The organism is Streptomyces sp. NPDC002328 (genome assembly GCF_042890065.1).
Lineage (GTDB): Bacteria > Actinomycetota > Actinomycetes > Streptomycetales > Streptomycetaceae > Streptomyces.
The window spans coordinates 57,672-114,569 of record NZ_JBIARQ010000011.1 but is presented as its reverse complement, the minus strand read 5'-3'; the positions used below and the strand labels follow the sequence as shown (position 1 = coordinate 114,569).

50 protein-coding genes and 1 riboswitch (1 of these 51 cut by a window edge) are annotated in these 56,898 nt (G+C 71.7%); of the genes, 28 read left to right on the top strand and 22 right to left on the bottom strand.

Going from position 1 to position 56,898, the window contains the following annotated elements; all coding sequences use genetic code 11:
- Together ACFYX4_RS25840 and ACFYX4_RS25835 are read right to left on the bottom strand one after the other, a co-directional pair.
- On the bottom strand, positions 1-635 hold the 5' portion of the coding sequence (locus ACFYX4_RS25840) for a hypothetical protein (protein ID WP_389337908.1). It extends 208 nt beyond the left edge of the window; 635 of the gene's 843 nt are visible here — the first part of the coding sequence; the start codon lies at positions 633-635; its stop codon lies off the left edge, out of view.
- A gap of 56 nt (positions 636-691) precedes the next feature.
- Complete coding sequence (locus tag ACFYX4_RS25835) at positions 692-1,357, bottom strand: bifunctional DNA primase/polymerase (RefSeq protein ID WP_389337905.1); 666 nt, start codon at positions 1,355-1,357, stop codon at positions 692-694.
- A 514-nt stretch (positions 1,358-1,871) separates the two neighbouring features.
- On the opposite strand from ACFYX4_RS25835, the gene ACFYX4_RS25830 reads away from it, so the two are divergent.
- From ACFYX4_RS25830 to ACFYX4_RS25815, 4 genes are all read left to right on the top strand, one after another.
- On the top strand, positions 1,872-3,377 hold the full coding sequence (locus ACFYX4_RS25830; RefSeq protein ID WP_389338311.1) for a PP2C family protein-serine/threonine phosphatase: 1,506 nt from the start codon (positions 1,872-1,874) through the stop codon (positions 3,375-3,377).
- An 83-nt stretch (positions 3,378-3,460) separates the two neighbouring features.
- Positions 3,461-4,936 carry an aminopeptidase P family protein gene (locus ACFYX4_RS25825; RefSeq protein ID WP_389337902.1) on the top strand — a complete coding sequence of 492 codons (1,476 nt, stop codon included), beginning with the start codon at positions 3,461-3,463 and terminating at the stop codon, positions 4,934-4,936.
- Positions 4,937-4,962: 26 nt separating this feature from the next.
- The gene (locus ACFYX4_RS25820) at positions 4,963-6,327 is read left to right on the top strand and encodes a PLP-dependent aminotransferase family protein (RefSeq protein WP_389337899.1); all 1,365 of its coding nucleotides are present in this window, start codon (positions 4,963-4,965) and stop codon (positions 6,325-6,327) included.
- Between the two features lie 121 nt (positions 6,328-6,448).
- Positions 6,449-7,699: an MFS transporter gene (locus tag ACFYX4_RS25815; protein WP_389337896.1), complete on the top strand. Its 1,251-nt coding sequence runs from the start codon at positions 6,449-6,451 to the stop codon at positions 7,697-7,699.
- 589 nt (positions 7,700-8,288) lie between these two features.
- Here the strand turns inward: ACFYX4_RS25815 and ACFYX4_RS25810 are convergent.
- From ACFYX4_RS25810 to ACFYX4_RS25800, 3 genes are all read right to left on the bottom strand, one after another.
- Complete coding sequence (locus ACFYX4_RS25810; RefSeq protein WP_389337893.1) at positions 8,289-9,128, bottom strand: triphosphoribosyl-dephospho-CoA synthase; 840 nt, start codon at positions 9,126-9,128, stop codon at positions 8,289-8,291.
- Between the two features lie 9 nt (positions 9,129-9,137).
- The gene (locus ACFYX4_RS25805; RefSeq protein ID WP_389337890.1) at positions 9,138-10,169 is read right to left on the bottom strand and encodes an intradiol ring-cleavage dioxygenase; all 1,032 of its coding nucleotides are present in this window, start codon (positions 10,167-10,169) and stop codon (positions 9,138-9,140) included.
- An 88-nt stretch (positions 10,170-10,257) separates the two neighbouring features.
- The gene (locus tag ACFYX4_RS25800; RefSeq protein WP_389337887.1) at positions 10,258-10,725 is read right to left on the bottom strand and encodes an ATP-binding protein; all 468 of its coding nucleotides are present in this window, start codon (positions 10,723-10,725) and stop codon (positions 10,258-10,260) included.
- A 265-nt stretch (positions 10,726-10,990) separates the two neighbouring features.
- Between ACFYX4_RS25800 and ACFYX4_RS25795 the strand changes: the two genes are divergently transcribed.
- The 9 genes from ACFYX4_RS25795 (at position 10,991) to ACFYX4_RS25755 (ending at position 21,039) form a co-directional block, all read left to right on the top strand.
- On the top strand, positions 10,991-11,863 hold the full coding sequence (locus tag ACFYX4_RS25795; protein ID WP_389337884.1) for a hypothetical protein: 873 nt from the start codon (positions 10,991-10,993) through the stop codon (positions 11,861-11,863).
- Positions 11,864-12,001: 138 nt separating this feature from the next.
- Positions 12,002-12,769, top strand: a complete 768-nt coding sequence (locus ACFYX4_RS25790) for a YcnI family protein (RefSeq protein WP_389337881.1) — start codon at positions 12,002-12,004, stop codon at positions 12,767-12,769.
- Between the two features lie 79 nt (positions 12,770-12,848).
- On the top strand, positions 12,849-13,499 hold the full coding sequence (locus ACFYX4_RS25785) for an SCO family protein (RefSeq protein WP_389337878.1): 651 nt from the start codon (positions 12,849-12,851) through the stop codon (positions 13,497-13,499).
- A gap of 38 nt (positions 13,500-13,537) precedes the next feature.
- Complete coding sequence (locus ACFYX4_RS25780; RefSeq protein ID WP_389338308.1) at positions 13,538-14,011, top strand: copper chaperone PCu(A)C; 474 nt, start codon at positions 13,538-13,540, stop codon at positions 14,009-14,011.
- A 23-nt stretch (positions 14,012-14,034) separates the two neighbouring features.
- Positions 14,035-16,059: a copper resistance CopC/CopD family protein gene (locus tag ACFYX4_RS25775; RefSeq protein WP_389337875.1), complete on the top strand. Its 2,025-nt coding sequence runs from the start codon at positions 14,035-14,037 to the stop codon at positions 16,057-16,059.
- Between the two features lie 8 nt (positions 16,060-16,067).
- Positions 16,068-17,369, top strand: coding sequence for an iron uptake transporter deferrochelatase/peroxidase subunit (gene efeB / locus ACFYX4_RS25770; protein ID WP_389337872.1), 1,302 nt, complete (start codon positions 16,068-16,070; stop codon positions 17,367-17,369).
- Positions 17,370-17,511: 142 nt separating this feature from the next.
- On the top strand, positions 17,512-18,444 hold the full coding sequence (gene pheA, locus ACFYX4_RS25765; RefSeq protein ID WP_389337869.1) for a prephenate dehydratase: 933 nt from the start codon (positions 17,512-17,514) through the stop codon (positions 18,442-18,444).
- A gap of 517 nt (positions 18,445-18,961) precedes the next feature.
- Complete coding sequence (serS, locus tag ACFYX4_RS25760; RefSeq protein ID WP_389337866.1) at positions 18,962-20,239, top strand: serine--tRNA ligase; 1,278 nt, start codon at positions 18,962-18,964, stop codon at positions 20,237-20,239.
- On the top strand, positions 20,236-21,039 hold the full coding sequence (locus ACFYX4_RS25755; protein WP_389337863.1) for an HAD family hydrolase: 804 nt from the start codon (positions 20,236-20,238) through the stop codon (positions 21,037-21,039). Before serS ends, ACFYX4_RS25755 begins: the two co-directional genes overlap by 4 nt.
- Before the next feature lie 368 nt (positions 21,040-21,407).
- On the opposite strand, the gene ACFYX4_RS25750 is transcribed toward ACFYX4_RS25755, so the two are convergent.
- The 5 genes from ACFYX4_RS25750 to ACFYX4_RS25730 form a co-directional block, all read right to left on the bottom strand.
- The gene (locus ACFYX4_RS25750) at positions 21,408-21,680 is read right to left on the bottom strand and encodes a hypothetical protein (RefSeq protein ID WP_389337860.1); all 273 of its coding nucleotides are present in this window, start codon (positions 21,678-21,680) and stop codon (positions 21,408-21,410) included.
- 116 nt (positions 21,681-21,796) lie between these two features.
- Positions 21,797-22,516 (bottom strand): ABC transporter permease subunit, encoded by a 720-nt coding sequence (locus tag ACFYX4_RS25745; protein ID WP_389337857.1) that lies wholly within the window; start codon positions 22,514-22,516, stop codon positions 21,797-21,799.
- A gap of 10 nt (positions 22,517-22,526) precedes the next feature.
- Positions 22,527-23,438: an ABC transporter ATP-binding protein gene (locus tag ACFYX4_RS25740; RefSeq protein WP_389337854.1), complete on the bottom strand. Its 912-nt coding sequence runs from the start codon at positions 23,436-23,438 to the stop codon at positions 22,527-22,529.
- On the bottom strand, positions 23,435-24,343 hold the full coding sequence (locus ACFYX4_RS25735) for an ABC transporter permease (RefSeq protein ID WP_389337851.1): 909 nt from the start codon (positions 24,341-24,343) through the stop codon (positions 23,435-23,437). The genes ACFYX4_RS25740 and ACFYX4_RS25735 overlap by 4 nt, the downstream gene beginning before the upstream one ends.
- Positions 24,333-25,298 carry an ABC transporter ATP-binding protein gene (locus ACFYX4_RS25730; RefSeq protein ID WP_389338304.1) on the bottom strand — a complete coding sequence of 322 codons (966 nt, stop codon included), beginning with the start codon at positions 25,296-25,298 and terminating at the stop codon, positions 24,333-24,335. Before ACFYX4_RS25730 ends, ACFYX4_RS25735 begins: the two co-directional genes overlap by 11 nt.
- A 227-nt stretch (positions 25,299-25,525) precedes the next feature.
- Here ACFYX4_RS25730 and ACFYX4_RS25725 point away from each other — a divergent pair, with 227 nt between their 5' ends.
- The 4 genes from ACFYX4_RS25725 (at position 25,526) to ACFYX4_RS25710 (ending at position 29,962) form a co-directional block, all read left to right on the top strand.
- The gene (locus tag ACFYX4_RS25725) at positions 25,526-27,310 is read left to right on the top strand and encodes an SDR family oxidoreductase (RefSeq protein WP_389337848.1); all 1,785 of its coding nucleotides are present in this window, start codon (positions 25,526-25,528) and stop codon (positions 27,308-27,310) included.
- 184 nt (positions 27,311-27,494) lie between these two features.
- On the top strand, positions 27,495-28,049 hold the full coding sequence (locus ACFYX4_RS25720; RefSeq protein ID WP_389337845.1) for an RNA 2'-phosphotransferase: 555 nt from the start codon (positions 27,495-27,497) through the stop codon (positions 28,047-28,049).
- Between the two features lie 42 nt (positions 28,050-28,091).
- Positions 28,092-28,994 (top strand): LLM class flavin-dependent oxidoreductase, encoded by a 903-nt coding sequence (locus ACFYX4_RS25715; protein ID WP_389337842.1) that lies wholly within the window; start codon positions 28,092-28,094, stop codon positions 28,992-28,994.
- 77 nt (positions 28,995-29,071) lie between these two features.
- Positions 29,072-29,962, top strand: a complete 891-nt coding sequence (locus ACFYX4_RS25710) for an HAD hydrolase family protein (RefSeq protein WP_389337839.1) — start codon at positions 29,072-29,074, stop codon at positions 29,960-29,962.
- 11 nt (positions 29,963-29,973) lie between these two features.
- Here the strand turns inward: ACFYX4_RS25710 and ACFYX4_RS25705 are convergent, their stop codons facing one another.
- The 5 genes from ACFYX4_RS25705 to hisC all read right to left on the bottom strand — a co-directional run bounded on the left by ACFYX4_RS25705 (position 29,974) and on the right by hisC (position 38,558).
- On the bottom strand, positions 29,974-31,035 hold the full coding sequence (locus ACFYX4_RS25705; protein WP_389337836.1) for a M23 family metallopeptidase: 1,062 nt from the start codon (positions 31,033-31,035) through the stop codon (positions 29,974-29,976).
- A gap of 98 nt (positions 31,036-31,133) precedes the next feature.
- Entirely contained in the window at positions 31,134-34,637 is a 3,504-nt protein-coding gene (gene cydD / locus ACFYX4_RS25700) for a thiol reductant ABC exporter subunit CydD (protein ID WP_389337833.1), read from the bottom strand.
- 59 nt (positions 34,638-34,696) lie between these two features.
- Positions 34,697-35,701, bottom strand: coding sequence for a cytochrome d ubiquinol oxidase subunit II (gene cydB / locus ACFYX4_RS25695; RefSeq protein ID WP_389337830.1), 1,005 nt, complete (start codon positions 35,699-35,701; stop codon positions 34,697-34,699).
- Positions 35,702-35,721: 20 nt separating this feature from the next.
- On the bottom strand, positions 35,722-37,230 hold the full coding sequence (locus tag ACFYX4_RS25690) for a cytochrome ubiquinol oxidase subunit I (RefSeq protein WP_389337827.1): 1,509 nt from the start codon (positions 37,228-37,230) through the stop codon (positions 35,722-35,724).
- Positions 37,231-37,478: 248 nt separating this feature from the next.
- Complete coding sequence (gene hisC / locus ACFYX4_RS25685; RefSeq protein WP_389337824.1) at positions 37,479-38,558, bottom strand: histidinol-phosphate transaminase; 1,080 nt, start codon at positions 38,556-38,558, stop codon at positions 37,479-37,481.
- 415 nt (positions 38,559-38,973) lie between these two features.
- Here hisC and ACFYX4_RS25680 point away from each other — a divergent pair, with 415 nt between their 5' ends.
- From ACFYX4_RS25680 to ACFYX4_RS25670, 3 genes are all read left to right on the top strand, one after another.
- Complete coding sequence (locus ACFYX4_RS25680) at positions 38,974-40,086, top strand: LacI family DNA-binding transcriptional regulator (RefSeq protein ID WP_389337821.1); 1,113 nt, start codon at positions 38,974-38,976, stop codon at positions 40,084-40,086.
- A gap of 660 nt (positions 40,087-40,746) precedes the next feature.
- Positions 40,747-41,826 carry a metallophosphoesterase gene (locus tag ACFYX4_RS25675; RefSeq protein WP_389337818.1) on the top strand — a complete coding sequence of 360 codons (1,080 nt, stop codon included), beginning with the start codon at positions 40,747-40,749 and terminating at the stop codon, positions 41,824-41,826.
- A 192-nt stretch (positions 41,827-42,018) separates the two neighbouring features.
- The gene (locus tag ACFYX4_RS25670; RefSeq protein ID WP_389337815.1) at positions 42,019-42,903 is read left to right on the top strand and encodes a hypothetical protein; all 885 of its coding nucleotides are present in this window, start codon (positions 42,019-42,021) and stop codon (positions 42,901-42,903) included.
- 244 nt (positions 42,904-43,147) lie between these two features.
- Here ACFYX4_RS25670 and ACFYX4_RS25665 read toward each other — a convergent pair whose 3' ends face one another.
- Positions 43,148-44,032, bottom strand: coding sequence for a LysR family transcriptional regulator (locus tag ACFYX4_RS25665; protein WP_389337812.1), 885 nt, complete (start codon positions 44,030-44,032; stop codon positions 43,148-43,150).
- 132 nt (positions 44,033-44,164) lie between these two features.
- Here ACFYX4_RS25665 and ACFYX4_RS25660 point away from each other — a divergent pair, with 132 nt between their 5' ends.
- Both ACFYX4_RS25660 and ACFYX4_RS25655 read left to right on the top strand, forming a co-directional pair.
- Positions 44,165-44,527, top strand: a complete 363-nt coding sequence (locus ACFYX4_RS25660; RefSeq protein ID WP_389337809.1) for a DUF1801 domain-containing protein — start codon at positions 44,165-44,167, stop codon at positions 44,525-44,527.
- Between the two features lie 5 nt (positions 44,528-44,532).
- Positions 44,533-44,919 (top strand): VOC family protein, encoded by a 387-nt coding sequence (locus ACFYX4_RS25655; protein WP_389338302.1) that lies wholly within the window; start codon positions 44,533-44,535, stop codon positions 44,917-44,919.
- A 128-nt stretch (positions 44,920-45,047) separates the two neighbouring features.
- Here the strand turns inward: ACFYX4_RS25655 and thiC are convergent, their stop codons facing one another.
- Positions 45,048-46,862, bottom strand: coding sequence for a phosphomethylpyrimidine synthase ThiC (thiC, locus tag ACFYX4_RS25650; protein ID WP_389337806.1), 1,815 nt, complete (start codon positions 46,860-46,862; stop codon positions 45,048-45,050).
- Positions 46,855-47,044: riboswitch (TPP riboswitch) on the bottom strand. Its footprint overlaps the gene before it by 8 nt.
- 72 nt (positions 47,045-47,116) lie before the next feature.
- Between thiC and ACFYX4_RS25645 the strand changes: the two genes are divergently transcribed.
- Positions 47,117-48,913, top strand: coding sequence for a YibE/F family protein (locus ACFYX4_RS25645; RefSeq protein ID WP_389337803.1), 1,797 nt, complete (start codon positions 47,117-47,119; stop codon positions 48,911-48,913).
- Between the two features lie 132 nt (positions 48,914-49,045).
- Here ACFYX4_RS25645 and ACFYX4_RS25640 read toward each other — a convergent pair whose 3' ends face one another.
- From ACFYX4_RS25640 to ACFYX4_RS25625, 4 genes are all read right to left on the bottom strand, one after another.
- Positions 49,046-49,492 carry an SsgA family sporulation/cell division regulator gene (locus ACFYX4_RS25640; protein ID WP_389337800.1) on the bottom strand — a complete coding sequence of 149 codons (447 nt, stop codon included), beginning with the start codon at positions 49,490-49,492 and terminating at the stop codon, positions 49,046-49,048.
- 97 nt (positions 49,493-49,589) lie between these two features.
- Positions 49,590-50,453: an IclR family transcriptional regulator gene (locus ACFYX4_RS25635; RefSeq protein WP_389337797.1), complete on the bottom strand. Its 864-nt coding sequence runs from the start codon at positions 50,451-50,453 to the stop codon at positions 49,590-49,592.
- A gap of 196 nt (positions 50,454-50,649) precedes the next feature.
- Positions 50,650-50,862, bottom strand: a complete 213-nt coding sequence (locus ACFYX4_RS25630) for a DUF5326 family protein (protein ID WP_130439223.1) — start codon at positions 50,860-50,862, stop codon at positions 50,650-50,652.
- Between the two features lie 176 nt (positions 50,863-51,038).
- Positions 51,039-51,356: a cupin domain-containing protein gene (locus ACFYX4_RS25625; RefSeq protein WP_389337794.1), complete on the bottom strand. Its 318-nt coding sequence runs from the start codon at positions 51,354-51,356 to the stop codon at positions 51,039-51,041.
- A 48-nt stretch (positions 51,357-51,404) separates the two neighbouring features.
- Between ACFYX4_RS25625 and ACFYX4_RS25620 the strand changes: the two genes are divergently transcribed.
- From ACFYX4_RS25620 to ACFYX4_RS25600, 5 genes are all read left to right on the top strand, one after another.
- A complete protein-coding gene (locus tag ACFYX4_RS25620; RefSeq protein WP_389337791.1) occupies positions 51,405-51,782 on the top strand; it encodes a phage holin family protein in 378 nt (125 codons plus the stop codon).
- Positions 51,783-51,789: 7 nt separating this feature from the next.
- Positions 51,790-52,281, top strand: coding sequence for a low molecular weight protein-tyrosine-phosphatase (locus ACFYX4_RS25615; protein WP_389337788.1), 492 nt, complete (start codon positions 51,790-51,792; stop codon positions 52,279-52,281).
- Entirely contained in the window at positions 52,278-53,435 is a 1,158-nt protein-coding gene (locus tag ACFYX4_RS25610; protein ID WP_389337785.1) for a cystathionine gamma-lyase, read from the top strand. Before ACFYX4_RS25615 ends, ACFYX4_RS25610 begins: the two co-directional genes overlap by 4 nt.
- Positions 53,436-53,663: 228 nt before the next feature.
- Positions 53,664-54,569: a LysR family transcriptional regulator gene (locus tag ACFYX4_RS25605; RefSeq protein WP_389337782.1), complete on the top strand. Its 906-nt coding sequence runs from the start codon at positions 53,664-53,666 to the stop codon at positions 54,567-54,569.
- Positions 54,570-54,657: 88 nt separating this feature from the next.
- Positions 54,658-55,140, top strand: a complete 483-nt coding sequence (locus ACFYX4_RS25600; RefSeq protein ID WP_389337779.1) for an NUDIX domain-containing protein — start codon at positions 54,658-54,660, stop codon at positions 55,138-55,140.
- Positions 55,141-55,156: 16 nt separating this feature from the next.
- Here ACFYX4_RS25600 and ACFYX4_RS25595 read toward each other — a convergent pair whose 3' ends face one another.
- The gene (locus ACFYX4_RS25595; protein WP_389337776.1) at positions 55,157-56,569 is read right to left on the bottom strand and encodes a globin domain-containing protein; all 1,413 of its coding nucleotides are present in this window, start codon (positions 56,567-56,569) and stop codon (positions 55,157-55,159) included.
- Between the last annotated feature and the right edge of the window lie 329 nt (positions 56,570-56,898).

Here is a 56,898-nt window from a genome sequence, read left to right as displayed (position 1 = left end):
GCCCCGGGTTCGTCGTCGGCGCCCACCGCGCAGCGCATCTGCACCGTGCGCCCGTGCGGCCCCATGAGGCTCAGTACGGCGCTCAGGGCGCGGCCGGTGGAGTTGCGGTAGTAGGTGCGCGCCCAGGTGTCCTCGCCCTGGGTCAGCACACAGGTCTGCGCCTCGACGCCGTCGGGGGAGGTGAGCTCGGGGCCGCAGCGGGCGGCGGTGGCCAGCCCGAGGCCGAGCAGCCGCGACGATCCGGGGGACTCGGCACCGGGCGGCCGGGCGTCGTCCTGACCGTACACACCCGCACGGCCGTCACCCGCCGAACCAGGACCAGGACCAGAACCCGCACCCGCACCCGCACCCGCACCCGCACCCGCACCCGCACCCGCACCCGAGGAACCGTCGCCCGAGCGACCTCCGCCCGCCGCAGCCCCAGCCCCGGCCGCGCCCGCACCGCCATGGACCCCGCGACCGCCCCCCGCGCCGCCGGCCCCCGCGTGATCGTCGATCACCCGGTCGCCGGCCAGGGGCAGCGGCCCCACGACGAACTCCTTCTCGTCGCTCACCGACCCCGCGGACGCCATGGCCAAGGGCAGCACGATCGCGCACACCACGGCGCCCCCGAGGGCGAAGAGACGGAAGCTCATGAAGCGGAAGATAACGAGCGAACGCGTCCGTTCCGTCCGGCGCGCGCCCGACACCCCTACAACTCGGGTGCGCTCACACCCGTACGAGTGAGGGCGTCGACGACCGCGTCCACCACGGCCTCCACGTCGGGCACCCACGGGGTGGCCGAGCCGGGCAGCGGGGCCCGCTCCCAGCGGATCTCCCCCTGGCCGGTCTCGGACGGGGGCAGGGCGAGGTAGCCGCCGTCGCCGTGGAAGCGCAGCGAGCCGGGGACGTGGTCCTTGGCGTAGAGCAGCTCGCCCAACTGCTCCATGCCGTAAGGCCGGACGAGGATCGCCCAGCGGGAGGGCGAGGCGACGACCGGGCCGAGGCGCATGCCCTGCCGGTCGAGCGAGGCGAGCGCGCGGGAGGCCGCGAGGGCGGGCAGGCTGACCGCGCAGGGCGCGCTGCCGCCGGTGGCCATGACGATCGGGGCGGCCGGCCGGTTGGTCCACCACCAGCGCACCATGCGCGCGTCGGTCGTGGCCGCGAGGAGGCCGGGGTCGAAGGGGTGAGCGCCGGGGACCGGGCACTCCGGGTCGGGGCAGCCGCAGCGGGAACGCCCTTGCGGGTCCGCTGTCACGCCCGGGAGAACGGGCCACTGCCATTCCGTCGCGAAGGTGAGGGCCGCGTCGATCGCCTCAGGCCCCCCGTCGCTGCGCTGGGACAGGAGCCTGCGTCGCCTTCCGAGGATCTCGCGCATGAGCGCTCGTTCCTTTCCGTTGCACCGCTGGCAACACCGTGGGCCACATCACATCGTGTGTCGATCACTTCACTGTGCGTACCTGTTGGCGCATCACACCCCTGTCCGTGACAAGGGGAACCCCTGAGGGCCGAGCGTTCGCCGCTTCCGCGGCCACTCCGTCCATACTGCGCCCATCGCGAGCATGGGCATGGCGTAGGGGTGGCGAAGACTGGCGTTTTGCGATCCGCGTACTGCTCTCCGCCTCCGCCACGGGAGGATGGGGCACGGTCGTCGGTGGCTAAGACGCCCGGATCGGTCACCAGGTTCCGGGTGGCTCCCGACGACCCCTGGTCCTTACCGAGTACGTACCCATCACGACCGCTGTGACGCTCCGTCGAGCAAGCCCAGTCGACCTCAGTCACCCGTTACCCCAGGCAGTTTCAAGCCAACTTCGTTATTTCGCAAGGGAGCCGGAGGAAGCGTGCGCGAGGAGCCCGCCGACCCCACTGACACCAGCGATCCCAGCAGGACAATGCTGGACATCCCCTCTCGAGTGCGTGTACATGTGGAGACACTGCCAGCGGCGCAGAACGACATGGGGGTTTGCGATGCTTCTCAGCAATACGCACCGGTCCGAGAGCCGGACGCCATGAACGCCCCTCACCCTCCGAAAGTGGCCGGAATCGATTCAACGGTTCCCCCGCCCGCACACACTGTCGCGCCCGCGCCCGCAGCCACGGCCGCCCCACCCGTCCCGCCCGCCGCGGGAGCGGTCCTCCAGGACCGCCTGGCCGGCTGGGTCTCGGACCTCACCACCCTCCACGAACTCACCGAACGCCTGGCCCGCACCGATTCGGTCGCGGACGCCCTCCAGGAACTGCTGCGCGCCGGGTCCGCCCTCGTGGGCGCCCGGCGCGGTCTCGTCGTGCTCGAACCCGCCGACGGACTCGGCCCGGACACCACGATCGGCCTGGGCCTCGGCCGCGCGGACCTCGGCCACATCGAGACCGTGCCGCGCAGTTCCACGGCGTACGGACGCATCCTCGACGGACTGCCCGGCGCGGACGGCGACATCGCCCAGCCCGACCTGTTCGCCGAGGACGGCCTCGACCCCCGGCACCGCGAGGTGGCCGCCCGGCTCGGCTACGCCGCCAGCTACGCCCTGCCGCTCGCCGGCGAGCGCGCCGGCCGGCTGGGCGCCGCGGTCTGGCTCTACGACGAGCCCGCCGAGCCCGACGAACGCAGACGCCACCTGATCGGCCTGTACGTCCGGCACGCCGCCGAACACCTCGCCCGGCTCCTGGAGACCGAGCGCACGCGCGCGGCCATGGCCACGATGACCGAGGAACTGCTGCCCTCCCGGCTGCCGAGGGTGGCCGGGGTGCAGCTCGCGGCGCGGCACCGCACCGGGCCGCGCGGGGGCGGCGACTGGTACGACGCGCTGCCGCTGCCGGACGCGGCCCTCGGCCTGGCGGTCGGCTCGGTCACCGGCTCCGGGCCGAGCGCCGTCGCCGCGATGGGCCGGCTGCGCGCCTCGCTGCGGGCGTACGCCGTGATGGAGGGGGAGGACCCGGTCGCCGTCCTGTCCGACCTGGAGCTGCTGCTGCGGCTGACCGAGCCCGCCCGCTCCGCCACCGCCCTGTTCGCCTACTGCGAGCCCGCGCTGCGCAAGGTCACCCTGGCCGGCGCGGGGCACTGCCCGCCGCTGCTGGTCGGCGAGCGGCGCACGGAGTTCGTCGAGACGTCGGTCTCCGCCCCGCTCGGCATGCTCGCCTGCTGGGAGGCGCCGAGCGTGGAGGTGGAGGCCGAGGCCGGCGAGACGGTCCTGCTCTACAGCGACGGTCTGCTGCACCGCACCGGCGACCCCGTCGACCGCGCCTTCACCCGGCTGCACGCCGCCGCGGCCGGGGTGCCCAGGGCGCTGCGCCACGACCCCGGCGCGATCGCCGACCACGTGCTGCGGACGGTGCTGCCCGAGGGGCCCGCCGACCAGGACAGCGAGGAGGACGTGGTGCTGCTGGCGGCCCGCTTCGAGTGACGGCGGCGGAAGTTCTTCCTCCCCCTGGGCCCCCGACCGTACGACCGTACGATGGAGGGGGTCCAGTGCCGTTATCTAGGAGGATGACCGTGGCTGACGAGCTCACCCCGGAGACCCCGGAAGCTGAGTCTGAGGAGCCCATCAAGCAGCGCAAGAACGGCCTGTACCCGGGCGTGTCCGACGAGCTCGCCGAGAACATGAAGTCCGGCTGGGCCGACACGGAGCTGCACGGTCTGGAGCCGATCGCCCAGGCCGCCGAGACCGCCGCCCGCCGGGCCGCGCTCTCCGCGCGCTTCCCTGGCGAGCGCCTGGTGATCCCCGCGGGCAACCTGAGGACCCGCTCGAACGACACGGAGTACCCCTTCCGGGCCTCCGTCGAGTACGCCTACCTCACCGGCAACCAGACGGAGGACGGCGTCCTGGTCCTGGAGCCCAAGGGCGACGGCCACACCGCGACGATCTACCTCCTGCCGCGCTCCGACCGGGAGAACGGCGAGTTCTGGCTCTCCGGCCAGGGCGAGCTGTGGGTCGGCCGCCGCCACTCCCTCGCCGAGGCCGAGCAGCTGTACGGCGTCCCCGCCTCCGACGTGCGCGAGCTGGCCGACGCGCTGCGCGAGGCGACCGGCCCGGTGCGCGTCGTGCGCGGCTATGACGCCGGCATCGAGGCGGCGCTGACCGACAAGGTCACCGGCGAGCGCGACGAGGAGCTGCGCGTCTTCCTCTCCGAGGCCCGCCTGGTCAAGGACGAGTTCGAGATCGGCGAGCTCCAGAAGGCGGTCGACTCGACCGTGCGCGGCTTCGAGGACGTCGTCCGGGTCCTGGACAAGGCGGAGGCGACCTCCGAGCGTTACATCGAGGGCACGTTCTTCCTCCGCGCGCGCGTGGAGGGCAACGACGTCGGCTACGGCACCATCGCCGCGGCCGGTCCGCACGCCTGCACGCTGCACTGGGTGCGCAACGACGGCCCCGTGCGCTCGGGCGACCTGCTGCTGCTGGACGCGGGCGTGGAGACGCACACGTACTACACCGCCGACGTCACGCGCACGCTGCCGGTCAACGGGCGGTTCAGCGAGATCCAGAAGAAGATCTACGACGCGGTGTACGACGCCCAGGAGGCCGGCATCGCGGCCGTGCGGCCGGGCGGCAAGTACCGCGACTTCCACGACGCGGCCCAGCGGGTGCTGGCCGAGCGGCTCGTGGAGTGGGGGCTCGTCGAGGGGCCGGTGGAGCGGGTGCTGGAGCTCGGCCTCCAGCGGCGCTGGACGCTGCACGGCACCGGGCACATGCTCGGCATGGACGTCCACGACTGCGCCGCCGCGCGCGTGGAGTTCTACGTCGACGGCACGCTGGAGCCGGGCGTGGTGCTGACCGTCGAGCCGGGGCTGTACTTCCAGGCCGACGATCTGACCGTTCCGGAGGAGTACCGGGGCATCGGCGTGCGGATCGAGGACGACATCCTGGTCACCGAGGACGGCAACCGGAACCTGTCCGACGGGCTGCCCCGGCGGTCGGACGAGGTCGAGGCGTGGATGGCCTCGCTCAAGGAGTCCCAGGGCTGAGCCGCTCCGACTCCCACGGGCAGTCCATGGCTGAGCACGCCGGTGTGGACCTGCACCTGGAGGCGGACCCCGCCGGAGGGCGTCGCGCCGGGCTCGAACGGGCCCTGCGCGACGCCGTGCGGGACGGCAGGCTCGCGCCCGGGACACGGCTGCCGGCCACCCGGCTGCTCGCGGCCGAGACCGGCATCTCGCGCAACACCGTGAAGGCCGCCTACGACCAGCTCGTCGCCGAGGGCTATCTGATCGCGCGGCAGGGCTCGGGCACCCGGGTCGCCGAACTGCCGCGGCGCGCCGCCGAGCCGTCGGGCGCGGCCACGCGCGCGGGTGCGCCACGTTTCGACCTGCGGCCCGGCAGCCCGGACGTCGGCACGTTCCCGGCGGCGGCCTGGCTGCGCTCCCTGCGCCGGGCGATCGCCGCGGCGCCCTCGATGGCGTACGACTACGGCGACCCGCGCGGGCGCGTGGAGCTGCGCACCGCGCTGTCGGGGTATCTGGGGCGGGCGCGGGGAGTGATCGCGCCGCCGGAACGGATCGTGATCACCTCCGGGTACGTGCAGGGGCTCGCGCTGCTCACGCGCGTGCTGGAGGGCGGGCCGCTGGCCATGGAGGACCCCGGGCTGCCCTTCCACCGGGAGGTCGTGCGGCGCAACGGCGGGCAGGTGACGCCCGCGCCGGTCGATGAGCTCGGGGTGCGCACGCAGGAGCTGGGGGAGGACGTGCGGGCCGTCGTCGTCACGCCCGCGCACCAGTACCCCACCGGCGTGACCCTGCATCCGGCGCGGCGGCGGGCGCTGACGGACTGGGCACGCGCGCGGGGCGCGTTGATCGTCGAGGACGACTACGACGGGGAGTTCCGCTACGACCGGCAGCCCGTCGGGGCGCTCCAGGGGATGGCTCCGGAGCAGGTCGTCTACCTCGGCACCGCGTCCAAGACGCTCGGGCCGGCGCTGCGGCTCGGCTGGATGGTGCTGCCGCCGGAACTGGTCGACGCGGTCGCCGACGCCAAGCTGCACAGCGACCACCAGACCGAGTCCATCGGCCAGCTCGCCCTCGCCGACCTCATCGACGGCCACGCCTACGACCGTCACGTACGCGCGTGCCGGCTGCGCTACCGGCGCCGCCGGGACCTGCTCCTGGACCGGCTGGGCGCGCGCCGGAGCGTGCGCGGGGTCGCGGCGGGGCTGCACGCGCTGGTGGAGGTCGACGACGAGGCGGAGGTGTTGGCGCGCGCGGAGGCGGAGGGCCTGGCGGTCGGCCGGCTCGGCGAGCACTGGCACGCCGGGGGCGGCGCGGGCCGCCCGCAGGGGCTCGTGGTCGGCTACGGGACGCCCCGCGAGGGGGTCTATCCGGAGGCGCTGGGCGTGCTGGCGAAGGTGCTGGACGGGGGCTGACGAGAGCTGACGGGGTCGGCGGGCGGGCGGGGCTCGGTGCGCCCGGTTGGCCGATTGGACCACTGAGATGTCGTCGGATTGGTGCTGCCTGTGGGCCCAACCGGCTTCTAGCGTCGTCGGTATGACTACCGCTCCCCCGCAACGCCTCCTCGCCCTGGCCCAGTTGAGCAACTCGATCGGGGACGGCGCCTACTACACGACGTCGGCCCTCTACTTCACGCAGATCGCCGGACTCGCTCCCGCGCGCGTGGGGCTCGGGCTGACCGTCGGATGGGCCGTCGGCTCGCTGGCCGGGGTGCCGCTCGGACGGTTCGCCGACCGGCGCGGGGCACGCGGTACGGCGGTGCTGCTGGCGCTGGCGACCGGGCTGGCGGTGGCGTCCTTCACGCTGGTGCGGGACTTCGTGCCGTTCGTGCTGGTCGCGTGCGGGTACGCGGCGGCGCAGTCCGGGCTCGCGGCGGCGCGTCAGGCGCTGCTGGCCGGGCTGGTGCCGGCCGGGGAGCGGACCGGGCTGCTGGCGCGGTTGCAGGCGACGCTCAACGCCGGTCTCGCGGTCGGGGCCGGCCTCGGCGGGCTCGCCCTGCACGCCGGGAGCAGATCGGCGTACGTCGCGGTGTTCGTGGTGGACGCGGTGAGCTTCCTGGTGTGCGCGCTGCTGCTGCTCGGGCTGCCCCGGGTGCCGTCCTCGGCGGTGTCTGCCGTATCTGCCGCTGGGGGGCGTGCGCGGCTCGGGGGTGTGCTGCGGGACCGGCCGTACGCGGTGGTCGCGCTCCTCAACACCGTGCTGTTGCTGCGGCTTCCGCTGCTCAGTCTGGTGCTGCCGCTGTGGATCACGTCGCGGACCGGGGCGCCGGCGTGGCTGGTCTCCGCGCTGTTCGTGCTCAACACCGCCGTGGTGACGGTCTTCCAGGTGCGGGCGGCGCGCGGGGTGACCGGACTGGACAGCGCCACGCGCGTGTTGCGCCGCTCCGGGTGGGTGATGTGCGCGGCGTGCGCGGTGTTCGCCCTGTCGGCGGGGGCGTCGCCGTGGGTCGCGGCGGGCGTGCTGGTGCTGGGCGCGTTGCTCCAGGTCGTGGCGGAGATGGGGCAGTCGGCGGGGTCCTGGCAGCTCTCCTTCGACCTGGCCCCGGCCGACCGCGTCGGCGAATACCAGGGCCTCTTCGGCACCGGAGTCACCGTGGCCCGCACCCTGGGCCCCCTCCTCCTGACCTGGCTCCTGGTCGAATGGGGCACCCCGGGCTGGCTCCTGTTGGGCGCGGCCATGCTGACAGCGTCCTACGCGATGGGGCCTGCGGCCCGCCACGCGTCGAGGAGAGGCGCGGTGAGCCGCCCACAGAGCCTGCCGGCGTCGACCACACCGGCACCCCACTGAGACACCGGGTGCCAACGGGCGACACGCCGCCGAACTCCCTTACGGCGGCGGGCAGCCGCGCTGGAACGGCGGCCGGCAGCCGCGCTGGAACGGCAGGGGCCGACGCGCCCCGCGCCGGAAGGGCGGGGGGCCGGTGCGCAGGAACGGAGGGGCCGGTGCGGGTGCGCCCGGCGGCGGAACGGCGGGAGCCGACGCGCCGGAACGGCGGGGGGCCGACGCGCCGGAACGGCAGGGGTCGACGCGCCGGAACGGCAGGAGCCGGTGCGCCGGACGCACGCGCAGCAGTCGCCCCGTAGAACCCCGCCGTAGCCGCGGGCAGGCCGTGCCGCCGCGACAGCCACACGGGCAGTAGCGCCGCGAAGTCCCCTCCTTAGCCGCGGGCAGTCGTGCCGCTGGGGCGGCACGGGTGGGCGCGGCGGCACCCCGCCAGCGCGGGGGAGCGTCACCCACCCGGCACCCGGCCCCGACCGCGAGGCACGGCACCGCACTGCCCAGCCCCGCCGACGCCAACGTCACGCCACCCGCTCTACCCGCCCCACCGACGGCAACGTCACGCCACCCGCGCCACCCGCCCAAGCCGGCGGCCCCGTCACCCCACCCGCACGCCCCCGCCCACCACAACCGGCAGTGCGTCGACGAACAACGCCCCCGCCAGCAACCCCGCGCTCCCCCGAGGACTCCACCCCCGCGCAAGCAGATCCGCGTCGAACACCGCCAGCGCCTCCCGCCCGGCCCCGCTCGCCGCGCCCCCCGCCTCCAGCACCCCACGAGCCCCCGCCTGAACGTGCCGCAGCCCCACGGGCCCCGCCGCGTGCAGAAGTTCGGTGTCCTGAAGCGTGGACATCACGGTCAGCAGGGCGTCGAGCCGCGCCTGCGCCTCCGTGGCCCCGGCCGACCGGGCCGCCGCGAGGGCGCTCAGGGCACGACGCACGTGCGGAAAGCCGGCCCGCGCCTCCCCCCGCGCACCCGCAGCGCCGTACTTCGCCGACACCGTCGACCCCCGGGACGGCCGCCGCGGCGCACCCCGGTCGGGATGGGCGGCGATCCTCTTGGCGGTCGCGGCGACCTCGTCCCCCCGCGCGCGAGGGTCGAGGGCGGCCGCCGCGACGAGCAGCCCGAGCGTCCACAGCGCACCCCGGTGACCGCCCCCGGCCAGCCCCACCGAGTGCTCCGTGCACCGCCCGATCGCGCCCAGCTCGCCGCGCAGCCGGGGCGTGGGCTCACCGGTGCGGCGGGCGGCGGCGGCCATCGCCTGGAGGCCGGGTGCGAGCGCCTTGGCCGACCAGCGCAGCCCGCGGTGGTCCCGTCGGGTGACACGGGCGGCGAGGTCGCGCGGGTCGGGCAGTCCGGGCTTCGGGGCCAGGGCCAGCTGTCCGGTCAGCGCGGCCACGGCGGCCTGCGCGAGCGTCTCGTCCTCGCGGCTGGTCATCGCCGCGCCTCAGGAGTCCGCCGAGGCAGACGACGCTGATGCAGACGCCGAGGCCGAGGCCGAGGGAGCGTCGCTCGGCGGCGTCCCGGTGGGCGCCCCGCTCGGCGGCGTACCGGTCGGCGCCCCGCTCGGCGGCGTACCCCCGGCGCCACCCCCGCCACCGCCGCCGCCCGCACCGGTGTTCTCCGCGTCCGGGTCGACCCCGATCGTGAGGAAGCCCTTGTAGCCGCGCGCCGGGTTGGCCTTCTTGACGGGTTCGAGGGTGAGCAGGCCGCTGGACGCGCCGCCGCCGTCGTAGACCATGTCGTCGGCGAGCCGGGTGTAGCTGCCGGAGTGCTGGGAGTACGGCTCCAGTGTGAAGATCTGCTCGGCGATGTCGTCGGCGAAGAACAGCTGGCCGGTGTAGTTGACCTTGCCGCCCTCGTACGTGCCGTCCTCCTTGGCGCCGCCGGTGTGCACCTTGAGGTGGATGTGGCAGGTACGCGGGGTGTACCAGCCCGGGAAGATCGTCTCGAACTTGACTACCCCGTTGGCGTCGGCGATCTGGTAGCCGCGCAGATACGTGTCGTCGTCGGCGGTGGAGCCGTCCTCGCTCTCGGCCGGGGCCGAGCCGCCCGGGTTGGCGGTGGTGTAGCCGGAGTAGTAGCCCCAGGCGTCGCAGTGCCAGATCTCCACGGCCGCGCCGGCGACCGGGGTGCAGCCGTCGGTGGCGTCGACGACGGTCAGGCGCAGGGTGAGCGGGACGCCGCTCTTGCCCTCGGTGATGTCCTTGCGGACCAGCGCGCCGTCGAGGTAGTAGGGCCCTTCCGTGACGCTCGACATCAGCGTCATGCAACTGCCGCCGGTCGAACTCGCCGAAGCCGAGGCGGAGGCGGAGGCGGAGGCCGAGGTGGATGTCGACGCCGCGGTGGCGGTCGAGGCCGTGTCGGCGAACGCCGTCTGGTAGCCGGCGACCGCGAGCCCGCCGGCCGCGACCGTGCCGCCGGTCACCGCGAGGGCGCGCCGCCGGCTGATCGTCTTCTCCGTGTCATTTCCCGTCATGGACACGAAATGTAGGAACGCCGCCCATCAGGGACATGAGCTGCCGCTGTGAGGCGACTGTGAGTGCTCACGAAGGGCGTCAACCCCTTCACACCGCCATCAGCGGCGCGCCCTTCCGCCACTTGAGGATCTTGTCGAAGCTCACCACGGCCCCGGAGCGCCCCGGCTTGTTGCCGATCTGGACGTGGTCGGCGAGTTCCCGGATGAGGTAGAGACCGCGGCCCTGCTCGGCGTCGGCGTTCGCGTGGGCGGGGACCGGGGCGAGGGCGGAGGCGGGGCGTTCGGCGGTGAAGCCGGGGCCGGAGTCGGCGACCTCGATACGGCACTTCTCACCGTCGAGGTAGGCGGTGACGCGGTACGCCTCCGAACAGCCGCCGTGCGCGGTGTCCCCGCCGTGCTCGACGGCGTTGGCGCACGCCTCGCTCAGAGCGACGGAGAGGTCGTAGGAGATGTCGGGATCGACGCCCGCCGTCTCCATCGTGCCGAGCAGCAGGCGTCGGGCGAGCGGCACGCTCGCGGCCTCACGCCGCAGATGGAGTGACCACCAGATGCTCATGCTCCAGCCTCCTGGCCGCGGCTCGACATACCCCTACGTATTGCCGCCATGGGCGGTGAGTAAGCGTGAATTCCGCGTGATGCCGCCCATATGGGGGATGCGCCGCTCGGCGGAATCGGTGTATGTGGGGACTCGGGGGCACCAGACGCATCTGTCACACCAGAGGGTGATCTTCCGCTTCGGCCGGAACCTTCTTCCGCTGCGCCCGGAACCTTGTGGACCTGCCGTGTGACCGCGGTGAGGCCAGTGCGATGATGAGCCCGCCATGTCCGACCCCCACCAGCGCACGACGCGCTCCGGAGACGATCTCCGGCTGCTGCGGGCCGCGGTGTTCGCCGCGGTCTGCGTCGTGCTGGCCGCGGCCGGTCACACGGTGGCCTCCTGCGCCACGGTCCCGCTGTGGACGCTCGGCGCGGGCTTCCTCGGGGCCCTCGCCGTCGTCGCGCCGCTCGCCGGGCGCGAGCGGTCGCTGTCGGGCATCGTCGCGCTGCTCGCCGTCGGACAGACCGTGCTGCACGCGCTGTTCGGGCTGGGCCAGCACGGGACGACGGCCGCCGCGTCCACGTCCACGGCCCTCTCCGACGCCGCGCTCGTCGAACGGGCCACCCGTCTGGTCTGCGGCACGACGGCGGCGGCGATCACGCCCGCCCAGGCGCTGCGGATCCTCGTCGAGGCGCGGATGTACCCGGCCGGCGGCGACGGCGGCATCGCCAGCGGTGCGGGAGGTGCAGGAGGTGCGGGCGGTGGCACGGACATGAGCTCCGTGCACCACACCGCGGACTCCCTGGCCTCCGCCGGTTCGGCGACCTCGCTGCTGCCGTCCCTGCCGATGGTCCTGGCGCACCTCCTCGCGGCCGTCGCCGCCGGATGGATGCTGCGGCGGGGCGACGCCGCCCTGCTGCGGCTCATGGACCTGTCGGCGCAGAACGTCGCCGAGGGGGCGCTCGTACGGTCCCTGCGCGGGGCGCTCGCACTGGCGCGCGCCCTGTACGCGGGCCTGGCCACGGCGCCCGAAGCCGGCCCGCGCGCACCGCGCACCGCCCTGCTCGCGCTGCCCAAGCCCCCCGCCGACGCGCTCCAGCACACGGTGATCCGGCGCGGCCCGCCGGCCGCCTCCGCTCTCGTCCTCGCTGCCTGACGCGACGCGACCAGCACCTCGATCCACCACAGAGAGAGGGACGGCCGCCGTCGTGCGGCACGCACGCGTGCGCACGTATCCGTGCCACGTCTCCCCACCCCGTCACCTCTCACCCCTGAGTTGGAGTGCTTCGCTGTCATGAAGGCTTCTCGTCTCGCCGCCGCCGCTGCCGGCTCCGCCGTCGTCGTCCTCGCCCTCTCGTCGCCCGCCCTCGCGCACGTCTCCGTGCAGCCGGAGGGCACGGCCGCCAAGGGCGGGTACGCCGTCGTCAACTTCCGCGTCCCCAACGAGCGCGACAACGCCTCGACGGTCAAGCTGGAGATCAACTTCCCGACCGACACGCCGCTCGCCTCGGTGCTGCCGCAGGACGTCCCGGGCTGGAAGGTCGCCGTCACCAAGAGCAAGCTCGCCAAGCCGCTGGAGGTGCACGGCCGGCAGATCTCGGAGGCCGTCTCCAAGGTCACCTGGACCGCCGACGGCAAGGGCATCGAGCCCGGCCGCCTCCAGCAGTTCCCGGTCTCCATGGGCGCGCTGCCCGAGAAGGCCGACGAAGTGGTCTTCAAGGCGATCCAGACGTACTCCAACAAGGAGGTCGTCCGCTGGATCGAGGTCCAGGAGAAGGGCGCGGAGGAGCCGGAGACGCCGGCCCCGGTGCTGACCCTGTCCGCCGCCGCCGACGGCCACTCCCACGGCTCGTCCGCCGACGACGCCTCCGAGGAGGCCGACGACACCAAGTCGGCGGCCCCCGCGGCTGAGGCCTCCGACTCCTCCGGCGGGTCCGACACCACCGCCCGCGTCCTCGGCATCGTCGGCATCGTCGTGGGCGCCGCCGGTGTGGCGTACGGCGTGCTCGCCGGCCGTCGCCGGACGGACTCCTCCGCCTCCTCCGCCTCCTCGACCTCCTGACGCCAGGCCGTCCGCGGCGCGCACCGGGCCCGTGCGGCCCGGCGCGCGCCGGATTCCACCACATCCGGGACATCTCTCCATGCGTAAGAAGACGTTCGCCGCGGCCTCCCTGCTCGCCGCGGCCACCCTCACCCTCTCCGCCTGCGGCAGCGGCGACAGCGACGCCGGTCCGGTCGCCGTCGTCTCCCAGGAAGGCTCGAAGCAGGCCGCGACCGTCCTCGACCAGCCCTTCACCAAGCCGAACCTGGTCCTGACCGACACCCAGGGCAAGCCGTACGACCTCCGCAAGGAGACCGCCGGGCAACCGACGCTGGTGTACTTCGGCTACACCCACTGCCCGGACGTCTGCCCGCTGACGATGAGCAACATCGCGGTGGCGAAGAAGCAGCTGCCCAAGGCGGAGCAGGACGAGCTGCGCGTCGTGTTCGTCACCACCGACCCCGAGCGGGACACCCCGGCCGCGCTCGGCTCCTGGCTCAAGGGCGTCGACCCGCAGGCGGTGGGCCTCACCGGCGACTTCACCACCATCCAGACCGCCGCGCGCTCCCTCGGCATCACCATCGAGCCGCCGCACAAGGACAAGAACGGCAAGACGGTGTCGACCCACGGCACCCAGGTCATCGCCTTCTCCCCGAAGACGAACGGCGGTTACCTCCTCTACGGCGAAGGCGTCACCGTCGACCAGTACGCCAAGGACCTGCCCAAGATCGTCAAGGGGCAGAACCCGTGAACCGGTCCGCAGCCCCCGTGAAGCGGTTCGCAGCCCCGGTGAAGCGGTTCGCACCCCGCTATAAGCGGTTCGCAGCGCCCGCCGCGGCCGCCCTGACCGGCGCCCTCGTCCTCGCGGGCTGCGGCTCGGGCTCCGGCCCCGCCGAGCTGTCCGTGAGCGCCGCCTACATGCCGCAGCCGTTCTCCGACTCCATGGCGGCCGGCTTCCTCACGATCACCAACCAGGGCGGCGCGAAGGACGAGCTGACCTCCGTCACCAGCGACCTCGCCGGCAGCGTCACCGTCCACGAGACGGTCTCCGGGGCCATGCAGGAGGTCGACTCCCTCGACGTCCCCGCCCACGGCCGGCTGGTGCTCGCCAGCGGCGGGAACCACCTGATGTTCGAGAAGCTGAAGCGCAAGCCGACGCAGGGCGAGAAGGTGACCCTGAAGCTGCACTTCGCCGAGTCCGGGACCGTCGAGGTCGAGATGCCGGTGGAATCCGCCACCTACACCCCGAAGACCGGGCACTGAGGGCCCCTGAGGGAAGGACCGTCTTGACCCAGACCATCGCTCCCAGAGTCCGCACGCTGGTGCTGCTGTTCCTGGCCGTCGCCGGCGCGCTCCTCGCCGCCGCCGGCCCGGCCTCCGCGCACGCCGCGCTGACCGGCAGCGACCCCGCGCAGGGGGCGGTGGTCGACAAGGCGCCCACCCAGGTGTCGCTCACCTTCTCCGAGCAGGTCGCGATGAGCGGCACCTCGCTGCGCGTGCTCGACCCCAAGGGCACGCGCGTCGACAGCGGCGAGCCCTCCAACGTCAGCGGGACGACGTACGCCGTGGGGCTGCACTCGGGGCTGCCCGACGGCACGTACACCGTGACCTACCAGGTGGTGTCCGCCGACAGCCATCCCGTCGCCGGCGCCTACACCTTCTCCGTCGGCGCCCCCTCCGAGACCAGCGTGTCGGTGTCCGCGCAGGAGGCCGGCGGCGGGATCGTCGGCGGGCTGTACGGGCTCGGACGGTACGTGTCGTATGCCGGGTTCGTGGTCATGGTGGGCGGCGCCGCCTTCGTGCTCGCCTGCTGGCCGGGCGGCACCGGCGTACGGGCCCTGCAACGCCTCGTCGTCTCCGGCTGGCTCGCGCTCACCTCGGCCACGCTGTTCCTGCTGCTCCTGCGCGGCTCCTACACCGGCTCCGGCAAGCTCGGCGACGTCTTCGACCTCGACCTGCTCGGAGAGGTCCTCCAGACCAAGACGGGCGCCGCGCTGGTCTCCCGGCTGCTGCTGCTCGCCGCCGCCGCGCTCTTCATCGCGGTCCTCTTCGGCGCGTACGACAAGCGGGAGGACGAGGAGAAGCGGGACCTGACCTTCGGGCTCGCCGTCGGCGGAACGGTCGTGGCCGCCGGGCTCGCGGCGAGCTGGGCGATGGCCGAGCACGCCTCCACCGGACTCCAGCCGGGCATCGCGATGCCGGCGGACATCGTCCACCTGCTCGCCGTCGCCGCCTGGCTGGGCGGCCTGTGCGCGCTCCTCACGGCGCTGTACCGGGCGGAGCGGCCGGTGGATCCCTCGGCGGTCCGCCGGTTCTCCCGGGTCGCCTTCGGCAGCGTCCTCGCCGTGGTGGTGACCGGCGTCTACCAGTCCTGGCGTCAGCTCGGCTCCTGGTCGGCCTTCACCGAGACCCGCTACGGGCAGCTCCTGCTCATCAAGATCGGCCTCGTGGCCCTGCTCGTCGGCATCGCCTGGATCTCCCGCCGCTGGACGACACGGCTCGCGGGGACGCCGGGTGAGGGAGAGAAGCCGACCGGGAAGTCCGAAGCAGCGTCCGCCGAGGCGGAGAAGGCCTCGGACGAAGAGGCTTCGGCTCAAGAAACGTCGGCCGATGCGGCGTCAGCCGAAGCGGACCAGGAGGCGGCAGCCGACGCCCCGCGGACGCCCACCCCAGTGGGCAAGGGCACGGCGAAGGCGTCCTCAGGCAAGGCGAAGGCCGCTTCCGACGCCGGTGACTCCCAGCGGGCCGCGCAGCTCGTGCGGCAGCAGGCCGCCGTGGACGCCACGCGGCAGAAGCGGATCCGCGACGCCGACCCGAACCGCTTCGGGCTGCACCGCTCGGTGCTGGCCGAGGCAGGCGTCGCCGTCGTGCTGCTCGCCGTCACCACCGCGCTGACGTCCACGGAGCCCGGCCGCACGGAGCTGGAGGCGAAGGCCGCGACGGCGGCCGTCTCGTCGGCGGACGCCGCGGGAGCCCTGACCCTGGACATGTCCTTCGACACCGGCACCGCCGACGGCAAGGGCGTCGTCAGCGTCGACATCGACCCCGCGCGGACCGGCGCCAACGAGATGCACGTCTACGTGACCCGCCCCGACGGCCGCGCCTTCGACGTCCCCGAGGTGAAGGTCGCCTTCACCCTCGAAGCCAAGAGCATCGGGCCGTTGCCCGTGACCCCCGAACACGTGACCACCGGCCACTGGTCGGCGAGCGGAGTGCAGATCCCCGTGTCCGGCGAATGGAAAATCGCCGTGACCGTGCGGACCTCCGACATCGACCAGGTGACCGTCTCCAAGAACGCGCAGATCGGCTGAACCGCACCATGCCCGAACAGTCCACCCCGGTGGCCCCCACCCCCGAGACGTCACCCGAGACGTCCTCCTCCGACGGGAAGGCGTCCTCCTCCGAGGGCGTGACCCGGCGCAAGCTGCTCGGCACCGCCGGCGCCACCGGGCTCGTGCTCGGTGCCGCGGGCGGTGCCGCCGGCTATGCCGCCGCACCCGCGCAGGCGACACCGCTGTCCTCGATCGGGTCGCAGCAGGCGATGTTCCACGTGAAACATCAGCCCGGCATCACCCAGGGCCTCCAGGCCCGCGGCCATCTCGTCGCCTTCGATCTGGCGGCCGGCGCGGGCCGCAAGGAGGCCGCCGCGCTGCTGCGCCGCTGGTCGGAGACGGCCCGGCGGCTGATGGCGGGCGAGGCCGCCGCGCACGACGACACGGACGTGGCCCGGGACGCCGGCCCGTCCTCGCTGACGGTCACCTTCGGTTTCGGCCACAGCTTCTTCGCGCGCACCGGCCTGGAGAAGCAGCGTCCCGTCTCCCTGGACCCGCTGCCCGCCTTCTCCTCCGACCAGCTCGACAGGTCCCGCAGCGAGGGCGACCTGTGGGTACAGATCGGCGCGAACGACGCCCTGGTCGCCTTCCACGCCCTGCGCGCGATCCAGAAGGACGCGGGCGGCGCGGCACGCGTGCGCTGGCAGATGAACGGCTTCAACCGCACGCCGGGCGCGACCGCCCACCCCATGACGGCCCGCAACCTGATGGGTCAGATGGACGGCACCCGCAACCCCAAGCCGGCCGAGGCCGACTTCGAGAAGCGGATCTTCGTGCCGGCCTCGGGGTCGAACGACCCGGCCTGGATGGCCAACGGCTCCTACGCCGTCGTACGCCGGATCCGGATGCTCCTCGACGACTGGGAGAAGCTGGCGGTCGCCGCGCAGGAGCAGGTCATCGGGCGCCGCAAGGCCGACGGCGCGCCGCTGACCGGGGGCTCGGAGACGACCGAGATGGACCTGGAGAAGACCGACGCCAACGGTGATCTCGTCGTCCCGCTCAACGCGCACGCCCGGATCACCCGCCCCGACCAGAACGGGGGCGCGGCGATGCTGCGGCGGCCGTTCTCGTACCACGACGGCATCGACGCGGACGGCACGCCGGACGCGGGCCTGCTCTTCGTCTGCTGGCAGGCCGACCCGTTGCGCGGCTTCGTCACGGTGCAGCGCAAGCTGGACCGCGGGGACGCCCTGTCGAAGTACATCCGGCACGAGACGAGCGGGCTGTTCGCCGTGCCGGGTGGGGCGGGCGAGGGGGAGTATGTGGGGCAGCGGCTGCTGGAGGCGTGAGACGGGCCTGCGGGGCGCGCCGAGGGCGAGGCCACGACGGCGGTGAGGTCACGCCGGAGGCGAGGTTACGCCGGTTCACCCCACTGAGGGGTCGGCATGAGACAGGGCCGCCCGACCGCGCAAGGCCCATTAGGGTGAGGTCATGCCAGCGAGCTACGCCTATCTCGGCCCCGAGGGCACCTTCACGGAGGTCGCCCTGCGCACGCTTCCCGAAACGGCCACCCGGCAGTTGGTCCCGTACGTGTCCGTGCAGTCCGCGCTGGACGCGGTGCGCACCGGCGAGGCCGAGGCCGCGTTCGTGCCGATCGAGAACTCCGTCGAGGGCGGCATCACCACGACCCTCGACGAGCTCGTCGCGGGCACACCGCTGATGATCTACCGCGAGGTGCTGCTGTCGATCACCTTCGCGCTGCTGGTCCGCCCCGGCACGAAGCTCACCGACATCAAGACGGTCACCGCGCATCCCGCCGCCCAGCCGCAGGTGCGCAACTGGCTGAAGGCCAACCTCCCGGACGTCACCTGGGAGTCGGCCGCCTCCAACGCCGACGGGGCCCGGCTGGTCCAGGAGGGCCGCTACGACGCCGCCTTCGCGGGCGAGTTCGCCGCCGCCCGGTACGGTCTCGAGGCCCTGGAGACCGAGATCCACGACGCGGAGAACGCCCAGACGCGGTTCGTGCTGGTGGGCCGGCCGGCCCGGCCCGCGGCGCCGACCGGGGCGGACAAGACCTCCGTGGTGCTGTGGCAGCGCGACGACCATCCGGGAGGGCTGCGCGATCTGCTCGGCGAGTTCGCGACCCGCGGCATCAACCTCATGGTGTTGCAGTCCCGGCCGACCGGCGCCGGCATCGGCAACTACTGCTTCTGCATCGACGCCGCCGGCCACATCACCGACCGCCGCATGGCCGAGGCGCTGATGGGGCTGAAGCGGATCTGCCGTGACGTGCGGTTCCTCGGCTCGTACCCGCGCGCGGGCGTGGTGGCGGCGGACGTGCCCGCGCCGCTGCCCGGGACCTCGGACAGCGAGTTCGTCGGGGCCGCCGACTGGGTGGCGCGCTGCCAGGACGGCCGCTTCTAACCTGCCGCCGGTTATCCACAGGCGTTATCCACAGGTTGGCTTCTCGACCTGGGGACAAGTCGACATCGATGGGTCATCCGGTCGACAAATCGCCCTACAGCCCCCAAGGGCGCGCACCGCTGTGCACGTCACCCTTAGTCCACCTGTTTCCTTCGATCAATCCTTTGGGGTTACCCATTTCCACTCGAAAGTGGGGGTGCAGTCGACGCGGAACGGGAATTCCGCACCCTTCGACCGCCCTTCGGAATGATCGATTCCCATGTCCACAGATCTTTCGCACAGCCTGTGGATAACCTTCCGCCACCCCCGCCCCCTGTGGACAACGACAGCCCAAGTCGCGCTCATCGCAGGGAAGTCGGGTCAACGCACCGCCCGCAGCCTGGCCCGTCCCAGGGAGTGAGACACTTTTCCCTTGACGCGCCCGGCAATTGGCTCATAGCGGGCCGTAAGCCGTGAATCGGGACCCCGGGGAATAGTGAGTCGTGAGGGGTCACCCCGCACCGGTAGCCTTGACCACGTGATTGACCTTCGCCTGCTCCGTGAGGACCCCGACCGTGTGCGCGCGTCCCAGCGCGCCCGTGGAGAGGACGTCGCGCTCGTCGACTCCCTCCTGTCCGCCGACAAGCGGCGCAGGTCGTCCGGCGTCCGCTTCGACGAGCTCCGCGCCGAGCAGAGGCAGCTCGGCAAGCTCATCCCCAAGGCCTCCGCGGACGAGAAGGCCGAACTGCTGAAGCGCGCCGAGCAGCTCAAGGGCGACGTCAAGGCCGCCGACGCCGAGCGCGACGCCGCCGACGCCGAGACCCAGGAACTGCTGCTCCGACTCGGCAACCTCGTCCACCCCGACGTCCCCGTCGGCGGCGAGGAGGACTTCGTCACGCTGGAGAAGCACGGCGAGATCCGCGACTTCGGCGCCGAGGGCTTCGAGCCAAAGGACCACCTGGAGCTCGGCCAGATCCTCGGCGCGATCGACGTCGAGCGCGGCGCCAAGGTCTCCGGCTCCCGCTTCTACTTCCTCACCGGCGTCGGCGCCCTGCTGGAGCTGGCCCTGGTGAACGCGGCGATGGCGCAGGCGACGGCGGCCGGCTTCACGCCGATGCTGACGCCCGCCCTGGTCCGCCCCCAGTCCATGGCCGGCACCGGCTTCCTCGGCCAGGCGGCACAGGACGTCTACCACCTCGACAAGGACGACCTCTACCTCGTCGGCACCTCCGAGGTCGCGCTCGCCGCGTACCACATGGACGAGATCATCGACGCGGACAAGCTGCCGCTGCGCTACGCGGGCTTCTCCCCCTGCTTCCGGCGTGAGGCCGGCTCGCACGGCAAGGACACCCGGGGCATCTTCCGCGTGCACCAGTTCGACAAGGTCGAGATGTTCACCTATGTCACTCCCGAGGACTCGCAGGCCGAGCACCAGCGCCTGCTGGAGTGGGAGAAGCAGTGGCTGACCTCGCTTGAGCTGCCGTTCCGCGTGATCGACGTCGCCTCCGCCGACCTCGGCTCCTCGGCCTCCCGCAAGTTCGACTGCGAGGCGTGGATCCCGACGCAGGGCAAGTACCGCGAGCTGACCTCCACCTCGGACTGCACCGAGTACCAGTCCCGCCGTCTCCAGATCCGCTTCCGTGACGGCAAGCAGGTCCGCCCGCTGGCCACGCTCAACGGCACGCTGTGCGCCGTTCCGCGCACGATCGTGGCGATCCTGGAGAACCACCAGCAGGCCGACGGCTCCGTGCGCGTGCCCGAGGTGCTGCGGCCGTACCTCGGCGGGCGTGAGGTCCTGGAGCCGGTGGCGAAGTGAGCGAGGGCTTCCCCTACCGGCTCATCGCCACCGACCTCGACGGAACGCTGCTGCGCTCCGACGAGTCGATCTCGCGGCGCACCCGTGAGGCCCTCGTCGCGGCCACCGAGGCGGGGGCGGCCCATATCGTCGTCACCGGCCGCTCGGTCCCCTGGACCCGGCACATCCTCGACGACCTCGGCTACGACGGTCTGGCCGTCTGCGGCCAGGGGGCCCAGGTCTACGACGCCGGCGCGCACCGCCTGCTGACCTCGGTCACCCTGGACCGGCAGCTGGCCGGTGTGGCGCTCGCCAAGATCGAGGCGGAGGTCGGTCCGCTGTACCTGGCGGCGAGCCGCGACGGGCTGGACGGCGACGTCCTGGTCGGGCCCGGTTACGCGGTCACCGGCAAGCTCCCGGCGACGCCGTTCACGGACGCGTCGGACCTCTGGTCGGCCCCGCTGAACAAGATCTACATCCAGCACCCGGAACTCTCCGACGACGAGCTCGCCGAGGCGGCCCGCCGGGCCGCGGGCGGCTTCGTCACCGTCGCCATGGCCGGCGCGGGCATCGTGGAACTCCTCCCCCTCGGCCTCTCCAAGGCCACGGGCCTCTCCCTGGCCGCCCGCCGGCTGGGCCTCAAGGCCGCCGACACGATCGCCTTCGGCGACATGCCCAACGACATCCCGATGTTCGCCTGGGCCGCCCGAGGCGTAGCCATGGCCAACGCCCACCCGGAACTGAAGGCGGTGGCAGCCGAGGTGACGAAGTCGAACGAGGAGGACGGCATCGCGGTGGTCCTGGAGAACCTCCTCGGCTGAGGCCCCGATTCCAGGGGGCGCGGGGAACTGCGCGACCAGCCACGACCCACCCGCACCCGAACGACACCAACCGGGTCCGGGACGGGGCGGCCTCACGCGAGAGTGACATCGCGTGCTCGAAGCGGCCGCCCCCGGCAGCTCCCCGTGCGGAACGGGCTCGGACGGAGAGGTCTACTACTCCGGAGCCCGCCGCAGGCTGCCATGACGGGAGCCGGACGCAGTGCCGTGCATGGGCATCGTCCCGCTCCCTTCCCCGGTACCGGACGCCGGCCCCTCGCCGGCGCTGCGGACACGACAACCATGCCCGGCGGACGAGTCGGACGCCACCGAATAAAACACCCGTACGACCAGAACGCCCGTACGACGGACTACCGGCGCCGCCATCTCCATCGGCGCGCCTTGCTGAAGAACCAGCCGGCCGGCGGCTCGTCGGACCGCCACGGCTGCGGCTCGGGCGCCTCGGCCCGCCAGCGGGCCGCGAGCATCCGGGCGCGGGCGGACGGCTCGGACGTCCCGGCGGCCCGTATGAACTCCTCGTCCAGGACGAGGTCGTCCCAGGCCGCGTCCGAGCCCTCGTCCCCGGCCGGCCGCCGGCCGTCCTGACTCCGTCCGCCCCCGTGCTCCGCCGTCTCGTCCGCCATCGCCGTCCTCCCCTCAGCCCTTACGCCCGTGTCCTCTTCGCGTCTCTTCGCAACCGTTCGCCCAGTGTGCCGGGACCGAGGTGAAGCCCCTGTCAAGAACCACCCCGGCACCTGGCCTACTCCTCGCCGGCCAGCGTCAGCGCCCGCAGCTTCTGTCCCGCGAACCAGGTGGCCAGCACGGTCACCGCGGCCAACAGGACGGTCGCCGTGGTCAGTCCGACGTCGGAGCTGATCAGATCACCGCCGGCGACCTTGTCGGCGACGGCCAACGACCACTGCTGGACGCTGAGCGTGCGCGCACCCGGCACCAGGGAGCCGAACAGGGTCTCCCAGACGAGGGCGTAGACCAACCCGAAGACCACCGCGTGCCGCGACACCGTGCCCAGCAGCAGGAAGAGCGCGGCGTAGGCGATGGAGGAGACCAGCGCGGCCACCGTGTAGGCGACGGCGATCTGCTGGCCGTTGCCGTTGAGGATGAAGCCGGCGATCAGCGTCGGCAGCGCCGAGAACACCATCGTGACCGCGATCGCCACGATCAGCTTGGTGAAGATGATCGTCGGCCGCTTCAGCGGCTTGGACAGCAGGTACACCACGGAGCCGTCGTCGATCTCCGGGCCGATCGCGCCCGTGCCGGCGATGACGCCGATGATCGGCACCATGGTGGCGAGCGCGAGCCCGCCCAGCAGGTCGGACGCCGTCTGATCGTCGGCGCCGGCGAGGGCGCGCACCAGTACCGAAATCACGATCAGCAGCAGCGGCAGCGCGCCGAGGATGAGGGCCCGGCGACGGCCGAGCAGGGCTCGATAAGTGAGCCGGGCGACGGTGGGGTCGTACATCTTCGGCCTCCTACGCCGCGACAAGATACGAGAAGACGGACTCGAGGGACTCGTCGGACGGCGAGACCGTGAGCAGGCGGATGCCGTGCTCGCGCGCCACCCGCGGCAGCAGGGTGGTGAAGCGCCCGAAGTCGACGGCCTGCACGCGCAACGCGCCCTCGGCGACGTCGACTTCGATGCCGGACGTCGACGGATCGGCGATCAGCGCGGCCGCGAGGGCGCGGTCGTCGCTGGAGCGCACCAGATAGCGGTGCGGGCGGTCGGTCATCAGACGGCGGATCTTGCGGAAGTCGCCGCTGGCCGCGTGCCGTCCGGCGACGACGACCTCGATGTGCCAGGCGAGTTGCTCGACCTCTTCGAGGATGTGCGAAGAGAACAGCACGGTGCGGCCCTCGTCGCCCATGCGCCGCAGCAGCTCCATGAGCTGCATCCGCTGGCGGGGGTCCATGCCGTTGAACGGCTCGTCGAGCAGGAGGAGCGAGGGGTCGTGGACCAGCGCCGAAGCCATCTTCACGCGCTGCCGCATGCCCTTGGAGTACGTCTGGATCTTGCGGTTCTGCGCGTACTCCATCTCGACCGTGGCCAGCGCCTTCTGGGCGGCCTTGGCGCCCAGACCGTGCAACTCGGCGTTGGCGACGACGAACTCGCGGCCGGTGAGGAAGTCGTACATCGCCTCGCGCTCGGGGACGATGCCGATGTGCTTGTAGATCCCCTCGTTGCGCCAGACCTGCTGTCCGTCGAGGGTGACGGTGCCGGTGGAGGGCGCGAGGAACCCGCCCATCATGTTGATGAGGGTGGACTTGCCGGCGCCGTTGGGGCCGAGCAGACCGGTGACGCCGGGCCCGATGGACATGGTGATGTCGTTGACGGCGACCACGTTGCCGAACCAGCGGGAGACGTGGTCGAGGGAGAGCGTGGTCACAGGCCCACCTTCCGGTAGCGGCGCATCAGGAGGCCGTAGCTGGCGGCGATGAGGCCCAGAGCGACCAGGACGTACACCACGCCCTCGCCTTGGGAGGGGCCGATCCCGCCCGGGAAGGCGGAGGAGGCGCCGAGGAACGCCGACTGCACTCCGTCGACCAGCGTGATCGGCGAGAACAGGCCGATCCACGGGGTCGCGCCGGTGCTGCCCTGGGCGTCGGCGATGGCCTGGAGGGTGGAGACCGCGCCGTAGGAGATGGTCAGGACGGCGATGACGGCGGCGATGCCGAAGCCGCGGCGCGGGGTGACCGCGGCGATGACCAGGCCGAGGCCCGCGAACAGCAGGGAGAGCAGGGTCACGGAGACGAGTCCCTGGGCGAATCCCTTGGTCTGGTCGGCGAAGTCGAGCTTGGCCAGCAGGGCGCCCACATAGAGCACCAGCAGGGGTGCGGCGGTGAGGACGAACAGCGCCGAGGCGAGCGCGGCGAACTTCGCGCGCACGTAGTCGGCGGTCTCGATCGGCCGCGAGAAGTACAGCGGAACGGTCTTGAAGCGCAGATCGCGCGAGACGGACTGGGGCGCCTGCGAGGCGACGAACAGGCTGATGACGGCCTGCATGACGACGGCGTAGCCGGTGTACTCCAGCGGGAGCTTGTTCGCCTTGGTGGCGACGGCGACGGCGACCATGATGGCCGCGGGCACGCACATCACCACGAACAGCAGCATCGGCAGCACCTTGGACTTCACCGAGCGGCCGAGGCCGTAGGCGCCGCGCAGGGACTGCGAGTAGAGGGAGCGGCGGGCGTAGGAGCGGCCCAGGCGGGGGCCGTCGTAGCTGCGGTAGCCGATGTTGTGGATGCGGGTCTGGTCACCCGGGAGGGTGGGTGCGGGATGCTCAACCGCCATGGCCGACGGCCTCCTTCCGTTGTGCGTCGCTGTCCGTGAAGACCTCGGAGATGTGGTGGCGGCGCTGTTCCATGCGCACCAGGCCGAGGCCGAGGTCGGCCACCAGGTCCCGCACCAGGTCGTAGGTCTCCTCGCCCCGGGCGGTCAGCAGCAGGATGTGGCCGGCGCCCGGCAGGCCGCTGTCGGCGTCGAGGACGTCCACCCCGCGCGCGTGGAGCGCCTCGCGGACCGCGCGGGTGCCGTCGGGGTGCTCGTCGGAGTCGGTGACCTCGATCGCGAGGGTGGTCGTGGTCTGCGTGAAGTCGGTGGTGGAGCTGGAGCGCAGCAGCTTGCCGCCGTCCACGACGACGACGTGGTCGCAGGTGCGTTCCAGTTCGCCCAGCAGGTGGGAGGTGACCAGGACCGAGATGCCGAAGTCGGTGTGGATGCGGCGGATCAGGCCCAGCATCTCGTCGCGGCCGACCGGGTCGAGGCCGTTGGTCGGCTCGTCCAGGAAGACCAGCTGCGGGTCGTGGACGAGGGCCTGGGCGAGCTTCACGCGCTGCTTCATGCCGGTGGAGTAGCCGCCGATGGGGCGGTAGCGCTCCTCGTACAGGCCGACATGGCGCAGGGTGTCCGCGGTGCGCTCGCGTGCAGCGGTCGGCGGCAGGCCGGACATGCGGGCCATGTGCACGACGAACTCGGTGGCCGAGACGTCGGGCGGCAGACAGTCGTGCTCCGGCATGTAGCCGACGCGCTCGCGGATGGCGGCGCCCTTGGTGGCGACGTCGAGGCCGAGCACTTCGGCGCGGCCCTCCGAGGCGGGGGACAGACCCAGCAGGATCTTGATCAGTGTGGACTTGCCGGCTCCGTTGGCTCCGACGAGTCCGGTGACACCGGGCCCGACGTCCACGGACAGCCGGTCGAGCGCGGTCACCCGGGGGAACCGCTTGCTCAGGCTTTCGGTAGCGATCACAGTCACGTCTCCGACATTAGTGACGAGCGCCACGTGGGTCGTCAGACCGCAGAGCCGTCTTCGCCTCAGACTCCAGATGTACGGGACCGTAGGGGATCCCCTGCCTGAGAGCTACGGGAGACGGTGGCTCCCAGCGCGGCGGCCGCCCTATTGACGATCCTTCTAACGACTGTCAGATTCGGCGGCGTCACCTTACGGACACGTACCGCGGCGGAGGGGGAGCGACGATGCTGGAGGGTGCGCGCGAGCGCGGGGTGCGGACCGGCGGGCTCGAGTTGCGCGTGGCCGAGCTGGGCGATCCCGGGCGGCCCACGGTCGTGCTGGTGCACGGCTATCCGGACAGCAAGGAGGTGTGGTCCGAGGTCGCGACGCGCCTCGCCGACCGCCACGGCTTCCATGTGGTGCTGTACGACGTCCGGGGGCACGGTCGGTCCACCGCGCCTCGGCCGCTGCGGGGCGGGTTCACCCTGGAGAAGCTGACGGACGACTTCCTGGCGGTCGTGGACGCGGTCAGCCCGGACCGGCCCGTGCACCTGGTGGGGCACGACTGGGGCTCGGTACAGGCCTGGGAGTTCGTCACCGTCGAACGCACCCGGGGCAGGATCGCCTCCTTCACGTCGATGTCCGGCCCCTCCCTCGACCACTTCGGCCACTGGATCAACCGGCGTGTCTCCCGGCCCACTCCGCGCCGGGTGGGCCAACTCCTCGGCCAGGGAGCCAAGTCCTGGTACGTCTACCTGCTGCACACGCCCGCGCTGCCCGAACTGGCCTGGCGCGGACCGCTGGGCAGGCGGTGGCCGGGCATCCTGCGGCGGCTGGAGCGGGTCCCCGGCGGCGACTACCCGACGTCCTCGCTGCCCACGGACGCCGCCAACGGGGCCTGGCTGTACCGGGACAACGTCCGGGCGCGGTTGCGCCGCCCGCGCGACGACGCCCACGCGCATGTGCCCGTGCAGCTCATCACGCCCTCGGGGGACGCGTATCTCTCGGAGCGGCTGTACGACGAACTGGAGCAGTGGGTACCGCGGTTGACGCGCCGGACGCTGCCGGCAAGGCACTGGATCCCGCGGACGCGGCCCGACCAGGTGTCGTCCTGGATCGCCGACTTCGTCACGTCGGTGGAAGGCGCGCCGGACGGAGGGAGCGACGGCGTGGACACAGCCGACCGCGGCGACGTCGCCCGATACGCCGAACGCTTCGGCGGGCAGCTCGTGTTGGTCACCGGAGCGGGCAGCGGCATCGGGCGGGCCACGGCGCTCGCGTTCGCCGCGGCCGGTGCGCGGGTGATCGCCGTCGACCGGGACGCGGAGAGCGCCGCCCTGACCGCCGACGCGGCCTTGTCGGCGGGAGCGGCGGAGGCGTGGGCGGAGACGGTGGACGTCTCCGACGAGCCGGCGATGGAGAAGCTCGCGGCGAAGGTCCACGGCGAACTCGGCGTGGTGGACGTGCTGGTGAACAACGCGGGCATCGGTCTGTCGGGCTCCTTCTTCGACACGACGCCGGACGACTGGCGCAAGGTCCTGGACGTCAACCTGTGGGGCGTCATCCACGGCTGCCGTCTCTTCGGACGTCGGATGGCCGAGCGAGGTCAGGGCGGCCATATCGTCAACATCGCCTCCGCTGCTGCCTTTCAGCCGCTGAAGTCCTTGCCCGCCTACGGCACGTCCAAGGCGGCGGTCCTCATGCTCAGCGAGTGCCTGCGCGCCGAACTCGCCCGTCAGGACATCGGCGTCACGGCGATCTGCCCCGGGGTGGTGAACACCGGTATCGCGACGACGGCCACCTTCGTCGGGGTGGACCCGCAGGAGGAGCAGCGCCGCCAGAAGAAGGCCGCACGCGCGTACCGGCTGCGCAACTACCCGCCGGAGAAGGTCGCGACGGCGATCTTGAAGGCGGTCGTCCGCGATGAAGCGGTGGTCGCGGTGACGCCCGAGGCGAGGGCGGCGCGTGCGCTGTCCCGGTTCGCTCCCGGGGTGTTGAGGGCCTTGGGCCGTATCGAGCCCCGTCTGTAGACGCGTTGGGTCCCCTGCATTCAAGTGGGGCGCGGGCTGCCGCACTTGCCCAAGCGGCCCTCCTCGTCCCTCACTTGTCCACAGAAGCGCCAATTCCGCTGTGGATAAACGCAGTTGCTTGTGGACCAAACCTCCGCCGCAAAACGAAATGCGTGATCCACGTCTCTCGCGTCATGCTGAGCGGATGGACGAAAGACGCACCGTGAAGGTGTCGAAGTACCTCTCGAAGCACCTGCGCCACCAGCCCGCCCGGATCGGCCTGACCCTCGACGAGGGCGGCTGGGTCGAGATCGAGACGCTGATCGCGGCGGCCACGGCCCACGGGTTCCCGTTCACCCGGGACGAGCTGGACCACGTCGTGGCCGCCAACGACAAGAAGCGCTTCGCGATCGAGGGCGCCCGGATCCGCGCAAGCCAGGGTCACAGCGTCGAGGTCGACCTCGGTCTGGCCCCGGCGGCCCCGCCGTCGTACCTCTACCACGGCACCGTCGCCCGCTCCCTGGACGCGATCCGTGCCGAGGGGCTGCTGCCCATGAACCGGCACGACGTGCACCTCTCGGCCGACCGCGAGACGGCGACCCGCGTCGGTGCCCGCCGAGGCCGCCCGGTGGTCCTCTCCGTGGACGCGGGCGCGATGCACCGCGACGGCCATGTCTTCCACGTCAGCGCGAACGGGGTGTGGCTGACCAAGGCCGTCCCGCCGCGCTATCTGAGGTTCCCGGACAGACACGCACAGTGACCGTTTCACGTGAAACACAGTCGTCCGCATACGCTCGATGACATGAGCCTGCGTCTGAGCACTGTGATCCTCCCGTACCGCCGCTGGAGCGAAGGCGGCCGTTCGGCGTGGACGCGCGCCGAGCAGCTCGGCTTCCACACCGCGTACACCTACGACCACCTGTCCTGGCGCACCTTCCGCGACGGACCCTGGTTCGGCGCTGTCCCGACGCTGACCGCCGCCGCGTCCGTCACCGACCGGATGCGTCTCGGCACGCTGGTGACCTCGCCGAACTTCCGGCACCCGGTGACCCTCGCCAAGGAGCTGATCTCCCTGGACGACGTCTCCGGCGGCCGTGTCACCCTCGGCATCGGAGCGGGCGGCACCGGCTTCGACGCCACCGCCCTCGGCCAGGAGCCCTGGTCCCCGCGCGAGCGGGCGGACCGCTTCGCCGAGTTCGTGCCCCTCCTCGACCGGCTGCTCACCGAGGACTCCGTGTCCTTCGAGGGCGACTTCTACTCGGCGCACGAGGCACGCAACATCCCCGGCTGCGTCCAGCGCCCCCGGCTGCCCTTCGCCGTCGCCGCGACCGGACCGCGCGGGCTGAAGCTGGCGGCCCGGCACGGCCAGGCCTGGGTGACCACCGGCGACCCCAGGCTGTTCGAGAACGGCACCCCCGAGCAGTCCGTCCAGGCCGTCCACGGCCAGCTGGAGAAGCTCACGGACGCCTGCGTGGCCCTCGGGCGGGACGTGAACTCCCTCGACAAGATCCTGCTCACCGGCTTCACCCCGGACCGCGGACGCCCGCTGGAGTCCCTGGACGCCTTCGTCGACTTCGCCGGCCGCTACCAGGAGCTCGGCTTCACGGAGCTCGTCCTGCACTGGCCCATCCCCGACTCCGACTTCGCCGCGGACCAGAAGGTCTTCGAGCAGATCGCCATGGAGGCCCCGGCGCAACTGCGCTGACCTCGACGGTCCCGGCCCGGACCTCATCCGTGCGGACCCCCGCACGGCCGTGCGAGCGTGTACGCGAGAATGGCGCGGTGACCTCAGCGACTCGACAGCCCGAGACCCCGTCCGCAGCCACCCCGCCACGGCTGATCGCCACCGATCTGGACGGCACTCTCCTGCGCGACGACAAGTCGGTCTCCCCGCGGACGGTCGCGGCTCTCGCCGCCGCCGAGGAGGCCGGCATCGAGGTCTTCTTCGTCACCGGCCGCCCGGCCCGCTGGATGGACGTCGTCAGCGAACACGTCCACGGGCACGGCCTGGCGATCTGCGGCAACGGCGCCGCCGTGGTCGACCTGCACGGCGGCCCCGGCGCCCACCGGTTCGTGAAGGTCCGCGAACTGGCCCGGGAGAACGCACTGGACGCCGTGCGGCTGCTGCGCGAGGCCGCGCCGGGGACCATGTACGCGGTCGAGCAGACGTACGGCTTCTACCAGGAGCCGGAGTACCCCAAGATGCACATGGAGATCCCCGACGCCCTGGCCCCCGCCGAGCAGTTGCTCGCGCCGGACGCGCCGGGAGCCGGCGAGCCCGTGCTGAAGATCCTCGCGTTCCACCCCACGCTCGACCCGGACGCGTTCCTCACCGTGGCCCGGCTGGCCATCGGCGACCGAGCCAACGTCACCCGCTCCAGCCCCACCGCCCTGCTGGAGATCAGCGGCCCGGACGTCTCCAAGGCCAGCACGCTGGCCCTGTGCTGCGCCGAGCGCGGCATCTCACACGAGGAGGTCGTCGCCTTCGGCGACATGCCGAACGACGTCGAGATGCTCACCTGGGCGGGCCGGTCGTACGCGATGGGCAACGCGCACCCGGACGTGGTCGCGGCGGCCTCCGGACAGACCGTCGCCAACAACGACGACGGAGTCGCCGTGATCGTCGAGGAACTGATCGCCGAGCGGCTCCGCGCCTCCGGCCAGGACCAGTAGCCGGTCCGGGCTCAGCCCACGGGCGCCCCGCGTTCCGCCAGCCAGGGAACCGGGTCCACCGCGGAGCCCGTCTCCGGGGTGACCCGCGCCTCGAAGTGCAGATGCGGCCCCGTGGAGTTGCCGCTGGTGCCGGACTGAGCGATCCACTGCCCGGCGTTCACGCTGTCGCCCTGGTCGACGGCGACGGCCGCGAGATGGGCGTACTGGGTGTAGTAGCCGTCGGCGTGTTCGAGCACGACCTCGATGCCGAACGCGCCCCCGCAGGACACCCGCACCACACGGCCCGCGCCCACCGCCCGGACCGGCGTCCCGATGGGCACCGCGAAGTCCTGCCCGGTGTGCCGGCTCACCCAGCGCTCGCCCCCGCTGCCGAAGCTCGCCGACAGCGCGTACCCCTCGACGGGCGTGACCCACGCGCCGACGGGGGACGCCGGTTCCTGGTCGAGCCGCACCGCGCCGCGGCACGAGCCGGCGGCGACCGAGGCGTCGGCCTCCCCCTGCAACTCCCATCGCGCCCGTTCCAGCTTCTGCTCGATGTCCGCCTTCAGCGCGGCGAGTTCGGTCGTGCGCCGCTCCAGCGCCTGCCAGGCCGCTGCCGCCTTCGCCTCGTCGGCCGCGAGCCGCGCCTCCGCCTTCCTGCTCTCGCCGATGGCGTCGTCGACGTCCCGGCTCATCCGGGCGAACGCCTGCTGATGACGCATCACCGCGTCCGGATCACTGGCCAGCAAGAGGTGCGCCGCGACCGGCAGCCCGCCGCCGGCACGGTACTGGGCACGCGCGATACGGCCCAGCTCCTCCCGCAGCGCGTCGATCTCCTGACGCCGGCCGGCCAGGAGCGCCTCCAGCCGCTGGACCTCCGCCCGCTGCGCCTCCGCCGCGGCCCGCCCGCTCTCGTACATCTGCGTGGCCACGGCCGCGTCCTCGTACAGCCGCGCCACCTGCACGCTGATCCCGATTTCCGCGCCGAGCCCGTCACCGACGGGCTCGCCGGTGGATATGGGGCCCGCCGCGATCACCGCGGGCACACACAGCAGGACCGGGACGAGCAGCAGACGACGGCGAGATGAGCGCATGTCAGCGATCGTGTCCCGGCCGCCCCGTGCGGGTCCTGTTCAAGTCGTACGCCTGGGGGACCGGACACCACGAACGGCCCAGCGGCGCGATCTCGCCGCTACCGCGCCCCGACCAGCGTCTCCGCCGCCGTCTCCCGCTCGATCATCTCGCGCAACGGCCCGTCGGCGACGGCCAGCTCCGCGTACCCACCGCGCTGCACGACCCGTCCCTCGTTCAGGACGAGCACCTCGTCCACGGCCTCCAGCCCGGCCAGCCGGTGGGTGATGAGCAGCGTCGTACGCCCCTCGGTGGCGGCCAGCAGGTCCGCGGTGAGCGCGTCGGCGGTGGCCAGGTCGAGGTGTTCGGCGGGCTCGTCGAGCACCAGCACGGGGAAGTCGGCGAGGAGCGCGCGGGCCAGCGCGAGCCGCTGCCGCTGCCCGCCGGAGAGCCGGGCCCCGTGCTCGCCGACGAGCGTGTCGAGACCGTCGGGCAGGCTGTCGGCCCAGTCCAGCAGCCGGGCCCGAGCCAGCGCGTCCCTCAGCTCGTCCTCGGTCGCGTCCTTCCGCGCCAGCAGCAGGTTCTCGCGGACCGAGCTGTCGAAGAGGTGCGCGTCCTGCGCGCACAGCCCGACGAGCCGCCGCACGTCGTCGCCGTCCAGGGCGTAGGCGTCGACGCCGCCGAGCGTGTACGCGCCCGTGTCCGCGTCCAGGAACCGCAGCAGCACCTGGGCGAGCGTCGTCTTGCCGGAGCCGGAGGAGCCGACCACGGCGATCCGGCGCCCCTGGTCCAGGGTCAGGTCGACCCCGGCAAGGGCGTCCCGGCCCTGCCCGGCGTGCCGTGCGCGCAGCCCCTTGACGACGAGCGGGAACGGAGACGCGGGCGCCTGCCGGGGCCGCTCCGGCTCCCGCACCGGCTCGGGGGAGTCCAGCACCTCGAACACCCGCTCCGCGCTCCTGCGGACCCGCTGGCGGTACTGGACCGCCGACGGCAGCCCCAGGACGGCCTCGAAGGCGGCCAGCGGGGTGAGGACGACGACGGCCATGGTCACGCCGCCCAGTCGCCCCGCGCCGACGGCCTGGGCGCCCACGAGCGCGGAGGCGGCGACGGTCAGCCCGGACACGAGCGCGATCAGCCCCGCCCCGAGCGCCGTGGCGGTGGCGGAGCGTGAGGCGATCCGCGTGAGCACCGCGTCCGCGGCGCGCACCTCGGCGGTCCGGGCGGGCAGGGCGCCGGCGACGGCCAGTTCGCCGGTGCCGGTGAGCAGATCGGCCGCGCGGGTGGCGAGTTCGCCCCGGGCGGGGGCGAGCCGACGTTCGGCACGGCGCGCCACCGCGCCGGTGATCAGCGGGACGCCCACCCCGGCGGCGAGCAGGCCCGCCGCGAGGACGGCGCCGGCCTCGGGCAGCAGCCACGCCGTGAAGGCGACGGACCCGGCCGAGACGACCACGGCGGCTCCGGCGGGCAGCAGCCAGCGCAGCCAGTAGTCCTGGAGGGCGTCCACGTCGGCGACGAGCCGGGTCAGCAGGTCGCCCCGGCGCGTGGTGCGCAGCCCCGCGGGGGCCAGCCGCTCCAGCCGCCGGTACACGGCGACCCGGGTGTCGGCGAGCATGCGGAGCACGGCGTCGTGCGAGACGAGGCGCTCCGCGTACCGGAACACCGCCCGCCCGATGCCGAAGGCCCTGGTCGCCGTCACCGCCACCATCAGATAGAGCACGGGCGGCTGTTGCGAGGCGCGGGAGATGAGCCAGCCGGAAGTGGCCATGAGCCCGACCGCGCTGCCGAGGGCGAGACTGCCGAGCAGCAGGGCGAGACCGAACCGGCCGCGCCGTGCGCCCGCCATGTCCCGGACCCGGGCGAGGACTCCGCCTCCGGCCGCGGGCAGCCGGGCCCCGGACTCGTCCGCCCCGGTGCGCTGTGTTTCGATGTCGAGGCCGTCACGCAGGTCGTCCGCCCGTCGGTCCACCCCGGCCCGCGCCGGCCGCGCGGCGGGCTCGACGGCGTCCAGCCGGACCACCCGGTCCGCCACCGCCAGCAGCGCCGGCCGGTGCACGACGAGCAGCACCGTCCGCCCCTGCGCCAGCCGGCGCACGGCCGCCACGACCTCCGCCTCGGTCTCCCCGTCGAGCGCGGCCGTCGGCTCGTCCAGCAGCAGCACGGGCCGGTCGGCGAGGAACGCCCGGGCCAGGGCGAGCCGCTGCCGCTGCCCGGCGGAGAGCCCCGCGCCGGCCTCCCCGAGCACCGTCCGGTCTCCCTCGGGCAACGCGTCCACGAACTCCAGCGCCCCCGCGTCCGCCAGCGCCCGGCGCACGGCCGTGTCGTCGGCGTCGGGACGCGCCAGCCGTACGTTCTCGGCGATCGTCCCCGCGTACAGGTGCGGATGCTGCGGCACCCAGGCGATCCGGGACCGCCACTGCTCCAGGTCGATGTCCGCCAGGTCGGCTCCCCCGACCCGTATGCGGCCCTCGACGGGACGTACGAAGCCCAGCAGCGCGTGCAGCAGGGTCGACTTGCCCGCGCCGCTCGGGCCGACGAGGGCGACCGTCTCGCCCGGCTCTGCCGTGAGGGACACGTCGGACACCGCGGCGGCCGGCCGTCCCGGGTAGCGGACCGTCACGCCGTCGAAGGCGATGCCGCCCGCCGGCGCCGTGCCCGTGCCCGACGCCGGAACCGGCGTCTGGAGCACCTCGAAGATCTCCTCGGCCGCGGCGAGGCCCTCGGCGGCCGCGTGGTACTGCGCGCCCACCTGTCGCAGCGGCAGATACGCCTCGGGTGCCAGCACCAGGATGACGAGGCCGATGTACAGGTCCATCTCGCCGTGGACGAGCCGCATACCGATCGTCACGGCGACCAGGGCGACCGACAGCGTCGACAACAGCTCCAGTGCGAACGACGAGATGAAGGCGATCCGCAGCGTCCGCATGGTGGCCCGCCGATACTCACCGGTGATGCGCCGGATCGAGTCGGCCTGGGCCTTGGCCCGCCCGAACACCTTCAGCGTGGGAAGCCCCGCGACCACGTCCAGGAAGTGCCCGGACAGCCGGGAGAGCAGCCGCCACTGACGGTCCATCCGCGACTGCGTCGCCCAGCCGATCAGCACCATGAAGATCGGGATCAGCGGCAGGGTGCCGACGATGATCGCGGCAGACACCCAGTCCTCGGTCACGATCCGCGCCAGCACCGCCACCGGCACGACGACCGCGAGGCCCAACTGCGGCAGATAGCGCGAGAAGTAGTCGTCGAGGGCGTCCACCCCGCGCGTGGCGAGAGCGACGAGCGAGCCGGTGCGCTGTCCGCTGAGCCAGCCGGGACCGAGCAGGGTCGCCCGCTCCAGCAGACGCCCGCGCAGCTCCGACTTCACGGCGGCGCTCGCGCGGTGCGCCGCGAGTTCGGTGAGCCACGAGACCGTTGCCCGGCCGGCCGCCACGACCGCCAGAAGCACCAGAGGGGTACGGAGTTCGGCGATCGACAGCCCGTGCTGGAACGCGCCGACCACCACCTCCGCGATGAGCATCGCCTGAGCGATGACCAGCGCCGCTCCGACGACACCCAGTCCGACGACCGCCACCAGGAAGAGGCGGGTGGCCCGGGCGTAGCGGAGCAGACGCGGGTCGATCGGTTTCACGTGAAACACACCCTCTTCTCACGGGGCTTGTTTCACGTGAAACAAGCCCCAACTCGGACTCAGTGCACCGACTCGGCGATGTGCTGCGTGCCGATCCGCTTGCGGAACACCCAGTACGTCCACCCCTGGTAGAGCATCACGATCGGCGTGGCGATCACCGCGCACCAGGTCATGATCTTCAGGGTGTACGGGCTCGACGAGGCGTTGGTCACCGTGAGACTCCAGTCCTCGTTGAGCGTGGACGGCATGACGTTCGGGAAGAGCGTCAGGAACAGCATGGCCACGGCGGCCACGATGGTGACGCCGGACAGCGCGAACGACCATCCCTCGCGCCCCGCCTGGTTGGCCACGAGCGCGGCGACCAGGGCGGCCACCGCCACGACCATCGCCACGAGGCTCTTGCCGTCACCGCCGTCGACCTGCGTCCACAGCAGGAAGACCAGCGCGAGGACGGCGGTCGCCAGGCCGACCTTGAAGGCCAGCTTCCGCGCCCGCTCGCGGATCTCGCCGACGGTCTTGAGCGCCGTGAACACCGCCCCGTGGAAGGTGAACAGCGTCAAGGTCACCAGACCGCCGAGCAGCGCATACGGGTTGAGCAGTTCCCAGAGGCCGCCGACGTACTCGAAGTTCCGGTCGAGCTTCACGCCGTGCACGATGTTGCCGAACGCGACGCCCCACAGGAACGCGGGAAGCAGCGAGGTCCAGAAGATCGCGTGCTCCCAGTTGCGCTGCCAGTTCTCCTCGGGCCGCTTGGCCCGGTACTCGAAGGCGACGCCCCGCACGATCAGGCAGACCAGGATGAGCAGCAACGGCAGGTAGAACCCGGAGAAGAGCGTGGCGTACCACTCCGGGAAGGCGGCGAAGGTCGCGCCGCCCGCCGAGAGCAGCCACACCTCGTTGCCGTCCCAGACGGGCCCGATGGTGTTGATGAGCACCCGCTTCTCGGGCCGGTTCCGGGCGAGCAGCTTGGTGAGGACGCCGACCCCGAAGTCGAAGCCCTCCAGGAAGAAGTAGCCGATCCACAGGACGGCGATCAGGACGAACCAGACGTCGTGCAGTTCCATGACTGTGCAGCTCCCTCGGCCTAGTACGAGAAGGCCATCGGCTTGTCGGCGTCACGGGAGTCGCCGCCGATCTTCGTGGGCGGGTTGAGGTCGGCCTCGGTGAGCTCGGGCGGGCCGGCCTTCACGTACTTCACCAGCAGCTTCACCTCGACGACGGCGAGGATCGCGTACAGGGCGGTGAAGACGATCATCGAGGTGAGGACCTCGCCCTGGGAGACGCCGGGGGACACCGCGTCGCGGGTCCGCAGAACGCCGTAGACGACCCATGGCTGGCGGCCCATCTCGGTGAAGATCCAGCCCCAGGAGTTGGCGATCAGCGGGAAGCCGAGGGTCCAGATCGCCGCGAGCCAGTACAGCTTGGTGAGCTTGGGGCTGAGCGCCTTCTTCCGGAACAGCACCACGTGCGGCACCTCGTCGTCGCCGACCCGCAGGTGCTGCGGCAGCATGAACTTCTTGCGGGTCAGCCACAGCCCGGCGAGCCCGATAGTGAAGGACGTCATGCCGAAGCCGATCATCCAGCGGAAGCCCCAGTAGGCGACCGGGATGTTGGGCCGGTAGTCGCCGGGCCCGTACTTCTCCTGCTCGGCCTTGTTGACGTCGTTGATCCCGGGCACGAAGGAGCTGAAGTCGTCCTTGGCGAGGAACGACAGCAGGCCGGGGATCTCGATGGCCACCTTGTTGTGACCCTTGTCGACGTCGCCGTAGGCGAAGACGGAGAAGGGCGCGGGCGCCTCGCCGTCCCACAGGGCCTCGGCCGCGGCCATCTTCATCGGCTGCTGCTCGTACATGATCTTGCCGAGCACATCGCCGCTGACCGCGGTGAGCAGCCCTCCGACGGCCACGGTGACCAGGCCGAGCCGCAGCGAGGTCTTCATGTCGCGGATGTGCTTCTTGCGCAGCAGGTGGAAGGCGGAGATGCCGACCATGAAGGCGCCGCCGGTGAGGAAGGCCGCGGAGAGGGTGTGGAAGGCCTGGGCGAGTGCGGTGTTCTGGGTCAGCACCAGCCAGAAGTCGGTGAGTTCGGCCCGTCCCTTCGCCTCGTTGATCCGGTAGCCGACCGGGTGCTGCATCCACGAGTTGGCCGCGAGGATGAAGTAGGCCGACAGGATCGTGCCGATCGAGACCATCCAGATGCAGGCCAGATGGATCTTCTTGGGCAGCTTGTCCCAGCCGAAGATCCACAGCCCGATGAAGGTGGACTCGAAGAAGAAGGCGATGAGCGCCTCGAAGGCGAGCGGGGCGCCGAAGACGTCGCCGACGAACCGTGAGTAGTCGGACCAGTTCATGCCGAACTGGAACTCCTGCACGATGCCGGTGACGACACCCATCGCGATGTTGATCAGGAAGAGCTTGCCCCAGAACTTCGTCGCTCTGAGGTACTTCTCGTTCTCCGTGCGCACCCAGGCGGTCTGTAGGCCGGCCGTGAGCGCGGCCAGGGAGATCGTCAGTGGCACGAACAGAAAGTGGTAGACGGTCGTGATGCCGAACTGCCAGCGCGCCAGGGTTTCCGGCGCCAACGCCAGGTCCACGTCACCGCTCCTAACTCACGCTTGTGAAAGCGTTCACATTCACAAGCAATTATGACGCATACCCGTTCGACACCCGCACGGCGGGGGGCCCAAACCAGCCAACAGGCCTCTGACCAGCGATGGAGCAGCGCGTCCGAGCACAAGGAAGGGCGCCTCGGTTCCACGTGAAACCAAGACGCCCGACAGCGACCGATCCGCTCAGAGCCGCTCTGCGCGCTGCGGCTCCGCACACGACTCGGGAGTCGGCGCTACATCTCTTTGCGGAACCCCTCCGCCGCCTTGAGGAAGATGTCGTTGGCCTCGGGCTCCCCGATCGTCACCCGCACGCCCTCTCCCGGGAACGGCCGGATCACCACACCGGCCTGCTCGCACGCCGCCGCGAAGGGAACGGTCCGCTCGCCCAGCCGCAGCCACACGAAGTTCGCCTGGGTCTCAGGCACCGTCCAGCCCTGCGCGCGCAGCCCCTCGACCACCCGCGTGCGCTCGCCCACCAGCGAGCCGACCCTCCCGAACAGCTCGTCCTCCGCTCGCAGCGAAGCGATCGCCGCCTCCTGGGCGAGCTGGCTCACCCCGAACGGCACCGCCGTCTTGCGCAGCGCCGCCGCCACCGGCTCATGGGCGATCGCGAAGCCCACCCGCAGCCCGGCGAGCCCGTACGCCTTGGAGAACGTCCGCAGGACGCAGACGTTCGGCCGCTCGCGGTACAGCTCACAGCCGTCCGGCACCTCGAGGTCCCGGATGAACTCACGGTAGGCCTCGTCCAGGACGACCAGCACGTCACCGGGCACCCGGTCCAGGAACCGCTCCAGCTCGGCCCGCTTCACGACGGTGCCCGTGGGGTTGTTGGGGTTGCAGACGAAAATCAGCCGGGTCCGGTCGGTGATCGCGTCCGCCATCGCGTCCAGGTCGTGCACATCGCCCTGCGTCAACGGCACCTGCACCGCGGTAGCACCGCTGATCTGGGTGATGATCGGGTATGCCTCGAACGACCGCCAGGCGTAGATCACCTCGTCGCCGGGGCCCGCGGTCGACTGCACCAGCTGCTGCGCGACGCCCACCGATCCGGTGCCGGTGGCCACGTGCGAGGCGGGCACGCCGAAGCGCTCGGCGATCTCGTTCACCAGCCCCGTGCAGGCCATGTCCGGATAGCGGTTGAAGGACGCGACGGCGGCCGAGACGCTCTCCAGCACACCGGGCAGCGGCGGGTACGGATTCTCGTTGGAGGACAGCTTGTAGGCCACGGGGCCACCGGACGCGGCCGACTTGCCCGGCTTGTAGGTGGGGATACCCTCCAGCTCAGCGCGCAGCTTGGGGCTCGTCTCGCTCACCGCAGTCCTCCTCGTGACCACCACCGGCTTCAATACTGCTCACCTTATGAGGATTGGGCGGGCGTGCGGGAGACCCTGTCCTCAGGCGCGAACTCTCGTCGGCCGCCCCCGTCCGCCGGTATCTGCACGAAGCCGTACGAAGGTGAACGAATCAGGGGCGCGCCTCGCATATATCTGTGCGCCGGTGGCTCGCGCCGTGGCGCGCATCCCTCGTGCAGGTGAGTTGAGACCTCTTCGAGACATCGGTGCCTTGGCAGGCCTATCCGTGTGCACGCCACACGTCTCGGCACAGCGCTCCTCAACTGCCTTCGTTTCCCAGGCGTTTGGGCCCCTGGGACCATGCAGAAACGTGCCTGTCAACGCGTGCATATGCGTCCGCCCTACCCCACCGGAAGAGCCCTACTATCGGCTCGCCATGACAGCAGCAGGGAAGCACCAGGTGAGCCGCGCGGAAACCTCACGCCGAGGCAGCCGGCCGGGCCGGGCGGGCATCAGGGACGTGGCCGCCGCCGCCGGAGTGTCCATCACGACCGTCTCCGATGCCCTCAACGGCAAGGGCAGGCTCCCTGACGCCACCCGACGCCATGTCCGTGAAGTCGCCGAACGGCTGGGCTACCGCCCCTCCGCCGCGGCCCGAACCCTCCGTACCGGAAAGTCAGGCCTCATCGGTCTGACCGTGACCACGTACGGGGATGAACCTTTCACCTTCACCGAGTTCGCGTACTTCGCCGAGATGGCGCGCGCCGCGACCTCCGCCGCCCTCGCCCGCGGCTACGCGCTCGTCATCCTGCCCGCGACCTCGCGCCACGACGTGTGGTCGAACGTCGCCCTGGACGGCACGGTGGTCATCGACCCCTCCGACCAGGACCCGGTGGTCAGCGAGCTCGTCCGGCAGGGCTTACCCGTCGTCTCCGACGGCCGCCCGGCCGGCACGCTCCCGGTGACCGCCTGGGTGGACAACGACCACGAGGCCGCCGTCCTCGACCTCCTCGACCATCTGGCCGACGCCGGCGCCCGCCGCATCGGCCTGCTCACGGGCACCTCCACGGACACGTACACCCACCTGTCGACCAGCGCGTACCTGCGCTGGTGCGAGCGCGTCGGCCAGGACCCGGTCTACGAGGCCTACCCCGCCCACGACCCCTGCGCGGGCGCCGTCGCCGCCGACCGGCTGCTGGCCCGCCCCGACCGCCCCGACGCGGTCTACGGCCTGTTCGACCCCAACGGCACCGACCTGCTGGCCGCGGCCCGCCGCTACGGTCTGCGCGTCCCCGAGGACCTGCTGCTGGTGTGCTGCAGCGAGTCCACCGTGTACGCCAGCACCGAGCCGCCGATCACCACGCTCTCGCTCAAGCCGCGCCGCATCGGGACGGCGGTGGTCCAGCTCCTCATCGACGCGATCGAGGGCGTGGACGGGGACCACCCGGTCGAACAGGTGATACCGACCGAACTGATCGTGCGTACCTCGTCTCAGCGACGTCCGCCACGGACGACGGTGAGTCCGCCTCGGGCGCCCGAGAAGACGTAGAGCGGGGCGCGCCGCGCGGGGGCTGCGCTACAGCCGGGGGGTGCCGTCGTCGTACGGGGCTGGGGACTGGCCCCGGGGCTGGCCCCGTGCCCCCCGGCCGGGCCGCGAGGAAAGCGGGCTGAGGGGAAGCGCCGGGGTTTCCGGTGGCGCGGCGTTCGGTCCTTGCGGCGGGGTGCCCGGGCGGGAGGCGGCTCGACCGGCGGCGCACCGGGCCCGGCGGCTGAGGGGCACGGGTCCGCGGTCGGGGGACCAGGCTCGGGCGGGCTGACGCGATCGTCCCGAAGGCCGGCCGCGCGGTCGCCCGGCCGGTGGGCCGGTGGGCCGGTGGGCCGGTGGGCCGGCGGGCCGGCGGGATCGTTCCGGAGGCGGCCCGCGGACTCGGTCCGTCGGCCCTTCCGGAAGCGGACGCGCACCCCCCGCTTCGCCCGAGGCGTGTGGGACGAGAGTGTGGTCACGGTGTCCGCGGGGTGGATCCGGGGCTGCCGATCCCGTCTCAACCGGGACGAAAGCCGCGGGGAAACCGAGCCTTGCTCTGATTCACCACCCCTGGGACATCACACGACGCGATCCGCATTCCTATGATGGGCCCACGGCACCGCGGGCCGTTACGACCAGGCAGTCCGAAGCGGTGCAGCTGCGGCGCGATGGTGGAGGGGTCTGATGACTCAGGGGGCCGGTCAGGGACCCGAGGTGGAGCGGACGGCGACGTTGCGCGACTTCCGGGTGCCCGCGTACGTCCACGAGACCGGTCCGTACGCCGAGAGCACGCATCCCGGAAACGCCGCGCCGCCTCTCGAGGACCCGTTGGAGCACCCCGAGGGCTACACGCCCACCCAGCGCGATCTGCCGGTCATCAACCGGGGCGACACCGTGCAGGTGACCGTCGACGCCGAACCCGACCCGGCGCCGCAGCAGGCGACCGGCCAGGGTCCGCTGTTCGTCGTCGGCGACGTGCACGGCTACCTCGACGAGCTGATCTCCGCCCTCCAGGAGAAGGGCCTGGTCGACGACGCCGGCCACTGGTGCGCGGGCACCGCCCGGCTGTGGTTCCTCGGCGACTTCACGGACCGCGGTCCGGACGGCATCGGCGTCATCGACCTCGTGATGCGGCTGTCCGCCGAGGCCGCCGCGGCCGGCGGCTACTGCAAGGCCCTCATGGGCAACCACGAACTGCTGCTGCTCGGCGCCAAGCGGTTCGGCGACACCCCCGTCAACTCCGGCGCGGGCACCGCCACCTTCCAGGCCGCCTGGCTGCTGAACGGCGGCCAGAAGTCGGACATGGACCGTCTCCAGGACCACCACCTCCAGTGGATGGCCCGCCTCGACGCCGTCGAGGAGGTCGACGGTCATCTGCTCGTGCACTCGGACACCACCGCCTACCTCGACTACGGCGACTCGATCGAAGCGGTCAACGACACCGTCCGCGAGACGATCACCCGCAACGACGCGGACGAGGTGTGGGACCTGTTCCGCAAGTTCACCAAGCGCTTCTCCTTCCGCGACGAGGGCGGAGCCGACGCCGTCCGCTCCCTGCTCGATACGTACGGCGGCACCCGCATCGTTCACGGCCACAGCCCCATCCCGTACCTGCTGGGCGAGGTCGGCTCCGAGGAGGGCGACGACCCGCAGCCCTCGGTCGAGGGACCGCACGTCTACGCCGGCGGGCTGGCCATCGCGATGGACGGCGGAGTGACGATGGCCGGGAAGCTGCTGGTCCAGCAACTGCCGCTCACCGACTGACCGTTCACGGACCCGGCGCTCACCCCGCCGGACCGGCCGACTACACCCCAGGCCAGGGGCCAATTTCCGCGAACCCCCTGTCACCTCATGCCGTCGCCGCTCTACCATCGGCTTATCCGTAGCAGGCTCCCCTCCGTTTCTGCCCGACGGCTCGTTGGCATGCGAGCCCCAAGCCCTACGGAGCATCGGGGGATGCACATGAACAGCGTTCCGCAGCACCTGCACAGCGAGGACCGCCAGGAGTACGAGCGGATCCTCGATGAGGCGCTGCGCTCCGCCCCACACCACCCGGAACTGACCGCTGTCGGACAACGGCTCAACGCCGAACAACTGCGCACCATGGCGCTCAACGCCACCGCCCTCATCACGGCGGCCGCGGCGACCGAGTACCAGCACTATGTGAAGGTCCGCGAGGAACTGCGCCACCCGGCGCCGTCCACCCCGTCGACCTCCGGCCACGACTCCGGCTCGGGCGAGCCGGGCGTGGGCGGGATGGGGCTCGCCTCCACCATGGGCGAGGCGGCCCAGGTCGCCGAGGCCGCCGGGGCGGGCGCCGTCGCCGTCGCCGCCGTCCTCACCCCCGTTCTCGCCGGCACCGCCGCGGTGATCTTCCTGCTCGTGGGATACGTCCTCAGGATGCTCGAGCCCGAGCCGACAGCCGCCGAGGCCATGATCAACGTCGGTTGGGCGTTCGGGGCCGTCGCGGCGGCCGCGATCCTCGTCGCCACCGTCGGACTCCTGCTCACCGCCCTGCGCAACCGTCCCTCCCTGGAGGCCGGCCTGTACGGCGAGCGCAGCGAGGAGGTGGACCGCGCCAGGGAAGCCTGGCGGGAGGCCCTGCTCGACCGGGGCATCCTGCCGTTCCTGCGCGAGGCCCTCGCCGACCCGGGTACGACCGCCGCACTGCATCCCACACCCGCCCCTCCGGCCCCCACCGGGCGGCTGCCGAAGATCGGCTACGGCCGGCCCGGCTTCACCAGCCCCGACGACGGCCCCTCGGCCGGCCCTCGGCCGAGCTACACCAGCCCGGACTACACCAGCCCGGACTTCGGGGGCCCGGAGCACCAGCCCGAGTAGGCCTTCGGCTTGCGCCCCCACCGCGGAGCGCAAGCCGCACGCCGGGCCGCGTCAGCTCCGAGCCGGAACGCGTCAGCCCTGAGCCGGGGAGCGCGAACGCGAGCCCCGCGCCGGGGAGCGGCACCCTGTGCCCGGGAGCAGCCCCGTACGCCCGGGAGCAGCCCCCGCCACCCGGGAGGGCGAGCCGCACCCGAGGCGCCCTCCGGCATGTCCGCGGCCCCTTGCGGGCACGAGCAGCGCCGACTCAGGCGATCAGCGGCCTTCGCGCGACATCCGCCGCGGCCCGTACGAACGCGCGGACGCGCTCCGTGGTGTTTCCCTCCAGCCACACCGGTCCCCGTTCGATCGGCGGTGCGTCGTGGATCGGCACATAGGACACGTCCGGCCGCGGGTAGTACTGCCGGGAGTGCTCGCCGACCGGCAGGACGCCTCGGCCCATCGCCACCAGGGTGAGCATCTCCGAGAACGACCGTCCGGCCGGCCCCTTCGGCACGGGTCTGCCCGACGGGGTGCGGTCCGGAGTGCGGTCCTGTTTGAACGCCGCCGAGGTGACCTCCGGGTACTGCACCACGGGGTGTTCGGCGAGTACCTCCACGGACACCGACTCCTCGTCGGCGAGCGGATGCCCGGCGGCGACGGCGAGCACCCGGTTCTCCGTCAGCAGCACCGGTCCGCACGCCATCCCGTCGAACGGGTACGAGGCGATGAGGACATCCACCGAGCCGTCGAGCAGACTCGCGCGGGAGTCGGCCAGCTGTACCTCCCGCACGTCGACGCGGCAGTCGGGATGACGCTCGCCGAACACACCGACCGCTTCCAGGAGCGTGGGGGCCGTCCACTCGCCGAGAAAGGCGACCCGCAGCTCACCCGTGACACCGCGGCCGGCATCGACGGCTCTGCTCAGCGCCTCGTCCATCGCGGCGACCAGGGGCCTCAGATCGTCGGCCAACTGCCGCCCGATCGCCGTGAGTCGGACGGTTCTGCTGGTCCGTTCGAACAGTGCGCCTCCGATCCGCCGTTCAAGCCTCTTGACGACTTGGCTGACCCGCCCGGTCGTCACACGCAGGCGCTCGGCGGTGCGCCCGAAGTGCAGTTCCTCGGCAAGCGTCAGGAAGGTCTCGATCTCCACCCGTTCCAGCACAGTCCCCCCGGCGTTTAGTCAGGCTCAACGCCCGTCGTTCGATTCGTCGTTGATGACAGCTTCTCGCCGGTGGATCGTAAGAGGCGTCCCCCTGAAACCCACCACTATCGAGGACGCCCCATGAACGCTTCGGACATCACCGCCTACCTGGCCGGCCTCGACGACGAGCTGCGGGAGATCGGCGAGAAGGTGCGCCCCCACATCGACGCCGCCTTGCCGGACGGCGCCGGCGCGCTCTGGCACGGCCATCCCACCTGGAGCCTCGGCGACAGACCCGGCCGGACACCGGTCTGTCTGCTCAAGGCGTACACCTCCTACGTCACCTTCGGTCTGTGGCGAGGCCAGGAGATCACCGACCCCTCCGGGCGGCTGGTCCCCGGCGCCCGCCAGATGGCCTCCGTGAAGCTCAGGACCGTCGACGACGTGGACCCGGCCCTGTTCACCCAGTGGCTGCGCCATGCCGTCGCGCTGGAGGAGAAGTGACCTCGCTGCGCGTCAAGGCCTTCGATCATCTGGTGCTCAACGTCGAGGACGTCGAGCGGTCTCTGGACTTCTACATCGGGCTCCTCGGTCTGGAACCGGTCCGCGTCACCGAGTGGCGGGCGGGCAGAGTCCCGTTCCCCTCGGTGCGAGTGGCCCCCGAGACCGTCATCGACCTGGTCCGCCGCCCTCGGGGAACGTCCAACGTCGACCACATCTGCCTCACCGTGGACCCCCTGGACTGGGACGAGTTCCTCAGGACGGAGCCCGTCACCCTGCTCGAAGGCCCCGTCGAGCGTTTCGGCGCACGGGGCTCCGCCACCTCGGTCTACGTCCGGGACCCGGACGGCAACACCGTGGAGCTCCGCTGGTATCCGCAGGACTCCGCGGCCTGACCACGCAGGACTCCGCAGCCTGACCGCGCCGGGCTCCCCGGCCTGACCGTTCCTGGCTCCCGGTCCGGACGGCATCGCGTCCGGACCGGGACCGGGGCCCTGCGAACTCGGTCGACCGAAGGGCCGCCTCAGTCGGCCATGGGCAGGTACACCCTGTTGCCGCTCGCCGCGAACTCCTTGGACTTCTGGAGCATTCCGTCCGCGATCTCGTCCTGTGTCGCTCCTTCCGTCGGCGTACCGCCGAATCGCTCCGTGATGCTGTGGCTGATCTTCATCGAGCAGAACTTCGGCCCGCACATCGAGCAGAAGTGAGCCGTCTTGGCCGGTTCCGCCGGCAGGGTCTCGTCGTGGAACTCACGGGCCGTGTCCGGGTCGAGGGCCAGGTTGAACTGGTCCTCCCAGCGGAATTCGAAGCGGGCGTCGGACAGCGCGTCGTCCCATTCCTGCGCACCGGGGTGCCCCTTGGCGAGGTCGGCTGCGTGGGCGGCGATCTTGTAGGTGATGACGCCGGTCTTGACGTCGTCACGGTTGGGCAGGCCCAAGTGCTCCTTGGGCGTGACATAGCAGAGCATGGCCGTGCCCCACCAGGCGATCATCGCGGCACCGATGCCGGAGGTGATGTGGTCGTACGCCGGCGCGACGTCCGTCGTCAGCGGGCCGAGCGTATAGAACGGAGCTTCATCACAGATCTCCTGCTGAAGGTCGATGTTCTCCTTGATCTTGTGCATCGGGACGTGGCCCGGGCCCTCGATCATCGTCTGTACATCAAAACGCTTCGCGATCCGGTTGAGTTCCCCGAGCGTCCTCAACTCCGCGAATTGCGCCGCGTCGTTGGCGTCCGCGATGGAACCGGGGCGCAGGCCGTCGCCCAGCGAGTACGTGACGTCGTAGGCCGCGAGGATCTCGCAGAGTTCCTCGAAGTTCTCGTAGAGAAACGATTCCTTGTGGTGGGCCAGGCACCACGCGGCCATGATCGAGCCGCCGCGGGAGACGATGCCGGTCTTGCGGTTCGCCGTCAGGGGGACGTACGGGAGGCGGACGCCGGCGTGGACCGTCATGTAGTCCACGCCCTGTTCGGCCTGCTCGATGACCGTGTCCTTGTAGATCTCCCAGGTCAGCTCCTCGGCCCTGCCGTCGACCTTCTCCAGTGCCTGGTAGAGCGGCACCGTGCCGATGGGGACGGGGGAGTTGCGCAGCACCCACTCGCGGGTGGTGTGGATGTTCCGGCCGGTGGACAGGTCCATGACCGTGTCGGCACCCCATCGGGTCGCCCAGGTCATCTTCTCGACCTCCTCCTCGATGGAGGACGTCACCGCCGAGTTGCCGATGTTGGCGTTGACCTTCACCAGGAACCGCTTGCCGATGATCATCGGCTCGATCTCCGGGTGGTTGACGTTGGCCGGCAGCACCGCGCGGCCCGCGGCGATCTCCTCGCGGACCACCTCGGGCGCCACGTTCTCCCGGATGGCCACATACTCCATCTCGGGCGTGATCTCGCCCCGCCGGGCGTAGGCGAGTTGAGTGACCGCCTCGCCGGCCCGACCGCGACGCGGCAGCCGGGGTCGTCCCGGGAAGACCGCGTCGAGATTGCGCAGACCGCCGCGCGGCGAGGTGTGCTTGATGCCGTCGTCCTCGGGACGGACGGGGCGACCCGCGTACTCCTCGGTGTCCCCGCGGGCGATGATCCAGTTCTCCCGCAGCGGGGACAGCCCCCGGCGGACGTCGGTGTCGACGAGCGGATCGGTGTACGGGCCGGACGTGTCGTACAGCGTGACCGACTTCCCGTTGGTGAGGTGCACTTGACGGACCGGCACCCGCAGATCGGGGCGTGTGCCCTCGACGTACGCCTTGTGCCAGCCGATGGACTTCCCGGCCTCCCCGTTCGCGGAGACCTCGGCGGAGATCTGCGTGGAGGCAGGCGTGCGTGCGTCCTTGTTGGTCATGAGACCTACTCCCTACGCCGGCATTACCCGGTAACAGGTTCAGCGGTCGACGCAGCGATTGCCGTCTGCCGACGTTTCATGTGAAACATCACTCGGTGGTGATGGCGTTCCACGTGAAACATCGCGAAGACGGAGGTCAGCGCCCTCTCAGCCCGGTGCTCCGAGCTCCCGCGTGTGCAAAAGGTGCCTCCACGCTAGCGGCATGTGTGGCGCGGTGAACAGTGGGCCCCTGCCGTTCTTGCGATGATCGGTCGGTGACCACGACTCCTCCCCCGTATCCGCCCCCCGAGCCGCCTCGCCGACCGGCCGCCCGAAACAGCACCGGGCCCGGCACCGGACCGGGTCCCGAAGACGACCGCGACTTCAGCAGAGGGCGTGATCACGGGTTCGGTTACGGCGGCGGGCGCCCCGACGACTTCGGCGGCGCGTACCCGCCTGACGGAGGCCAGGCATCGGGCGACGGTCCGGCAGCGGACGGCGGGGGACGCGGCTTCGGAGACGGCAACGGCCACGGGGCCGGGCGGGGTTCAGGTGGCGGGCAGGGCTCGGGGGGCCACGGCCACGGATCGGGCGGGCATGGCTCGGGAAGCCACGGCTACGGTCCGGGTGGCCACGGTCCCGGCGGTGAGCAGGGCGGGGGCGACAGCCACGACCACGGTTCGGGAGGGCACAGCTCGGGCGGGCACGGTGCGGGTGGCGGTCATGGGCACTCGCACAGCCACAGTCACGGCCCGGCGGCCCCCGTCTCCCGGCACCTGCGCAAGGTCATCGGTGCGGTCCTGATCCCGTTCGCCGTGGCGGTGCTCGCCGGGTTGGTCGTGCTGTGGCCCGGCGGCGCTCCGGCGCACGAGCGCACCGGGGTGGGCTTCGACCGGCAGACCCAGCAGGCGACGGTCACCAAGGTCGAGAGCGTGAGCTGCTCGTCGGTGAACGCCTCGGGTGAGACCCCGACCGGAGACACCTCCACGGCCGAGGGCTCCTCCGCGCAGCAGCAGGCGAACGGCACCTGCAAGCGGGCCACGATCCGGGTGGACACCGGCAAGGACAAGGGCCGTACGTTCACGGAGATCGTCCAGCCGGACCAGTCACGGCAGTTGGAACAGGATCAGAAGGTCGTGGTCGCCTACGAGCCCTCCGCGCCGAAGGACCTCCAGTACTCGGTCACCGACATCAACCGCCGGCTCCCGATGGGACTGCTCGCCGGCATCTTCGCGGTCGCCGTCGTGATCGTCGGACGGCTGCGGGGCGTCATGGCCCTGATCGCGCTGACCATCAGCTTCCTGGTGCTGAACTTCTTCGTCCTGCCCGCGATCCTCCAGGGGTCGAACCCGCTGGCCGTCGCGGTGGTGGGGTCGAGCGCCATCATGCTGATCGCCCTCTACCTGTGTCACGGTCTCTCGGCCCGCACCTCCGTCGCGGTGCTCGGCACGCTCATCTCGCTGCTGCTGATCGGCGCCCTCGGATCCTGGTTCGTCGACTGGGCCGCGCTGACCGGCAACACGGACGACAACACCGGGTTGATCCACGGCCTGTATCCGTCGATCGACATGAGCGGTCTGCTGCTCGCCGGCATCATCATCGGTTCGCTCGGCGTCCTCGACGATGTGACGGTCACCCAGACCTCGGCGGTCTGGGAGCTTCACGAGGCCAACCCGTCGATGGGCTGGCGCGGGCTGTATCAGGCGGGCATCCGCATCGGCCGCGACCACATCGCGTCCGTGGTCAACACACTCGTCCTCGCCTACGCCGGCGCGGCGCTGCCGCTGCTGCTGCTCTTCTCGATCGCGCAGAGCAGCGTCGGCACGGTCGCCAACAGCGAACTGGTCGCCGCGGAGATCGTGCGCACGCTCGTGGGCTCGATCGGTCTGGTCGCGTCGGTCCCGGTGACGACGGCGCTCGCGGCGCTCGTGGTCTCGGCCGACCGCCCGGGTCCGGACTCGGCGGCCGAGACGGCCCCCGAAGGCACGCCCGGGGCGGCGGCCGCCGCTGCGGCGGGTCCGGCGTCCCCGGCTGCTCGGAGCGGCGGCAGGGGCAGGCGGCGCAAGCGCTGACCGGGGCGAAGCGTCCGCGGCCGTCGCCCACCTCGCCTCGGGTGCCCGAACCTCGTCCGCCTTCGGAAGAAGCGTTCCTGCACAGCCCCTCCCCGCGCAGAAGCGTGTCGTCGCCCTCCCCGGCACGACGCTTCAGCCGGCGCTCTGCTCCTCCGCCAGGATCCGGTCCAGGGCCTCGTCGAGGTGGGCGTCGAAGTCGGCGAGCGCGCCCTCCTGGCCCAGCGGGACGAGCTTGTCGGTGCGGTCCAGGAAGGCCACGAGCGGAGCCGTCGAGGAACGGAACACCGCCTGGTCGCCGCCGACCTGAAGTCTGATCAGGACCTCGCCGAGTGAACCGGGGTCGAGGGGCGAGACCCGCACATCGCCCTCGCCGCACGGTCTGCCCACCCCGTCGATGAGCAGCTCCCGCCCGAACGTCCAGGTCACCGGAGCGTCACCGGGCAGGTGAAAGGTGAGCCGCACGGCGAAGGGATCGCAGGTCTCGTAGCCCAGCTCCACCGGGATACGGAACGAGAGCTCCTCGGAGACGAGGAAGCTCATCATGACCTCTGCCTGTACTGCCTGCACGGACTCGCGCATCGCCTTACCCCGTCATTGCCGTAGATGGCCGGGAATCGACCCCTGACACTTCAGGCATCTTGCTGAACGTACACAACAGATCACAAGGAGTGAGTTTTCAGATACTGATAGAGAGCGCAAGCGATCCCAGCCTGCGCCCGACCTCGCTCTGGAGTTGCTGCGCCGCCGAGAGCAGCCGGTCCGCCTGATGGGCGGGCAGGGAGATGGCCATCGTCGCCGCCGAGGTGCCCACGGTGATCGGGATCGCGGCGCACACCGTGCCCAGCGCGTACTCCTGCCGTTCGACGACCGCCTCCATCCGGCGCACCCGGGCCAGCCGCCGCATCAGGGTGTGGTCGTCACGGACGGTGTACGGGGTGATCGACTGCACGGGGTAGCGGTGGAGGTGGTCGCGGCGCGACTCCTCGTCGAGCTGGGACAGCAGGCACTGGCCGATGGCGTGCGCGTGCCCGGTCTCGCGGAAGTCGGCCCACTCCTCGACCGCCGGATTGCCTGGGGTATCGGAGACGCACATGACCTCGATCTCGCCCTCGCGGTACACGGCGTAGTAGACCGGGACACCGATCGAATCCCGCCAGTGAGCGAGGGTGTCCACCACCGTGCTGCGACGTTTCTGCGCCGCCCCGCTGCCGCCCAGCCGCACGGCCGCCTCACCGAGGAAGAACAGCCCCTTGTCACGGCGCAGATAGCCCTCGTGGACCAGGGTGCGCAGGAGGTGGTAGGCGGTGGGAAGCGCGAGACCGGTCTCGCGGGCCAGTTGCTTGGCCGGAGCGCCGCACTCGTGGTCGGCGACGGACTCCAGCAGACGCATCGCGCGCTGCACGGAGCCGATGAGGGTCGTCGCGGAGTGCGGTTGCTCGGGGACGCCCCTGTTCGGCGGGCGTTGGAGCGGTGGTGGGGTGGAACACGACCGGCTGGGGGGTCCGTACGGCTCCGCTGATGCGGTGTCAACCGTGGCCAAGGGTCACTCCCGAAGCGCGAGGGGGCGGTCCGTGCCGGGAACACGGGAGGGGGATACTCCGCTCGCGGGGGCTCGTCCCCGCGACGGGTTCCGGACTTTAACCGTCCGCCGCCGCTCGCAGCCGGGCTGTCGGGGAAACTTCCCCCGGCCGAGGGAACAGGCGATTCCTGTTACCGTCGCCGCCCGCCCGCGCGACTCACCAGTCGCCGCGCGAGGAGGAGCTCGACGTGAACTTCCGCACCACGTAGACCAGTCCGGCGACCAGCGCCACGAAGACCAGCAGCTTGAAGAGCAGTCCGATCACGAAGCCGACCACGCTCGCTATCAGGCCGCCGAACACGACCAGCGCGATGACCGGCACCGCCACCCACTTCACCCACCACGGCAGTCCCGCGAAGATCTCTCGCATCGCCCTCGTCCTCGTCTCGTCGGATGTCCGGCGCCTCCGACGGGCCGGATCTTTCGGTGTCCTGCCGTCGATGCTAGGGCGCGAGGACCGCCGGCGGGGGCCTCGCGTCCCTTGCCCTCCCCTGACCGATCCCCTAGGGAACCCTGAGGTGGCGCATCCACTGCCGGTGGAGACGGTCAGCCCTCCGCGGGCGAGAACACGACCAGAACGCGCAGGTCCTCGCTGATGTGGTGGAACTTGTGGGCGACCCCGGCCGGCACGTACACCACGCTGCCGCGTGCCACCTGGGTGGTCTCCAGTCCGACCGTGATGGAGGCCCGCCCGCTGACGACGAAGTACACCTCGTCCTGATTGTGCGGATTCTGTGGATCATGCTCTCCGGCATCGAGCGCGTACAGCCCGACCGACATGTTCCGCTCCCGCAGAAACTGCAGGTAAGCGCCGTCGTTGGCGGCTCGCTCCGCCTCCAGTTCGTCCAGCCGGAATGCCTTCATCGCCCTCGTCCACACTCGTAGCCGATCTCGTCTGCCACGATCAGACACATGAAGAATTTCGTAGTCAAGACGATCGCCAACGCGGGTGCCCTGGCGGTCGCCGTCTGGCTGCTCGACAAGATCACTCTGACCGGTGACAGCACGGGCAAGAAGGTCGGCACCCTGATCGTGGTGGCGCTGCTCTTCGGCCTCGTCAACTTCCTGGTGAAGCCGATCGTGAAGGTGCTGACCTTCCCGCTCTTCGTCCTCACGCTCGGCCTGATAACCCTGGTCGTCAACGCGCTGATGCTGCTGCTCACCTCGTGGCTGGCCGACAAGCTCGATCTCAGCTTCCACGTCGACGGCTTCTGGACCGCGGTGCTCGGCGGCCTGATCGTCTCCGTCGTCTCCTGGGCGCTCAACGTCGTCCTCCCCGACAAGGACTGAACACGCGATGACCTACCGCGTCTGCTTCGTCTGCACCGGCAACATCTGCCGCTCCCCGATGGCCGAGTCCGTCTTCCGCGCGCACGTGGCGGAGGCCGGACTCGACGGACTGGTGGAGATCGACAGCGCCGGCACGGGCGACTGGCACGTGGGCGAGGACGCCGACCCGCGCACCGTCTCGGTCCTGGAGAAGAACGGATACGGCACCGCGCACACGGCCCGCGCGTTCGACCCGTCCTGGTTCGCCCGGCTCGACCTGGTGATCGCCCTGGACTCCGGCCACCTCAGGGAGCTGCGCCGTCTCGCCCCCACCGCCGAGGACGCCCGGAAGGTCCGCCTGCTGCGGTCGTACGCCCCGTCGGCCGGCAACGAACTCGACGTCCCCGACCCCTACTACGGGGGCCCGGACGGCTTCGACGCATGCCTTGAGATGGTGGAGGAGGCGAGCGTCGGTCTGCTCGCCGAGGTGAGCGAGGTCGTGGAAGGACAGATGGCATGAGCGATTCCGCAGCGGGTGACGGCTTCCCCCCGGGCGCCGGCGAGGGCACGCGCGCGGTGCGGGCGGGCCTGCCCGAACCGGTGAAGTACGAACCGACCCTGCCCGGCCCCGTGTTCGCCGCGCACTTCCATCTGCCCGGCGAGCCGACGGGCCCGTACACCTACGGCCGCGACGAGAACCCGACCTGGACGCACCTGGAGCGCGCCATCGGGGAGCTGGAGGCGCCGGGGCGCGACGACGTCGAGACCCTGGTGTTCGCCTCGGGCATGGCCGCGATCTCGGCGGTGCTCTTCTCCCAGCTGCGCGCCGGGGACACTGTCGTGCTGCCGAGCGACGGCTACCAGGCACTGCCCCTGGTCCGCGCCCAGCTGGAGGCGTTCGGCATCACGGTGCGCACCGCGCCGACCGGCGAGGACGCCCAGCTCGACGTCCTCGACGGCGCGAGGCTGCTGTGGATCGAGTCGCCGTCGAACCCCGGGCTCGACGTGTGCGACATCCGCCGGCTCGTCGAAGCGGCACACGCGCGTGGTGCTCTCGTGGCCGTGGACAACACCCTGGCGACGCCCCTGGGGCAGCGCCCCCTGGAACTGGGCGCCGACTTCTCGGTCGCCAGCGGAACCAAGCAGCTCACCGGGCACGGCGATGTCCTCCTGGGCTACGTCACCGGCCGCGCGGGTGAGCCGATGACAGCGGTGCGCCGCTGGCGCAAGATCGTCGGAGCGATTCCCGGGCCCATGGAGGCCTGGCTCGCGCACCGGTCGATCGCCACCCTCCAGATGCGCGTCGACCGTCAGAGCGCCGGCGCCCTGGCCGTCGCCGAGGCGCTTCGGGGGAGGACCGAGGTGACCGGGCTGCGGTATCCGGGGCTGCCCGACGACCCGTCCCACAAAATCGCCTCGCAGCAGATGCGGCGCTTCGGGTGCGTGGTCTCCTTCACGTTGCCCACGCGCGCGCGTGCGGACCGGTTCCTCGAGGCGCTGCGGCTCGTGGACGACGCGACCAGCTTCGGAGGGGTGCGCTCCACGGCCGAGCGGCGGGGGCGCTGGGGCGGGGACGCGGTGCCGGAGGGCTTCGTCCGGCTGTCGGTCGGCGCCGAGGATCCCGAGGACCTGGTGGCGGACGTGCTGCGGGCGCTGGAGGAGTCGGGGCGATGAAGGGATTACGGGTGCCGCGGCGGTGCCGCGCCGTGTGCACCGGACGGTCCGAGCCTCCCCCCTCGTGGCTCGGACCGTCCGCGGTTCTGCGCGCGAAGAACCGCGCGACCAAGGCTAGTTGACTCTGTGTCCGTGTCCAATCACAGTAGCGACAGAGACCTATCGACTTATTTATAGTTGGTCCCTGCTCGGGGCCGGGCGAAGGGCAGGGAAGGGGGAGCGCGCTCCATGGATCTGGCCTTGCTGCGCACCTTCGTGACCGTGCACCGGGCCGGCTCCTTCACCCGCGCCGCCGCTCTGCTGGGCCTGTCCCAGCCGGCCGTGACCTCCCAGATACGCACGCTGGAACGGCAGCTCGGACGCCCCTTGTTCCTGCGCCAGGCCCGCGGGGTCACGCCGACCACCATCGGCGACGAACTCGCCCACAAGGCCGCTCCGCACCTCGACGCGCTGGTGGAGATCACCGAGACCCGCCTCGACGACGAGTCCGCGGTACGGACGCTGCATCTCGCCGGCCCTCCGGAGTTCACCGCCGAACGCGCCCTTCCCGCGCTCACCGAACTGGCGGGCGACGACGGGCAGGCCCTTTCCCTGCGCGCCTCCTTCGGGACCGCCGAGGAGGTTCTGGAGGGGCTCGCCGCCGGACACCACGATCTGGCGATCAGTACGGCCCGGCCCCGCGGCGCGCTGCTCACGGCCACCCCGTTGTGCGACGAGGAGCATGTCCTCATCGCCGCTCCAGGCCGAGCCGAGCCGATCAGCGCGCAGAAGCAGCGGCGCGAGGGCGCGGAAGCCCTGGAGAACCTCCCCGTGGTCGAGGTCCACGAGTCGCTGCCCTTTGTCTCCCGCTACTGGGCCTCCGTCTTCGATTCCCGCCCCGCCGCCTCGGGCACCGTGATCGTCCCCGACCTGCGCGCGGTCCTGGCGTGCGCCATAGCGGGCGCGGGGCTGGCGGTGCTGCCTCGCTACCTCTGCGCGGCCGCCCTGGACCGCGGTGACGTCGTGGAACTGCACAAGCCCACGGTGCCGCCGCTGCGCACATACCTCCTGGTGGTGCGCACGGGCACCCTGGCGATGCCGCACATCGCACGGGCGCACGAGTGGCTGCTGAGGACGGCCTTCACCTGGTGCTGAGCGCGGTCCCGCGCGAGGTCACGGTGCGCACTCACCCAGTGACGATGCGAGATGTTTCACGTGGAACCAGCCGGGCCACATTTCTCCCATGACCGTCCGACCCGTGGTCAAGCGCACCGCACGCGCCGTTCTGCTGGACGGTGACGACCTGATCCTGATCAAGCGCACCAAGCCCGGCATGGATCCCTACTGGCTCACGCCCGGCGGCGGCGTCGAGCCGGAGGACACGACCGTCGTCGAAGCCCTGCACCGGGAGGTGTACGAGGAACTCGGCGCCAAGATCACCGACGTCGTCCCCTGCTTCGTCGACACCGTCGAGCACATCGGTGAGGACGGCGGCGCGACCGGCGTGAAGGTGCAGCACTTCTTCGTGTGCCGGCTCGGCTCCATGGATCCGGCCCTGCGGCACGGTCCCGAGATCGACGAACCCATCGGCGAGTACGAGATCGTCCGAGTGCCGTTCACCCGGGTGGGGATCGCCTCCGTCCACCTCGTCCCGCTCTCGCTGCGCCACTACCTGGACGGCAACATCGAGGGCGTCCGCGCCATGCACGCTCCCGACCTGGGGTGACGTACCGGCAGCGGGATCAGTGTCCGACGCCCTCGAGCTCTTCGACCGAGTCGTGGCGTATGCGCTCCGCGGGTACGCCGGCATCGCGCAGGGCGTCCACCCCTCTGCGGATCATGCCGGGCGGGCCGGAGACGTAGGCGTCGTACCCGGTCCAGGGGCCGAAGCTGCGTATGGCGTCGGGGAGTTGCAGCAGCCCGTCCCGGTCGATCACCGGACGGACCTCCAGCCAGGGGTGGGACTGCTGAAGCCCGCGCAGGGTGTCGATGTCGTACAGGTCCTGATCGCGGCGGGCGCCGTAGAAGACCTCGACCGGACGGCGGGCGCCGTGTTCGGCGACGTCCTCGACCAGCGCCTTGATCGGCGCTATCCCGGTGCCGCCGCCCAGACAGAGCAGCCCGCCCTCGCTGGTGTGGTCGACGGTCATCGAGCCGGCGGGCGGGCCGAGCCGGACGATGTCGCCGGGGTGGGCGCGGTGCACCAGCGCGTTGGAGACCCAGCCCGCGGGGACGGCCTTCACGTGGAACGACAGCAGTCCGTCGGAGCGCGGGGCCGAGGCGAAGGAGAAGTGCCGCCAGATCCGCGGCCACCACGGTGTCTCCAGGCTCGCGTACTGCCCGGCGAGGAAGGGATAGGGCTGGTCGGGGCGGAGGGTGAGAACGGCGACGTCCGGCGTCCTCAGCTCGTGGGAGACGACCTCCGCGTACCACCAGGGCGGTGCGCGCAGTTCGTCCACGGCTGCCGCGTCGATCATGACCTGGGAGATCGTCGTGTACGTCCGGACCCAGGCCGCCTCGGTCTCGGCGTCCCAGATGGCGCCCGCGTAGGCGCTCAGGGCCCCGATCAGACATTCGCCGACGGCCGGGTAGTGCTCGGGGCGGGTTCCGTACCTGCGGTGGCCGCGGCCCAGGTTCTGAAGGTAGTCGACGAGGACCGGGGTGTTGTCGATGTGCTCGGCGGTGGTGAGGAGCGCCTTCAGCAGCCGGTCCCGCTGGGCGTCCATCGCGGGCGGGAAGAGCGAGCGCAGGTCGGGGTGGCGGACGAAGAGCAGCGCGTAGAAGTACGACGTGACCTTGTCGGCCACCGGAGCCACCTCGGCCATGGTCCGCCGGATGAGGACGGCGTCCGGGGAGGCATGTCCGCCGGCCGCCGTCCGCCGGGCGGGCAGGTGGGACACCGCGGGAAGGCCGGAGGAAGCGGGGAGGCCGGAGAGGGCGGAAGTCGGGGGCTCCGGAGGGGCGGGGCGCGGGACGGGGGCCCACGAGGGAGCGGGAGAGTCGGAGGACGGCACAGCGGCCAGTGAACGAGCGGGAGGGTCGGAGGCGCCCTGATCGCTGTCGGTAGGCGGATCCGGCTGCTGGTACGGCGTGAACCATCCCTCCTCGCCGCCGGACGTGCCCTTGTCGGCCGACCTGGTGGTCGGAGCGTCCATGGTGTGCCTCGCCTCGAACGTCAATCGGTCGGTCTGCGCACTTCCACGATGGAAGGTGCCTGCTTCCCCCGCGGACGGCTTGCTCCTCCGTCCCGTTCCACGACCGACAGGGCCGCGGTCCACCCCTGTCCCGGCTGCCGAGATCACCTGAGGCGAGCGTGCGACTCGGGCCGCAGTCCTCGCACCGCAGCATCCCATCCAGTGCGGATGCGGTGTCCGGTTGACCGGAATCTCGGGTCCTCGATCTCTCCGTCCCGTTAGGCTGCTTCCCGAGCTGTGGGCTCGCGCCGGAGGAGTGCACCGCGCCGCGCACATCACGTTCCGGACAC

Excerpts from the sequence above, each read along its gene's own strand:
- ACFYX4_RS25835 (WP_389337905.1), bottom strand. The coding sequence starts at position 1,357 with ATGCGCGAGATCCTCGGAAGGCGACGCAGGCTCCTGTCCCAGCGCAGC.
- ACFYX4_RS25830 (WP_389338311.1), top strand. The coding sequence starts at position 1,872 with ATGCTGGACATCCCCTCTCGAGTGCGTGTACATGTGGAGACACTGCCA.
- ACFYX4_RS25825 (WP_389337902.1), top strand. The coding sequence starts at position 3,461 with ATGACCGTGGCTGACGAGCTCACCCCGGAGACCCCGGAAGCTGAGTCT.
- ACFYX4_RS25820 (WP_389337899.1), top strand. The coding sequence starts at position 4,963 with ATGGCTGAGCACGCCGGTGTGGACCTGCACCTGGAGGCGGACCCCGCC.
- ACFYX4_RS25815 (WP_389337896.1), top strand. The coding sequence starts at position 6,449 with ATGACTACCGCTCCCCCGCAACGCCTCCTCGCCCTGGCCCAGTTGAGC.
- ACFYX4_RS25810 (WP_389337893.1), bottom strand. The coding sequence starts at position 9,128 with ATGACCAGCCGCGAGGACGAGACGCTCGCGCAGGCCGCCGTGGCCGCG.
- ACFYX4_RS25805 (WP_389337890.1), bottom strand. The coding sequence starts at position 10,169 with ATGACGGGAAATGACACGGAGAAGACGATCAGCCGGCGGCGCGCCCTC.
- ACFYX4_RS25800 (WP_389337887.1), bottom strand. The coding sequence starts at position 10,725 with ATGAGCATCTGGTGGTCACTCCATCTGCGGCGTGAGGCCGCGAGCGTG.
- ACFYX4_RS25795 (WP_389337884.1), top strand. The coding sequence starts at position 10,991 with ATGTCCGACCCCCACCAGCGCACGACGCGCTCCGGAGACGATCTCCGG.
- ACFYX4_RS25790 (WP_389337881.1), top strand. The coding sequence starts at position 12,002 with ATGAAGGCTTCTCGTCTCGCCGCCGCCGCTGCCGGCTCCGCCGTCGTC.
- ACFYX4_RS25785 (WP_389337878.1), top strand. The coding sequence starts at position 12,849 with ATGCGTAAGAAGACGTTCGCCGCGGCCTCCCTGCTCGCCGCGGCCACC.
- efeB (WP_389337872.1), top strand. The coding sequence starts at position 16,068 with ATGCCCGAACAGTCCACCCCGGTGGCCCCCACCCCCGAGACGTCACCC.
- pheA (WP_389337869.1), top strand. The coding sequence starts at position 17,512 with ATGCCAGCGAGCTACGCCTATCTCGGCCCCGAGGGCACCTTCACGGAG.
- ACFYX4_RS25750 (WP_389337860.1), bottom strand. The coding sequence starts at position 21,680 with ATGGCGGACGAGACGGCGGAGCACGGGGGCGGACGGAGTCAGGACGGC.
- ACFYX4_RS25745 (WP_389337857.1), bottom strand. The coding sequence starts at position 22,516 with ATGTACGACCCCACCGTCGCCCGGCTCACTTATCGAGCCCTGCTCGGC.
- ACFYX4_RS25735 (WP_389337851.1), bottom strand. The coding sequence starts at position 24,343 with ATGGCGGTTGAGCATCCCGCACCCACCCTCCCGGGTGACCAGACCCGC.
- ACFYX4_RS25725 (WP_389337848.1), top strand. The coding sequence starts at position 25,526 with ATGCTGGAGGGTGCGCGCGAGCGCGGGGTGCGGACCGGCGGGCTCGAG.
- ACFYX4_RS25720 (WP_389337845.1), top strand. The coding sequence starts at position 27,495 with ATGGACGAAAGACGCACCGTGAAGGTGTCGAAGTACCTCTCGAAGCAC.
- ACFYX4_RS25715 (WP_389337842.1), top strand. The coding sequence starts at position 28,092 with ATGAGCCTGCGTCTGAGCACTGTGATCCTCCCGTACCGCCGCTGGAGC.
- ACFYX4_RS25705 (WP_389337836.1), bottom strand. The coding sequence starts at position 31,035 with ATGCGCTCATCTCGCCGTCGTCTGCTGCTCGTCCCGGTCCTGCTGTGT.
- cydB (WP_389337830.1), bottom strand. The coding sequence starts at position 35,701 with ATGGAACTGCACGACGTCTGGTTCGTCCTGATCGCCGTCCTGTGGATC.
- ACFYX4_RS25680 (WP_389337821.1), top strand. The coding sequence starts at position 38,974 with ATGACAGCAGCAGGGAAGCACCAGGTGAGCCGCGCGGAAACCTCACGC.
- ACFYX4_RS25675 (WP_389337818.1), top strand. The coding sequence starts at position 40,747 with ATGACTCAGGGGGCCGGTCAGGGACCCGAGGTGGAGCGGACGGCGACG.
- ACFYX4_RS25670 (WP_389337815.1), top strand. The coding sequence starts at position 42,019 with ATGCACATGAACAGCGTTCCGCAGCACCTGCACAGCGAGGACCGCCAG.
- ACFYX4_RS25660 (WP_389337809.1), top strand. The coding sequence starts at position 44,165 with ATGAACGCTTCGGACATCACCGCCTACCTGGCCGGCCTCGACGACGAG.
- thiC (WP_389337806.1), bottom strand. The coding sequence starts at position 46,862 with ATGACCAACAAGGACGCACGCACGCCTGCCTCCACGCAGATCTCCGCC.
- ACFYX4_RS25640 (WP_389337800.1), bottom strand. The coding sequence starts at position 49,492 with ATGCGCGAGTCCGTGCAGGCAGTACAGGCAGAGGTCATGATGAGCTTC.
- ACFYX4_RS25630 (WP_130439223.1), bottom strand. The coding sequence starts at position 50,862 with ATGCGAGAGATCTTCGCGGGACTGCCGTGGTGGGTGAAGTGGGTGGCG.
- ACFYX4_RS25625 (WP_389337794.1), bottom strand. The coding sequence starts at position 51,356 with ATGAAGGCATTCCGGCTGGACGAACTGGAGGCGGAGCGAGCCGCCAAC.
- ACFYX4_RS25620 (WP_389337791.1), top strand. The coding sequence starts at position 51,405 with ATGAAGAATTTCGTAGTCAAGACGATCGCCAACGCGGGTGCCCTGGCG.
- ACFYX4_RS25615 (WP_389337788.1), top strand. The coding sequence starts at position 51,790 with ATGACCTACCGCGTCTGCTTCGTCTGCACCGGCAACATCTGCCGCTCC.
- ACFYX4_RS25610 (WP_389337785.1), top strand. The coding sequence starts at position 52,278 with ATGAGCGATTCCGCAGCGGGTGACGGCTTCCCCCCGGGCGCCGGCGAG.
- ACFYX4_RS25605 (WP_389337782.1), top strand. The coding sequence starts at position 53,664 with ATGGATCTGGCCTTGCTGCGCACCTTCGTGACCGTGCACCGGGCCGGC.
- ACFYX4_RS25600 (WP_389337779.1), top strand. The coding sequence starts at position 54,658 with ATGACCGTCCGACCCGTGGTCAAGCGCACCGCACGCGCCGTTCTGCTG.
- ACFYX4_RS25595 (WP_389337776.1), bottom strand. The coding sequence starts at position 56,569 with ATGGACGCTCCGACCACCAGGTCGGCCGACAAGGGCACGTCCGGCGGC.